The sequence below is a fragment of the Ralstonia sp. AU12-08 genome (assembly GCF_000442475.1).
Lineage (GTDB): Bacteria > Pseudomonadota > Gammaproteobacteria > Burkholderiales > Burkholderiaceae > Ralstonia > Ralstonia insidiosa.
In genome coordinates this window covers 283,791-340,409 of the sequence record NZ_ASZV01000047.1, presented here as the reverse complement: position 1 = coordinate 340,409, position 56,619 = coordinate 283,791, and the positions used below count along the sequence as shown (strand labels likewise).

The 56,619-nt window shown below is 63.4% G+C and carries 53 protein-coding genes (2 of these 53 running past the window's edge); 35 read left to right on the top strand and 18 right to left on the bottom strand.

Going from position 1 to position 56,619, the window contains the following annotated elements:
• Positions 1 to 1,443, bottom strand: partial view of a bifunctional 2',3'-cyclic-nucleotide 2'-phosphodiesterase/3'-nucleotidase gene (locus C404_RS53745; RefSeq protein WP_031330059.1) — the 5' portion only. The gene continues 636 nt to the left of window position 1, outside the view; 1,443 of the gene's 2,079 nt are visible here — the first part of the coding sequence; its start codon is at positions 1,441 to 1,443; its stop codon lies off the left edge, out of view.
• Between the two features lie 351 nt (positions 1,444 to 1,794).
• Between C404_RS53745 and minC the strand changes: the two genes are divergently transcribed.
• Genes minC through minE form a run of 3 tightly spaced genes read left to right on the top strand, consistent with a single transcriptional unit; the run spans position 1,795 to position 3,715 of the window.
• A complete protein-coding gene (minC, locus tag C404_RS53740) occupies positions 1,795 to 2,580 on the top strand; it encodes a septum site-determining protein MinC (protein WP_021197110.1) in 786 nt (261 codons plus the stop codon).
• A 46-nt stretch (positions 2,581 to 2,626) separates the two neighbouring features.
• Positions 2,627 to 3,445, top strand: coding sequence for a septum site-determining protein MinD (gene minD / locus C404_RS53735; RefSeq protein ID WP_021197109.1), 819 nt, complete (start codon positions 2,627 to 2,629; stop codon positions 3,443 to 3,445).
• Between the two features lie 15 nt (positions 3,446 to 3,460).
• Positions 3,461 to 3,715 carry a cell division topological specificity factor MinE gene (gene minE, locus C404_RS53730; RefSeq protein WP_004628536.1) on the top strand — a complete coding sequence of 85 codons (255 nt, stop codon included), beginning with the start codon at positions 3,461 to 3,463 and terminating at the stop codon, positions 3,713 to 3,715.
• 21 nt (positions 3,716 to 3,736) lie between these two features.
• Here the strand turns inward: minE and C404_RS53725 are convergent, their stop codons facing one another.
• Positions 3,737 to 4,969 (bottom strand): citrate synthase family protein, encoded by a 1,233-nt coding sequence (locus C404_RS53725; protein ID WP_031330058.1) that lies wholly within the window; start codon positions 4,967 to 4,969, stop codon positions 3,737 to 3,739.
• A gap of 104 nt (positions 4,970 to 5,073) precedes the next feature.
• Between C404_RS53725 and C404_RS53720 the strand changes: the two genes are divergently transcribed.
• From C404_RS53720 to ppk2, 3 genes are all read left to right on the top strand, one after another.
• Positions 5,074 to 6,504, top strand: coding sequence for a CoA transferase (locus tag C404_RS53720; RefSeq protein WP_031330057.1), 1,431 nt, complete (start codon positions 5,074 to 5,076; stop codon positions 6,502 to 6,504).
• A 66-nt stretch (positions 6,505 to 6,570) separates the two neighbouring features.
• Positions 6,571 to 7,428, top strand: a complete 858-nt coding sequence (locus tag C404_RS53715) for a 23S rRNA (adenine(2030)-N(6))-methyltransferase RlmJ (protein ID WP_021197106.1) — start codon at positions 6,571 to 6,573, stop codon at positions 7,426 to 7,428.
• 130 nt (positions 7,429 to 7,558) lie between these two features.
• Entirely contained in the window at positions 7,559 to 8,458 is a 900-nt protein-coding gene (gene ppk2 / locus C404_RS53710) for a polyphosphate kinase 2 (RefSeq protein WP_021197105.1), read from the top strand.
• A gap of 30 nt (positions 8,459 to 8,488) precedes the next feature.
• Here the strand turns inward: ppk2 and C404_RS53705 are convergent, their stop codons facing one another.
• Complete coding sequence (locus C404_RS53705; protein ID WP_021197104.1) at positions 8,489 to 10,075, bottom strand: inorganic phosphate transporter; 1,587 nt, start codon at positions 10,073 to 10,075, stop codon at positions 8,489 to 8,491.
• Positions 10,076 to 10,213: 138 nt separating this feature from the next.
• Positions 10,214 to 10,501 carry an acylphosphatase gene (locus C404_RS53700; protein WP_021197103.1) on the bottom strand — a complete coding sequence of 96 codons (288 nt, stop codon included), beginning with the start codon at positions 10,499 to 10,501 and terminating at the stop codon, positions 10,214 to 10,216.
• 274 nt (positions 10,502 to 10,775) lie between these two features.
• Here C404_RS53700 and C404_RS53695 point away from each other — a divergent pair, with 274 nt between their 5' ends.
• From C404_RS53695 to C404_RS53675, 5 genes are all read left to right on the top strand, one after another.
• Positions 10,776 to 12,548 (top strand): ABC transporter permease, encoded by a 1,773-nt coding sequence (locus tag C404_RS53695; RefSeq protein ID WP_021197102.1) that lies wholly within the window; start codon positions 10,776 to 10,778, stop codon positions 12,546 to 12,548.
• Positions 12,549 to 12,591: 43 nt separating this feature from the next.
• The gene (locus C404_RS53690) at positions 12,592 to 13,953 is read left to right on the top strand and encodes an ABC transporter ATP-binding protein (protein WP_021197101.1); all 1,362 of its coding nucleotides are present in this window, start codon (positions 12,592 to 12,594) and stop codon (positions 13,951 to 13,953) included.
• A 269-nt stretch (positions 13,954 to 14,222) separates the two neighbouring features.
• Positions 14,223 to 14,660, top strand: coding sequence for a DUF2946 domain-containing protein (locus tag C404_RS53685; RefSeq protein ID WP_021197100.1), 438 nt, complete (start codon positions 14,223 to 14,225; stop codon positions 14,658 to 14,660).
• 130 nt (positions 14,661 to 14,790) lie between these two features.
• Positions 14,791 to 15,852, top strand: a complete 1,062-nt coding sequence (locus tag C404_RS53680) for a hypothetical protein (protein WP_021197099.1) — start codon at positions 14,791 to 14,793, stop codon at positions 15,850 to 15,852.
• On the top strand, positions 15,842 to 16,381 hold the full coding sequence (locus tag C404_RS53675) for a peroxiredoxin family protein (RefSeq protein WP_021197098.1): 540 nt from the start codon (positions 15,842 to 15,844) through the stop codon (positions 16,379 to 16,381). Before C404_RS53680 ends, C404_RS53675 begins: the two co-directional genes overlap by 11 nt.
• Positions 16,382 to 16,481: 100 nt before the next feature.
• Here the strand turns inward: C404_RS53675 and C404_RS53670 are convergent, their stop codons facing one another.
• Complete coding sequence (locus tag C404_RS53670; RefSeq protein WP_021197097.1) at positions 16,482 to 17,618, bottom strand: hypothetical protein; 1,137 nt, start codon at positions 17,616 to 17,618, stop codon at positions 16,482 to 16,484.
• Between the two features lie 746 nt (positions 17,619 to 18,364).
• On the opposite strand from C404_RS53670, the gene C404_RS53665 reads away from it, so the two are divergent.
• The gene (locus C404_RS53665) at positions 18,365 to 18,841 is read left to right on the top strand and encodes a GNAT family N-acetyltransferase (protein WP_021197096.1); all 477 of its coding nucleotides are present in this window, start codon (positions 18,365 to 18,367) and stop codon (positions 18,839 to 18,841) included.
• A 6-nt stretch (positions 18,842 to 18,847) separates the two neighbouring features.
• Here the strand turns inward: C404_RS53665 and C404_RS53660 are convergent, their stop codons facing one another.
• Together C404_RS53660 and C404_RS53655 are read right to left on the bottom strand one after the other, a co-directional pair.
• Complete coding sequence (locus C404_RS53660) at positions 18,848 to 19,813, bottom strand: hypothetical protein (RefSeq protein ID WP_021197095.1); 966 nt, start codon at positions 19,811 to 19,813, stop codon at positions 18,848 to 18,850.
• 141 nt (positions 19,814 to 19,954) lie between these two features.
• Positions 19,955 to 20,260, bottom strand: coding sequence for a hypothetical protein (locus C404_RS53655; protein ID WP_021197094.1), 306 nt, complete (start codon positions 20,258 to 20,260; stop codon positions 19,955 to 19,957).
• Positions 20,261 to 20,801: 541 nt separating this feature from the next.
• Here C404_RS53655 and C404_RS53650 point away from each other — a divergent pair.
• The gene (locus C404_RS53650; protein ID WP_021197093.1) at positions 20,802 to 21,320 is read left to right on the top strand and encodes a GNAT family N-acetyltransferase; all 519 of its coding nucleotides are present in this window, start codon (positions 20,802 to 20,804) and stop codon (positions 21,318 to 21,320) included.
• Positions 21,321 to 21,396: 76 nt separating this feature from the next.
• On the opposite strand, the gene C404_RS58940 is transcribed toward C404_RS53650, so the two are convergent.
• A complete protein-coding gene (locus tag C404_RS58940; protein ID WP_021197092.1) occupies positions 21,397 to 22,395 on the bottom strand; it encodes a lysozyme inhibitor LprI family protein in 999 nt (332 codons plus the stop codon).
• Positions 22,396 to 22,957: 562 nt separating this feature from the next.
• On the opposite strand from C404_RS58940, the gene C404_RS53645 reads away from it, so the two are divergent.
• Positions 22,958 to 23,866 (top strand): alpha/beta fold hydrolase, encoded by a 909-nt coding sequence (locus C404_RS53645; protein WP_021197091.1) that lies wholly within the window; start codon positions 22,958 to 22,960, stop codon positions 23,864 to 23,866.
• A gap of 44 nt (positions 23,867 to 23,910) precedes the next feature.
• Positions 23,911 to 25,152: a serine hydrolase domain-containing protein gene (locus C404_RS53640; RefSeq protein WP_021197090.1), complete on the top strand. Its 1,242-nt coding sequence runs from the start codon at positions 23,911 to 23,913 to the stop codon at positions 25,150 to 25,152.
• 15 nt (positions 25,153 to 25,167) lie between these two features.
• Here the strand turns inward: C404_RS53640 and C404_RS53635 are convergent, their stop codons facing one another.
• On the bottom strand, positions 25,168 to 26,160 hold the full coding sequence (locus tag C404_RS53635) for a DUF2804 domain-containing protein (protein WP_021197089.1): 993 nt from the start codon (positions 26,158 to 26,160) through the stop codon (positions 25,168 to 25,170).
• Between the two features lie 256 nt (positions 26,161 to 26,416).
• On the opposite strand from C404_RS53635, the gene C404_RS53630 reads away from it, so the two are divergent.
• From C404_RS53630 to C404_RS53615, 4 genes are all read left to right on the top strand, one after another.
• On the top strand, positions 26,417 to 26,740 hold the full coding sequence (locus C404_RS53630; RefSeq protein ID WP_021197088.1) for a hypothetical protein: 324 nt from the start codon (positions 26,417 to 26,419) through the stop codon (positions 26,738 to 26,740).
• Between the two features lie 187 nt (positions 26,741 to 26,927).
• Positions 26,928 to 27,227, top strand: a complete 300-nt coding sequence (locus C404_RS53625) for a 2Fe-2S iron-sulfur cluster-binding protein (protein ID WP_031330050.1) — start codon at positions 26,928 to 26,930, stop codon at positions 27,225 to 27,227.
• A gap of 22 nt (positions 27,228 to 27,249) precedes the next feature.
• A complete protein-coding gene (locus C404_RS58935; RefSeq protein ID WP_021197086.1) occupies positions 27,250 to 27,954 on the top strand; it encodes an NAD(P)-dependent oxidoreductase in 705 nt (234 codons plus the stop codon).
• 239 nt (positions 27,955 to 28,193) lie between these two features.
• Positions 28,194 to 29,447, top strand: coding sequence for an Hsp70 family protein (locus C404_RS53615; protein ID WP_021197085.1), 1,254 nt, complete (start codon positions 28,194 to 28,196; stop codon positions 29,445 to 29,447).
• 298 nt (positions 29,448 to 29,745) lie between these two features.
• On the opposite strand, the gene C404_RS60125 is transcribed toward C404_RS53615, so the two are convergent.
• The 4 genes from C404_RS60125 to C404_RS53600 all read right to left on the bottom strand — a co-directional run bounded on the left by C404_RS60125 (position 29,746) and on the right by C404_RS53600 (position 33,653).
• Positions 29,746 to 29,967, bottom strand: a complete 222-nt coding sequence (locus C404_RS60125; RefSeq protein ID WP_152524488.1) for a hypothetical protein — start codon at positions 29,965 to 29,967, stop codon at positions 29,746 to 29,748.
• 350 nt (positions 29,968 to 30,317) lie between these two features.
• A complete protein-coding gene (locus C404_RS0130395) occupies positions 30,318 to 31,331 on the bottom strand; it encodes a phosphotransferase enzyme family protein (protein WP_031330049.1) in 1,014 nt (337 codons plus the stop codon).
• Positions 31,332 to 31,650: 319 nt separating this feature from the next.
• On the bottom strand, positions 31,651 to 32,217 hold the full coding sequence (locus tag C404_RS53605) for a nucleotidyltransferase family protein (RefSeq protein WP_021197082.1): 567 nt from the start codon (positions 32,215 to 32,217) through the stop codon (positions 31,651 to 31,653).
• Positions 32,218 to 32,306: 89 nt separating this feature from the next.
• Entirely contained in the window at positions 32,307 to 33,653 is a 1,347-nt protein-coding gene (locus tag C404_RS53600; RefSeq protein ID WP_021197081.1) for a GGDEF domain-containing protein, read from the bottom strand.
• Between the two features lie 502 nt (positions 33,654 to 34,155).
• Between C404_RS53600 and C404_RS53595 the strand changes: the two genes are divergently transcribed.
• The 15 genes from C404_RS53595 (at position 34,156) to C404_RS53520 (ending at position 50,976) form a co-directional block, all read left to right on the top strand.
• Positions 34,156 to 34,416 carry a hypothetical protein gene (locus tag C404_RS53595; RefSeq protein WP_021197080.1) on the top strand — a complete coding sequence of 87 codons (261 nt, stop codon included), beginning with the start codon at positions 34,156 to 34,158 and terminating at the stop codon, positions 34,414 to 34,416.
• Positions 34,417 to 34,521: 105 nt separating this feature from the next.
• Positions 34,522 to 35,199: a TonB family protein gene (locus C404_RS59600; protein WP_080981151.1), complete on the top strand. Its 678-nt coding sequence runs from the start codon at positions 34,522 to 34,524 to the stop codon at positions 35,197 to 35,199.
• An 84-nt stretch (positions 35,200 to 35,283) separates the two neighbouring features.
• The gene (locus C404_RS53585; RefSeq protein ID WP_021197078.1) at positions 35,284 to 35,550 is read left to right on the top strand and encodes a hypothetical protein; all 267 of its coding nucleotides are present in this window, start codon (positions 35,284 to 35,286) and stop codon (positions 35,548 to 35,550) included.
• A gap of 102 nt (positions 35,551 to 35,652) precedes the next feature.
• Entirely contained in the window at positions 35,653 to 36,444 is a 792-nt protein-coding gene (locus tag C404_RS53580; RefSeq protein WP_021197077.1) for a hypothetical protein, read from the top strand.
• A 952-nt stretch (positions 36,445 to 37,396) separates the two neighbouring features.
• Complete coding sequence (locus C404_RS60345) at positions 37,397 to 37,546, top strand: hypothetical protein (protein WP_156669027.1); 150 nt, start codon at positions 37,397 to 37,399, stop codon at positions 37,544 to 37,546.
• 214 nt (positions 37,547 to 37,760) lie between these two features.
• Positions 37,761 to 38,576 (top strand): TorF family putative porin, encoded by an 816-nt coding sequence (locus tag C404_RS53565; protein ID WP_021197074.1) that lies wholly within the window; start codon positions 37,761 to 37,763, stop codon positions 38,574 to 38,576.
• A gap of 27 nt (positions 38,577 to 38,603) precedes the next feature.
• Complete coding sequence (locus tag C404_RS60865) at positions 38,604 to 38,729, top strand: hypothetical protein (RefSeq protein WP_021197073.1); 126 nt, start codon at positions 38,604 to 38,606, stop codon at positions 38,727 to 38,729.
• Positions 38,726 to 38,815 (top strand): K(+)-transporting ATPase subunit F, encoded by a 90-nt coding sequence (gene kdpF / locus C404_RS53555; protein ID WP_004628487.1) that lies wholly within the window; start codon positions 38,726 to 38,728, stop codon positions 38,813 to 38,815. Before C404_RS60865 ends, kdpF begins: the two co-directional genes overlap by 4 nt.
• Before the next feature lie 19 nt (positions 38,816 to 38,834).
• Positions 38,835 to 40,607: a potassium-transporting ATPase subunit KdpA gene (kdpA, locus tag C404_RS53550; RefSeq protein WP_021197072.1), complete on the top strand. Its 1,773-nt coding sequence runs from the start codon at positions 38,835 to 38,837 to the stop codon at positions 40,605 to 40,607.
• A 34-nt stretch (positions 40,608 to 40,641) separates the two neighbouring features.
• Entirely contained in the window at positions 40,642 to 42,843 is a 2,202-nt protein-coding gene (gene kdpB / locus C404_RS53545; protein ID WP_021197071.1) for a potassium-transporting ATPase subunit KdpB, read from the top strand.
• Between the two features lie 15 nt (positions 42,844 to 42,858).
• Entirely contained in the window at positions 42,859 to 43,476 is a 618-nt protein-coding gene (gene kdpC / locus C404_RS53540; RefSeq protein WP_021197070.1) for a potassium-transporting ATPase subunit KdpC, read from the top strand.
• Positions 43,477 to 44,034: 558 nt separating this feature from the next.
• Positions 44,035 to 46,887 (top strand): sensor histidine kinase, encoded by a 2,853-nt coding sequence (locus C404_RS53535; RefSeq protein ID WP_021197069.1) that lies wholly within the window; start codon positions 44,035 to 44,037, stop codon positions 46,885 to 46,887.
• 191 nt (positions 46,888 to 47,078) lie between these two features.
• Positions 47,079 to 47,897: a MetQ/NlpA family ABC transporter substrate-binding protein gene (locus C404_RS53530; RefSeq protein WP_021197068.1), complete on the top strand. Its 819-nt coding sequence runs from the start codon at positions 47,079 to 47,081 to the stop codon at positions 47,895 to 47,897.
• A gap of 926 nt (positions 47,898 to 48,823) precedes the next feature.
• On the top strand, positions 48,824 to 50,038 hold the full coding sequence (locus C404_RS53525) for an EAL domain-containing response regulator (RefSeq protein WP_031330048.1): 1,215 nt from the start codon (positions 48,824 to 48,826) through the stop codon (positions 50,036 to 50,038).
• 290 nt (positions 50,039 to 50,328) lie between these two features.
• Complete coding sequence (locus tag C404_RS53520) at positions 50,329 to 50,976, top strand: response regulator transcription factor (protein WP_021197065.1); 648 nt, start codon at positions 50,329 to 50,331, stop codon at positions 50,974 to 50,976.
• A 10-nt stretch (positions 50,977 to 50,986) separates the two neighbouring features.
• Here the strand turns inward: C404_RS53520 and C404_RS53515 are convergent, their stop codons facing one another.
• Positions 50,987 to 51,775, bottom strand: a complete 789-nt coding sequence (locus C404_RS53515) for an aquaporin (protein ID WP_052027486.1) — start codon at positions 51,773 to 51,775, stop codon at positions 50,987 to 50,989.
• A gap of 132 nt (positions 51,776 to 51,907) precedes the next feature.
• Entirely contained in the window at positions 51,908 to 53,374 is a 1,467-nt protein-coding gene (locus C404_RS53510) for an MFS transporter (RefSeq protein ID WP_031330045.1), read from the bottom strand.
• 124 nt (positions 53,375 to 53,498) lie between these two features.
• Between C404_RS53510 and C404_RS53505 the strand changes: the two genes are divergently transcribed.
• Positions 53,499 to 54,344 (top strand): helix-turn-helix transcriptional regulator, encoded by an 846-nt coding sequence (locus C404_RS53505; protein WP_021197062.1) that lies wholly within the window; start codon positions 53,499 to 53,501, stop codon positions 54,342 to 54,344.
• Between the two features lie 4 nt (positions 54,345 to 54,348).
• Here C404_RS53505 and C404_RS53500 read toward each other — a convergent pair whose 3' ends face one another.
• From C404_RS53500 to C404_RS53490, 3 genes are all read right to left on the bottom strand, one after another.
• Positions 54,349 to 54,942, bottom strand: coding sequence for a hydrolase (locus C404_RS53500; protein WP_021197061.1), 594 nt, complete (start codon positions 54,940 to 54,942; stop codon positions 54,349 to 54,351).
• 92 nt (positions 54,943 to 55,034) lie between these two features.
• The gene (locus C404_RS53495) at positions 55,035 to 56,483 is read right to left on the bottom strand and encodes an MFS transporter (RefSeq protein WP_021197060.1); all 1,449 of its coding nucleotides are present in this window, start codon (positions 56,481 to 56,483) and stop codon (positions 55,035 to 55,037) included.
• 19 nt (positions 56,484 to 56,502) lie between these two features.
• A protein-coding gene (locus tag C404_RS53490) for a cyclase family protein (protein ID WP_021197059.1) crosses the window boundary here: on the bottom strand, positions 56,503 to 56,619 show its final stretch. The gene runs 903 nt beyond the window's last position; the window shows 117 of its 1,020 coding nt (coding positions 904-1,020); its start codon lies beyond the right edge, outside the window; the stop codon is at positions 56,503 to 56,505.

The following is a 56,619-nucleotide window of genomic DNA, read 5'->3' as shown; positions in this document are numbered from 1 at the left end:
CACATCGGTGTAGTCCGTGCCGCCACCAAAGCCGCTCTTGAACGGCGCGCTGACCGACAGCACCGGCAGCGTCGCGTATTGCGGCAGGTTGGCCTGGACGTAGTCCGACACATACTTGGCCTGCGCCTGGTTGACGATCTCGATCGCGCCCGGGTCACCCACATCGGCAAAGAATGTGCTCATGTGGTAATCCGTGCTGCCCACCGGCGTCTTCACGTAGTTGATCGTTGCCTGGTGTTCGGCAGCAATTGCGGCGGAGACGGCCGGGTCTGCCGCCACGTACGTTTTGTCGGCATTCTGGATCGAACGCGCTTCCACCGTGGTCTGTGTCGGATCGACGGTCCAGTTCGTACCGTTGTAAGTCAGGCCCAACTTGATCACGCCCAGGTGTTTGCCCCAATAGTTGGCCATCACCGTCGGCACGCCGTTCACGGTGCCCTTGGTTTTGTCCACGCCCGGCAGGTTGAACTGGTAGACCGTGCTGTTGGCATCCGGGAAGAGCTGGTGCGAGTGGCCGATCAGCATCGCGTCGATGCCCGGCACGGTCGACAGCCACCAGCTGCCGTTTTCCATCGTCGGCGAATAGGCCGAGTTGTCGAGCCCGCCGTGCGAGATAGCGACCACCAGGTCGGCCCCCTTCGCGCGCATCTCGGGGATGTACTTGGCCGCCGTTTCCTTGATGCCGACGGTGTAGACCTTGCCGTCGAGCCAACGCTTGTCCCACGCCGTGATGGTGGGCGGCGTGAAGCTGATGATGCCGACCTTGACCGGTGCGCTGACGGTGCTGCCGTCCGGTGCCGTGGCCGTCACCGTCTTGGTGATGATCGTGTACGGCTGGAACAGCGGCGCGCTGGTCTTCGCGCTCATCACGTTGGCCAGCACTTGCGGGAAGTTCGGGCCCGCGCATTTGGTCTGCGCAGACGGGTCCGGCATGCCGGTCACGTTGAACGTGTTGCCCGTGACTTGCGACAGGTACGGCAGGCCGTAGTTGAACTCGTGGTTGCCGATGCCGCCACCGTCGTACTTGGCGGCGTTCATCACCTTGTAGATCGCCAGCGTCTGGCCGCAGGTGACGGGGCTCACCATGGCCTGGTAGTCCGACAGCGCGGTGCCCTGGATGGTGTCGCCGTTGTCCAGCAGCAGCGTGTTGGGGAATTGCGACCGCGCCTGGCTGATGAGCGTCGACACGCGCTCGAAACCGAGCGAGTTGTCAGCTGCCAGCTTGAAGTAGTCGTACGACAGCACATTGGTGTGCAGGTCAGTGGTTTCCAGCACGGCCAGCGTGGCCTTGGTACCGGTAGGTGCAGCGGCGGCCGGCGTGGGGGTGCCACCAGTGCCGGCGTTGTTGGTGGGGTTGTCGTCACCGCCACCGCAGGCGGCCAGTGACAGCGACAACAATGCAGCAAGCGGCAACGCCGCTGAGTACAACGGTCGGACTCGCATGAACTTCTCCCTGAAGGTTCTTTTTTGGTATGCGAACTGCGAACGGCAGACTACGGACTGCTTGAGGAACAGCTGAAGGCGCGTACGTGATCGTTTGCGTGACAACCGAAAACGCAAGCGAGAGAACGGATGACTGGGGCCGGGGGGCTGGTCGGGCTCTCGAAGCCAGCGAGTATCGGAAGGGTGCGTGACGAAGCTGTGACTGCCGGATGACAAATCAGCGTGAACCTTACGGCCGAAGACGTGCGCCAGCTGCGGATCTCCGCCGGATGGGGGATCGGCGGGGTCAAAAATTTCGGGACGTTTCGTCAACAACGTTAGAATGGGCCCATTTTTCCGCGTAGCCGTTCTATGTCCCAGAAGAAAGCGCCGCTGTTCGAGATCCGCAGCGGCTCCGTCGATGCCCTGCTGCTGTCGCCGCGCACCGCCGACTTGGACGCTCTGACCGCCGAGCTCACGCGACGCTTTGCCGACACGCCGGAGTTCTTCTCCAACGACGTGATCGCCATCGACGTGCGCCGCCTGGCCGAGGACGAACGCCTTCCCATCGACCGTCTGGTGGAGACCCTCACCACGTTGCGTGCCCGCGCGATCGGTGTGGTAGCCGACCCCGAGCAGGCCGAGTGGGCACAGGCCTTTGGCTTGCCGCTGCTCGACAGCCACGGCCGCCGCCCGCGCGGCGAGAAGGATGCGAAGGATGGCCAGGATGCGACTGAGCATGCCCAGGCCGCCGAAGCGCCGTCGTCTGAGGCTGTAGCGCCTGCCCCTTCCGCTCCCCCCGTCGATGCCGTGGCCATGCAGCCCGGCACCATGGTCATTGACCGCCCCCTGCGTTCCGGCCAGCGCATCTATGCGCGTGGCGACCTGGTGGTGCTGGACATCGTGAGCGACGGCGCCGAGGTGATCGCCGAAGGCAACATCTACGTGTATGCCTCGCTGCGCGGTCGCGCGCTGGCGGGCGTCAAGGGCAACCTGGATGCGCGCATCTTCTGCACGTGCCTGGAGCCCCAACTGATTTCCATCGCCGGCATCTACCGCACCGGCGAAACCCCGTGGCCGGACGCCTACGCCAGCAAGCCTGCGCAGGTCCGGCTCACGGACAACACGCTGGTTTTTGAACCGTTGCGGATGAAATGACACGCTGCACGCGTGCCGAGCGATTTAACTTTTAGAGTTACGAGCCATGACCAAGATCATCGTTGTCACTTCCGGCAAGGGCGGCGTCGGCAAGACGACCACCAGCGCGGCGTTTTCCGCGGGCCTCGCGCTGCGCGGCCACAAGACCGCCGTCATCGACTTCGACGTCGGCCTGCGCAACCTCGACCTCATCATGGGTTGCGAGCGTCGCGTGGTGTATGACCTGATCAACGTGATCCACGGTGAGGCCAACCTGAACCAGGCCCTCATCAAGGACAAGAAATGCGAGAACCTGTTCATCCTCCCCGCTTCGCAAACGCGCGACAAGGATGCGCTCACGCGTGACGGTGTCGAGAAGGTGATCGAGGGCCTGAAGGAAATGGGCTTCGAATACATCGTCTGCGATTCGCCCGCCGGTATCGAATCGGGCGCGCTGATGGCGATGTACTTTGCTGATGAAGCCATCGTCGTGACGAACCCGGAAGTGTCGTCGGTGCGTGATTCGGACCGCATCCTGGGCATCCTGTCGTCCAAGTCGCGCCGTGCCGAGCAGAGCAAGGAGCCGATCAAGGAACACCTGCTGCTCACGCGCTACAACCCGAAGCGGGTGTCCGAAGGCGAGATGCTGTCTCTCTCCGACATCCAGGAGATCCTGCGCATCAAGCTGATCGGCGTGATTCCGGAATCGGAAGCCGTGCTGCAAGCCTCCAACCAGGGCCTGCCCGCCATCCACCTGGAAGGCACCGACGTGGCGAATGCCTACCACGACGTGATCGACCGCTTCCTGGGCAAGGAGAAGGAGCTGCGCTACGTCGAGTACAACAAGCCGGGCTTCCTGCAACGCCTGTTCGGCGGCGGAAAATAAAGGAGACGCACACCCATGTCGATTCTGTCTTTCCTGCTGGGCGAGAAGAAGAAGACTGCAAGCGTCGCCAAGGAACGCCTGCAGATCATCCTCGCCCATGAACGCACCGCCAGCGGTGCTCCCGCTGACTACCTGCCTGCGCTTCAGCGCGAGCTGGTGGCCGTGATCTCGAAGTACGTGAAGATCGGCAACGATGACATCAAGGTCAACCTCGAGCGCCAGGACAACCTGGAAGTGCTGGAGGTGAAGATCGAGATTCCGCAGGCCTGAGGCCTCGGCCAGCGAACGTCGTTACCTGACGCGAATGATGCGGCCCGCCGGTGCTTCCGGCGCGGCCGGCATCGGCCCCACGTAAGCCGCGCGCGGGCGGATCAACTGCCCTGCGGTGCGCTGCTCCAGCGCGTGCGCAATCCAGCCGGCCGTGCGCCCCGCCGCGAACAGGCCAAAGCCTGCACCCTCCGGCAGCCCGAGCACACGCCGGGTGGCCACCAACGCAAAATCCAAAGACGGCCCATCGCCGGTCAGATCGGCCACGGCGTCGATCACCGACTGCAGTCGCTTGCGCACTGCGCCCGTCGTCGGCAACTGCGCCAGAATGGCATTCGCCCGCGGGTCGGCCTTGCGATACAGCGGGTGGCCAAAGCCCGGCAGTGCATCGCCGCGATCAAGCCGACGGCGCAAGGCGGTGCCGATCGACCGCTCCCCTTCCAGCTCGCTCAGCAACGCCTCCACGCGTGCCGTGGTGCCTCCGTGCAGGCCACCAGTGAGCGCAGCCAGCCCCGCACTCACGACAGCGCCCAGGCTGGCACCCGTTGAGGCGACAACCCGTGCGGCAAAGCTCGACGCATTGAGTTCGTGATCGGCGCAGAGCACCAGTGCGACGCGGATGGCCTCGGCTGCGCGCGCGTCGACGTTCCAGGCCTGCTGGCATTGCAGATGCACGGGCACAGCATCGGGCTTGCGGCCCAGCATGGCGGCAAACGCCACGCGCAGCAGTGCACCAGCATCGCGTGCCGTGCGAGCGGAGTCCTGACGCCATGCGGCTTCGTCCAACGCTGGCAGCGCGAGCGTGCACAGCGCCATGCAGCGTTGGCGGATGTCGGCATCTGCCAAGGAGGCCAGCGCCGCGTACCAGCTCTTCGGCAACACGGGCGCAGGCGCATCAAACGCTGCCGCTTCATCGCATTGCCAGAGCCGCGCGGCAACGGCTTCCAGCGAGGCGTGTTCCGCCAGCTCCAATGCGGGCGTGCCGCGATAGAACAGCCGCCCGTTGTCGATGAGCGTGATGGCCGATTCCATGACTGGCAGGCCCCAGTCCAGCGCGTGGCGCACCACCTGGCGCGGGCGGCGGCCCCCCGCACGCTGATCGGCCAGACGCATCACGTCGGCTTCGCGATAGCGGCTGCCGCGACCGTCGGGCGCTGGGTAGGCGGCCAGCAGCCCGCGGCTCACGTAGGCGTACAGTGTTGGGCGCGAGATGTTCAGGCGCTGCGCAGCTTCAGCGGCATCGAGGTACTGGGTCATCGCAAGCGTGGTCAGGCGATCGAGGTTGATCAGTCTAGTCAATGTTGACGCTATTGCCACCGCAGGACTGTAATGCGTGCACCCTCTTTCCGCGGAGTCCTGTCATGTCGTCACCTGTTGCTGATGCGGTTGATCCTTCCATGCAGACCCTCACCTCGACTGAAGCCCTCGCCCAACTGTGGAGCACGCTCGGCCAGCCCGCCGATGCGCTGTCGCGCGTGACGTTGACGGGCGCCGCTGCGCTGCCTTCGTCCTTTGCGGTGAACACGCTGGCGCAGAGCGTCATCGCCGCGTCGGCGTTGGCGGCCGCGCAAGTGGATACGCTGCGCACCGGGCGCAAGCAGACCGTGTCGGTGGACATGCGCCACGCCGCGCTGGAGTTCCGCTCCGAGCGCTACTTCCGCGTCGACGGCCAACTGCCGCCCGAACCGTGGGACAAGATCGCCGGCATCTACCGCTGCGGCGATGGCCGCTGGGTGCGCCTGCACACCAACTTCCCGCATCACCGTGATGGCGTGCTCAAGTTGCTCGGCTGCGCGTACGACCGCGATGCGGTGGCCGCTGCGTTGGGCCAGTGGAAGGCCGAAGCGTTTGAGGAAGCCGCCGCGCAGGTCGGCATGGTGGTCGCTGCTGCACGCACGTTTGACGAGTGGGATCGCCACCCACAAGGTATGGCCGTGGCCGGTCAGCCGCTGATGACCATCGAACGCATCGGCGATGCCCCGCCCGAACCGCTGGCCGCGCACGCCGATGGACGGCCGTTGTCCGGCGTGCGCGTGCTGGATGTCACGCGCGTGATTGCCGGCCCGGTGTGCGGCCGGACGTTGGCGGCACATGGGGCGGACGTCTTGCTCGTTACCGCGCCGCACCTGCCGGCCATCCCGTCGCTGGTGGTCGATACCGGGCGCGGCAAGCGCTCCGCGCAACTGGACTTGCGCGATGCGGCCGACGCCGCGCAATTGCGCACCCTGCTGCGCGATGCCGACGTCTTCGTGCAGGGCTATCGACCCGGCGGCGTGGCTGCGCTCGGCTTCAGTCCCGAGCAAGCGGCTGCGGCACGCCCTGGCATCGTCTACGTGAGCCTGTGTGCGTACGGCTATGAGGGGCCGTGGGCGAATCGCCGTGGGTTCGATTCATTAGTGCAGACCGCCAGCGGCTTCAACTGGGCTGAAGCGGAAGCCGCCGGCCAGAACAGGCCGTACCCACTGCCTGCCCAGGCGCTGGACCACGGCACGGGCTACCTGATGGCTGCGGGTGCCATGACGGCACTCACCCGCCGCATGACCGAAGGCGGCAGCTGGCACGTGCGCGTGTCGCTCGCGCAAACGGGGCACTGGCTGCGCGGCCTCGGTCGCGTGGCGAATGGCTTCGATGTGGCGGACCCGCGCTACGAAGATGTCGGTGCTTATCTGGAGACCACGCCGTCCGGCTTTGGCACGCTGACGGCCATGCGTCACGCGGGGCAGCTTTCCGACACGCCACCGCATTGGGCGCTGCCTGCCGTGCCGCTGGGGACACATCCCGCGCGGTGGTAGCATTCGCGCCTTACCCTTGTTTCTGCCGCCCGTGCGCCGGAGCTTTCTGGCGCACTTGGCCTGTCCATGCTCAGCTATCGCCACGCCTTTCACGCCGGCAACCATGCCGATGTCCTCAAGCACGCCGTCGTGACGCAGTTGCTCGACTACCTGACGCAGAAGGACAAGCCATTCTGGTACATCGACACGCACTCCGGCGCCGGCCTCTACGCGCTGGACCACGAGTGGGCGCAGAAGAAGGCCGAGTTCGACACCGGCATCGGCCCACTGTGGCGCGCCGCCGCCGCGGGCGAGCCGATGCCCGCATTGCTCGATGCCTACCTCGACCAGGTGCGCGAGCTGAACCCGAAAGGCGATCTCAAGCACTACCCCGGATCGCCGTGGCTGGCCTGGCAGATGCTGCGCGATGCCGATCGCCTGCGCCTGTTCGAGCTGCACAGCACCGAGATCAAGGTGCTGTCCAACAACTTCCGCGGTGCGGGCCGCCGGGTCATGCTGTATGACGGCGACGGCTTTGCCGGCATCAAGGCGATCCTGCCCCCGCCGCCGCGCCGCGCGGTGGTGCTGATCGACCCCTCGTTCGAAGACAAGCGGGACTACGCGCGCACCGTGCAGGCCCTGCAGGACAGCCTGCAGCGCTTTGCCACCGGCATGTATGCGGTGTGGTATCCGCAGGTGCAACGGCGTGAATCGGTGCAACTGCCGGCACAACTGAAGCGGCTGGGAGCAAGCGACTGGCTGCACGTGACCTTGACGGTCAAGCAACCGGTGGCGGGAGGCCTGGGCTTGCACGGCAGCGGCATGTTCATCGTCAACCCGCCGTGGACGCTCAAGGCGCAGCTGGAAGAAGCCATGCCTACGCTGGTCCGCCTGCTCGGCCAGGACAACGCCGCCAAGTTCACGCTCGAAGCCCAGACAAGCTAAGCATCGCGGCCCCATGTCACTGCCCTGCCACATGGGTGTGCTACCTACTCGGGCGTATGCTTGAACATGCGTCGCCCCCGGGGCGGCGTGCCCCATTCAGTTGGCAGTAGGACGGCAGGAGCAGGACATCATGAGCGAACGTGACGCAGCGCGACAGGCGCGGCTGCAGGAAGACCTCCTCGACACCCTGGACGAGGAGCTGGAAATGGAAATCGACGACCACCTGCTCGGCGGCGAGAGCATCAGCGAAGAGTCTCGCGAGACCCGACGCATGTACTTCCGCGAGCTGTTCCGCCTGCAGGGCGAGCTGGTCAAGCTGCAGGACTGGGTGATCGAGACCGGCCACCGGCTGGTGGTGATCTTTGAAGGGCGCGACGCCGCCGGCAAGGGTGGCGCCATCAAGCGCATCACCCAGCGGCTAAACCCGCGCGTGTGCCGCGTGGCTGCCCTGCCCGCCCCCACCAACCGTGAACGCACGCAGTGGTATTTCCAGCGCTATGTGGCGCACCTGCCCGCAGCAGGGGAGATCGTCCTGTTCGACCGCAGCTGGTACAACCGCGCCGGCGTCGAACGCGTGATGGGCTTCTGCACCGACGAGGAATACGAAGAGTTCTTCCGCTCCGTGCCCGAGTTCGAGAAGATGCTCGTGCGCTCCGGCATCCAGATCGTCAAGTACTGGTTCTCGGTGACGGACGAAGAGCAGGAAGTGCGATTCCAGAGCCGTATCGACGATCCGCTCAAGCAGTGGAAACTGAGCCCCATGGATCTGGAAAGCCGCCGCCGCTGGGAAGACTACACGCGCACCAAGGAAGCGATGCTGGAGCGTTCGCACATTCCCGAATCGCCGTGGTGGGTGGTGCTGGCCGATGACAAGAAGCGCGCGCGCCTGAACTGCATCGACCACCTGCTCCGCCAGGTGCCGTATCACCCGGTGCCGCACCCGCCGGTGGTGCTGCCCGAGCGCGTGCACCACGCGGAATACATCCGCCACCCGGTGCCCGACGAGATGATCGTCCCGAACGTCTACTGAGGCACCGGTATCACCGCGCGCTGTGCGGGTTCAGAAGATTGCCTTGAACGCCCAGTACAGCGCGCCTGCCAGCACGATCGACGCCGGCAACGTCAGCACCCACGCCAGCAGCAGGCTGCGCACCGTATTCCACTGCAGCCCCGAGCCGTTGGCCGCCATCGTGCCCGCCACGCCCGACGACAGCACATGCGTGGTCGACACCGGCAGACCATACGCATCGGCCGCGCCAATCGTCGCCATCGCCACCAACTCGGCCGAGGCGCCCTGCCCATACGTCAGGTGCTGCTTGCCGATCTTCTCGCCCACCGTCACCACGATGCGCTTCCAGCCCACCATCGTGCCCAGGCCCAGCGCAATCGCCACCGCCACCTTGACCCACGTGGGGATGAACTTGGTGGCGTGATCGAGCTGCTGCTTGTAGTTGTCGATGACAGCCTGATCGCTCTTGCTGATGGCGGGTTGGCCATTCTTCTTGAGCAAGCGGATGGTCTCGGAGACCAGGTACATGTTGTTGCGGACGTTATCCACCTCGTTTTGCGGCACGGTGGCCATCGATCCCGTCTGGCTGACCTGTGCGGCAATGGTGTCCGCCAGTGCCTGCACGGCGGGCAGCGTGGCTGGCGTGAGCGTGCGTGACTGCACGTAGGTCTGCACATCCGCACGCGGGTTGGCCGACGGCGCCACACCGTTGGCGTACCTGCCGAAGGCCGCCGACGCCTGGTGCGACACGGCCAGGAAGGTTTGCGTCTCGGCCGGCGTCACGGCGCGGTTGAGTGCGTAGACGGTGGGCACCGTGCCGATCAGGATCAGCATGATCAGGCCCATGCCCTTCTGCCCATCATTGGAGCCGTGTGCGAACGACACGCCCGTGCAGGTGAGGATGAGCAGCGCGCGAATCCAGAACGGCGGCGGCTGGTTGCCCTCAGGCTCGGCATAGAGCGCCGGCACGCGCACCAGCGCCTTGAGCAGCAGCAGAAGCAGCGCCGCCAGCAGAAAGCCGATGATGGGCGAGAGCAGCAGCGACTTGCCCACCCCCAGCGCCTGGCTCCAATCCACCCCGCTGGTCCCGTTGGCGCCGCGCAGGAGCTGGTTCATGAGCCCCACACCGATGATCGAGCCGATGAGCGTGTGCGAGCTCGACGACGGCAGCCCCAGGTACCACGTCGCCAGGTTCCAGATGATGGCCGCGATCAGCAGCGCAAACACCATCGCAAAGCCCGAGTGGCTGCCGACCTGCAGGATCAGTTCCACCGGCAGCAGTTGCAGGATGCCGAAGGCCACTGCACCGCTGGAGGTGAGCACCCCCGCAAAATTCCACAGGCCCGACCACACCACTGCCAGGTGCGGCGACAGCGAATGCGTATAGATGACCGTGGCCACCGCATTGGCCGTGTCGTGGAAGCCGTTGACGAACTCAAAGCCCAGCGCGATCACCAATGCAATGCCAAGCAGGACAAACGGAAACACCGAACTGGCGGCCACGCTTTCCAGGTCGGACACCAGGTGGCTGATCACGTAGGCGGCACCGGCCGCCAGGATCAGCAGAAACAGCGCAATGCCGACATTGCGAAAGCGCGCGGGCACGGCGCCGGGTTGCACGGTAAGGGGATGCGACATGGGGGTCACCAAGGCGGGGCTGGGGGAGTGATCGATTCTAGGAGTCGCCCTGGGCCCGTAGGTGACGGTTTCGTGTCGCGTTTGTTTCCGTTGATTGCCGATGTAGGGACTGGCGCGGCAAGAACCTAGCGGTATGGTCTACACCGTTGGCCGGATCTCGAACCCCGGCACCAGCGCCTCGTCGGTGCCCGGAGCAACGTCCAGTTCGGTGACTTGGGCACCGGCGGGCCCCTCCCACATCCACTCGCGCATGCGCAGCACATTGGCTTCGGGGCCGGCCAGGAAGGCCTCGACCGTGCCGCTTCGACGGTTGCGTACCCAACCCCGCAGGCCCAGCGCGCGGGCCATGTCGGCACAGGCCGCTCGATAGCCCACACCCTGCACACGGCCCTGTACGGTAACGATCACTTGTTCGATGGCGGACATGGAGCGGCTCCAGGCAGGCGGCGGGCAGGATGTTGGAAGAATGATGACAAACCAACGTTGTCGCATCTCTGTCACATTTCTGGAATGTGACGTAGGCAGACTGACAACCGCACGGCGAGATCGGGCGTTACGCAAGGTAAACTAGGCGGCTTGCCGCCGGGTGCCAAGCGCCGCGCCCTGCCACCCACGCCACGTATCGCGCCTTGGTCCAGACATCGGGCCACATGACTTTCGTCAGCGCGACTTGTTCAGCGATTTGTCCCGGTCATTCAAGATGCAGCAAAACGACAACGAAACCACCGTCCGGGGCCCCTTCGGTGCCAACTTTGGCGTCAACATCAGCAACCTGTTGACGGCGCCGCCCAACCGCTTTGACCTGGCGCTGCTGCCCATCATCCTGGCCGCCATCGTGCTCGTGGCGTTTGCCGCCAAGCAGATGAACGTGCCGTACACGCCCGGCGAGACGCAGCTAGACGTCAGCCTGGACGTGGCGCAACTGCCCTACTACCTGCTGCGCACCAGCATCCGCATGCTGCTGGCACTGGGCGCCTCGCTGGCGTTCTCGTTTGCGTTTGCGGCCATTGCATCGAAGAACCGCACGGCCGAGAAGGTGATGGTGCCGGCGCTGGACATCCTGCAATCGATTCCGGTGCTGGGTTTCCTGTCGATTACCGTTACCGGCTTCATTGCGCTGTTCCCGGGCAACCTGGTGGGCGTGGAATGCGCGGCCATCTTCGCCATCTTCACGTCGCAGGCGTGGAACATGGCGTTCTCGCTGTACCAATCGTTTCGCACTATCCCGACTGACCTGGAAGAGGCGGCCACCGTGTTTCGCCTGTCGAAGTGGCAGCGCTTCTGGCGCCTGGAGGTGCCCTTCGCCATGCCGGGCCTGCTGTGGAACATGATGATGTCGATGTCAGGCGGCTGGTTCTTCGTGGTGGCATCGGAAGCCATTTCCGTGTCGGGCCACGACATCAAGCTGCCGGGCATCGGTTCGTACATCTCGCTGGCGATCCAGCAGCAGAACTTGGCCGCCATCGGCTGGGCCATCCTGACGATGCTGATCGGCATCCTGCTGTACGACCAATTGCTGTTCCGCCCGCTGGTGGCCTGGGCAGACCGCTTTCGCTTCGATGCGATGTCGTCGGAGCGCGAGCCGCAATCGTGGCTGCTGGATCTGCTGCGCCGCTCCGAGTGGGTCAAGGCGCTGCTGGAGCGCACCGCTGCGCTGGCCGAGCGCACGCTCTCCTGGGGCGCCGAGCGCACCCGGCCGACGGCCAGCAGCAGCAACGGCTTTGCGCGCTTCCCGTGGTGGAACCGCGTGGCCGACGTCATCATCATCCTGGCTGCGTTGGCCGCCGTCGTGCACATCCTGCAGTTCGTGCGCTCCGAGGTGGGCTGGGCTGAAGTGGGCCACGTGCTGTGGCTCGGCTTCCTGACCATGACGCGCGTGATTTTGCTGATTGCGTTGGCCGCAGTGATCTGGGTGCCGATCGGCATCCGCATCGGCCTGAACCCGAACGTGGCGCGCATCGCGCAACCGGTGGCGCAGTTCATGGCGGCCTTCCCGGCCAACCTGATGTTCCCGCTGGCGGTGATGCTCATCGCGCGCTTTTCGCTCAACCCGGAAATCTGGCTCTCCCCGCTGATGATTTTCGGCACGCAGTGGTACATCCTGTTCAACGTGATTGCTGGTGCGACAGGCATCCCGACCGAGCTGCGGCTGGCCGCGCGCAACTTCGGGCTGCGTGGCTGGCTGCTGTGGAAGCGCTTCCTGATTCCCGCGGTGTTCCCCAACCTGCTCACGGGCCTGGTGACGGCCGCGGGTGGTTCGTGGAACGCCAGCATCGTCTCCGAATACGTCACGTGGGGCGACCGCACGCTGGTGGCCACGGGCCTGGGCAGCTACATCGCCGAGATGACATCGAAGGGTGACTTCCCGCGCATTGCGCTGGGCATTGTGGTGATGAGCCTGTTCGTGGTCGGCTTCAACCGCCTGCTGTGGAACCGCCTGTATGACATCGCGCAAGAGCGCACCCGCCTGTAAGCCGACGCGCTTGTAATCCGACTACCTAGCAGAGAGCATCAACATGGCCACCAACGGCGAATCTGTCATCGAGCTGCGCGGCGTCTCGAAAATCTTCCGCACCGCAGACCACACCGACCGCTCGGTGCTCGAGGGTTTGGATATCAACATCCGCGAAGGCGAGATCGTCGCCATGCTGGGCAAATCGGGCTCGGGCAAGTCGACCCTGCTGCGCATCATGGCGGGCCTGGTGCGTGCCGACCGCGGCCAGGTGCTGTTCCGCGGGCGTGAGTACAGCGGCCCGGTGCAGGGCATTGCAATGGTGTTCCAATCGTTCGCGCTGTTCCCGTGGCTGACGGTGCAGCAGAACGTGGAACTCGGTTTGGAAGCGCAGGGCGTGCCCAAGGCTGAACGTGAAGAGCGCGCCGAGCAGGCCATCGACCTGATCGGCCTGTCCGGCTTCAACAGCGCCCTGCCGCGCGAGCTGTCGGGCGGTATGCGCCAGCGCGTGGGCATTGCGCGCGCGCTCGTCACCGAGCCCGACCTGCTGCTGATGGACGAAGCGTTCTCCGCACTCGACGTGCTGACCGGCGAGAACCTGCGCGACGAAATGCTGGACCTGTGGGAAGACCGCCGTACCAAGATCAAGGCCATCCTGATCGTCTCGCACAACATTGAAGAGGCGGTGATGATGGCGGACCGCATCGTCATCCTCTCCAGCGATCCGGGGCGCATCCGTGCCGAAGTGCGTGTGCCCTTCCCGCGCCCGCGCAATCGTGACTCGGCTGCTGTGCGCAACCTCATCGACGAGGTGTATGGCCTGATGACCTCGCCCGAGCGCGTGGGTGTGCACGTGGGCGCCGAGTCTGCCGCACAGCAACTGGCCTACCGCCTGCCGGAAGCCGAGATCGGCCAGATGGAGGCCATTCTCGACCTGCTGGTCGAAGCGCCCTTCAACGGCCGCGCAGACTTGCCGCACCTGGCCGAAGAAGCCGGTGTGACCGACGACGACCTGCTCCCCGCCTGTGAAGCGCTGGCCCTGCTGCAACTGGCCACCATCGAGCGCGGCGACATCATCGTCACACCGTTCGGCAAGACTTACATGGAAACCGAACCACCCGAGCGCAAGGTGCTGTTCGGCCAGAAGCTGCTCGAACAGGTGGCCCTGGCCTCGCACATCCGTGCCGAGCTGGAAGCCAACGAAGACGGCGAGATTCGCGAAGAGCAAGTCCTGCGCGAGCTGGAGGCCTACCTCAAGCCCGAGGAAGCCGAACGCGTGCTCAAGATCGGTATTGAATGGGGCCGCTACGGCGAGGTGTACGAGTACGTGTACAACACCGGCATGCTGACCCTGCCCCGTGAAGAGCGCGAGGAACGTGAAGAGCGTGAAGCGCAGGAAGGCGGGGATGGGGCGGCCGGGGCGTAAGACGGTGCTCACGTCGTTCCCCTGAACAAGAGCCGCGCGATGCGGCTCTTGTCCTATCCAGGCGTGGTTCACGCGGTGCGACGGTTTGCCGCCAACGCAGATTCAACGGTTGCCTCGACAAGGAAGGTCTCGAAAAAGCGCGCCTGGCCGCACGCTTCAACCGGATGCGGATCGGCAGCACGCCTGGGGGGTAAAACGGCCGGCAACACCCCCCTGCCGCCGATCTGGATACCGATGCTGTTTTGCGGTGTAATACCGCGCATCCGCACATGCTGGCGCTGTCCACACAGGGACGCCCGGCAGCCTCATTGGCCATCATGCATTTCGCCCGCACCCGCAAAAGACTGACCTCCTGGCTTGGCCTGGTGGCGATGGTGCTCGTGCTGTTTGTGCCAACGGTGAGCCAGGCGCTGGAGGCGCAAGCGCTGCAGGCGTTTGAGCAGGCTGCGCCGCTTTGTGAAGCCAAACCGTCAGCCGCCGCCAGCACCGCCCTGCCCATCGGGCACGAGATGCCAGCCGGCCACCACCATGCGGCCTGCGGCTACTGTGATCTGCTGGCAGACCACGTGCTGGTGCCGACAACCCTTCCGCCGATGGTGGGGCCGGCACCCACCCATGCAACGGCATGGCCCGCGGAACCCGGTCGTCTGGCCGCGCATCAAGCGCGCCATGCCGGGCGGCCGCGCGACTCACCCTTCCTCCTCTGACCACGTCAAACCAGGGCTGCGACTGCACAGCGCACTCGCGCCCGGCTCGAGCCGTTTTCAGACAAGACGCCGTGCGACACACCGACTATTGATCAGGGTGCGCACGTACGCATCAGCGTGAGGAACACCCATGACAACACCATCCAACATGCTCCGGCGCGCGGCACTGCTCGCCTGCGCTGCCGGTATGTTTGCACCCATCGCAGCGCAGGCATGCGCCACCTGTGGCTGCTCGCTCAGCACCGATGCCGCGATGGGCTATTCGGCCATCCCGGGCTGGCGCATCAGCTTCGACTACACCTACCTCCCGCAGAACCAGTTGCGCAGTGGCACCCACGCGGTCACGCCGGCACAGGCCGCCAGCATCAACGACGCGGGCGGCAACCAGGAGGTCGAGCACCAGACCATCAACCGCTACATCAACCTCGGCATCAACTACAGCCCAAACAGCAGCTGGAACTTCAGCGCGATCGTGCCGTATGTGGACCGCAGCCACACCACTTACGGCGCAGTCACGTCGGATCAGCTCACGCCGGACAACCTGAGCGGCGCCACCGCCAGCGGCTTGGGCGACATCAAGCTGATCACCAGCTATCAGGGTTTTCTGCCGACGCACAACCTCGGTGTGCAACTGGGCATCAAGCTGCCGACGGGCCGCTACGGCGGGCAGAACGTGCTGACTGGCAACACCGTCGGGCGCAACCCGGTGTTCTTCAACAGCGGCCCGAACGCGGCGGGCGGGCAGGCACTGGATACCAGCCTGCAGCCCGGCACAGGCAGTACCGATGTGATCCTGGGCGCCTACTACTACCAGCCCGTCAGCCAGGACTTCGATGCCTTCATCAACGGCCAATTCCAGGCTGCCGTGCATCAGCGCTTGAACCAGACTGGGGCGGATTTCCGTCCGGGCAACCTTGCCACCATGAGCTTTGGCGTGCGCTACGAGGCCAACCCGCACATCGTGCCGCAACTGCAGTTCAACGTGACGCGCAAGAACGCTGACAAAGGCGCGCTGGCCGATACCACCAACACGGCAGGGACGGTGGTCTACCTGTCGCCGGGCGTGACGGTGAGCGTGGCGCATAACGTGCAGATCTATGCGTTCTTGCAGAAGGCGCTCTACAGCAACCTGCAGGGGTATCAACTCTTCCCGCGTTGGTCGGGCACGGTCGGAGCCAGCTATGCCTTCTGATCGAGCATGGTCGCGGCGCGCGTGGCTGCAGACGGCCGGTGCGGCGGCACTGGGCGCCGGGCTGGGCAGTCCAACTCACGATGCCCAGGCGGCCAGCCTTGAAGTCGGGCGGCCGGCGCCGGCGCTGGTGCTGCGCACGATCGACGGGCACAGCATCTCCACCGAAGACCTGCGTGGCCACGTCGTGATCCTGACCTTCTGGGCGACATGGTGCGGCCCGTGCCACCAGGAGCTGCCCTTGCTTTCCGACTACGCAGCAAAACACGCAGACCGGGGCCTGCGCGTTCTCGGCTTCAGCCTGGATGAGCCGGCCTCATTGCCAGCGGTGCGGGAAATGGCAGCGGCCTGGAGTTTTCCCGTGGGGTTGCTCGGCAGCGCCTACGCCGGCGGCTATGGCCGGGTGTGGCGGATTCCGGTCAACTTCACGATCGATCGCAATGGCCTGCTGGCCGACAACGGCTGGGACTCACGTGAGCCTGCGTGGACGACCGAACGGCTTGAGCGCATCGTTACACCGTTGCTGCGTTGACGGGCCAATCGCATGGCGGCGCGCCAATAAAAACGGGCCGGAGACGCTCTCCGGCCCGTTCAACGACGCAACGTCGGGCAACGCCGCGTACGAGGGATCGTTACTGCGGTAGGTAGTTGATATACGACAGCGAGCCGTCAGCATTGGCCTGCGCCAGGCTGACTGCGCCGTTGCTGATCACGGCATTGATCAGGCCCGTGAAGCGCGGGTTGGCGCTACCCACCGGTTGCACGTTGTTCATCCAGAACGTGGGTGATGCCAGCGACTGCGACACCAGCAGCACCTGCCGCGCGTTCGTCATCCAGACCAGTTGCGGCGTGCCCGCGTTGCTGACGATCAGCGGTGCGACTGACAGCATCGGATACTGATCCGCCGTCAGGTTGCCCACGCCGCCCCAGGTCGGGAAGTTGTACGACGGATTGCTCGACGGTGCGCAGAACACCAGCGGGTTTTGCCCCTGAGCCGACTGGCTGTTGCAGCCCGCATACGTGGCGTTGTTGGTGTTCGAGCAGAAGTTGGCAGCCGGGCCGTTGACGAACTGCGGCATCGGGTTGGAGCCTGCGCCCACCACGGCAAATGCGCTCCAGCTATCGGCACCACCACCCGCGTACTGTGTCGACTGATACAGGTTGTTGTCCTTGCCCAGCACCACGGCCTGCAACTGGCCGCTGTTCTGCAGCAGGAACACGTTGAACTCCTGCGCCTGCGGGTTGAACCCGCCGCCCAGCTTCGACCAGTTCGACCAGGTGATGGTCGGGGCTACAGCGGTCTGGTACGCGTGCCACAGGTTGCCGCTGGTATCGAGCGAGAACGCTTCCAGCCGCTGGTTGGAGTTGACCGCCAGCACCGGTGCGCCGGTAAAGGTGGTCGGCGTACCGCCGCCGATGGTCGTCCACGGCGTGTACGAGCCGATGAACGGGTTGATGTACGACACCTGCACCTGCCCTGCCTGCATCAGACCGATGACCGCGATGGTGCCGTTGGGCGACGGTGCCACAGACGGGTTGAACTGCAGCGTGCCGCCCCACTTCGACCAGCTCCCGCTTTCACCCGAGGTGGCCACCGTGCACATGCCCAGCGTGTTGTCGGTATTGCGCGTGAAGACGTACATCGAGCCGCCGTAGAAGATCTGCTGCGGCGTACCGCGGAACGCACCGCCCAGGTTGGCCCAATCCGTCGTGGCGGCCAGGCTCACTGCCGACAAATCGACTTCCGTAAATTCAAAAGGCTTGTTCATGTTCAACGTCTCCGGTCTGTGAGAGCTGCGCCTGCCGGCGGTCGGGCGCAGAAAATAGTGGCGACCTGATCTGGGGGTAATGCCGGCGCCGTCATGTTGCTCGATGAAATCAGAAAGTTATGGCGACATAATCCCCTTGGATTTCATTTCAATAAATCCGATGTAAGCGCTGCGATATTCAAGGTGAAAAATGTCGGCGCGCACGAATCCGCATTCCAGTTCCGTCGGGAATGTATGCATCCATGACAAACTGCCGTGCGTGCTTCAGGCGCCGCCTGTCGTGCGGCGTGTGAATCCCACTCCCTTGGCGTTAGGGCTAGCCCATGCGTTGTGCGGGGTGCGTGCTCTGTGCGATCTGTTTTCCGAGAAACAGTGCTTATTCTGTGAAGCGAGGGGAAGGTTATGTTGGCGCCAACGGGGTTGCAAATTCCGTCGCTTGATTCCTGTTGTGAAGATTATTTATTTGCGAGCGGATTTTTGAGTTAATCGTTTGCCAGATAATGTCTGTCGGCGGAAAGGATGAATGTTTTGATCAGGCCGGTTTGTGGGCGAAAGCTGGCCTTAACCTTTTGTGGGTTGTAGGTGTTTAGAGTCATTGCTTTACGACCATGCGGGGGTGTCATGCGGGAATGCTACAAGGATCACCAGTCGTGACTTGGTACGCAGTCCATACAGTGATGGCGATGAGACGAACCGACGACATCGGACCTTTCTCGGTCTACGAGATAGGGTAGGCAAACTTTCCCATGGAGCTGCACACCAGCGAGCCGATGCCCGAAACCGAATTTGGTACCGCTAACCTCTCCGACCTTTATGACCTGCAGAAGCTCTATGCAGCATTGAGGCCACAGGACCCTAGCTACCGCGAAGGCGAAGCTGATTCGGCGCTTAGCAATGTTCTCGCACAGGAGCACATCAAGCTGATCGTTGCCCGGCTCGACGGACAAGTCGTCGCCACATGCATGTTGGCCCTGATCGCGAACTTCGCAAACGTCGGGCGCCCGATCGGATGCATTGAGCACGTGATTACCGCGGAGCACTGTCGCGGACGTGGCATCGGGCGCAGCATGCTGGCGTATGCGTTGGACCTCGCATGGCAACACAACTGTTGCAAGGTCATCCTGTTGTCGGGCGTGCAGCGGGACGAAGCACATCGGCTCTACGCATCTGTCGGGTTTGACGGTGATCGCGAACGCGGCTTCGTGATCAAGGCGCCGGAATGAGCTCCCCTACCGCCTGAGCCAAGGCGAATCCACCGCCCAGAACATCACATCCACTCCCAGATAGTCCTGGGCAAAGCTCACGAACTGGTCGCGTGTGAATGGCTTGCCGGTCTTGGGGTTGACGTAGCGCAGCGTGGGCTCCTGCACTGCCATCGCCACCAGCGACAGCTTGCCTTTGTATTGATGGAAGAACGGATAGGCGTTCTTCATCTGCGCTTTCTTCCACGGGACGATGTCCGGCCCGCCCAGGCCGATGCCCTCCTGCGCTGCGGTGGCAAATGTGCGGGACATGTACTGGTGATCGTTGTCCCATTCACACGGCCAAAAGTTGACGTACTGCACGACGGCGGAGCGATGGAACTGCTGCCGAGCGAAGCGCATGTTCTCCAGCGTGGCGTTGAAGTACCCATCGCAACTGAAGCGCGTCTTGTCACGCTTGCGATCGATGTCGATGGCGGTTTCCGGCAGATTGATCCCCAGGATGCGGCCGTCGAACTGCTTGGCCAGCGCGGCCAGCAGCGCCTGGAAGCGCTGACGCAATGCCGGGTTCCATTGCTGTGCCACCCACCCGCTGCCGCCTGGGTTGACTTCAGAGTCATCGGATTGACGCACCAGTCCGCCGCCATACGCGGGGTCGGTCAGCAGATACGAGGGGATATGGCGCGCAGTGGGCAAGAAGAAACGATCCTGTACCTGCACGAACAGTTGCTTCTTGCGTTGCTGCAGATACGCAAGATCGTGCTCAATGCCGGAGAAGTCGTAGCGGCCCGGCTCAGGCTCCAGTGACTTCCAGCTATAGACGATCTGCACGCCCTCAATATCGGGGCGTTGCAGCAGCGGCTCGATGCTGGCCAACTCATCGGAGCCGGTGTAGAGAAAATGACGCAGCTCACTGGCTGCCGCACCAGCACACGCCCACGTCAGGGCCAGCGCGGCGAACAGGTGTTTTCCGCAAGCAAGGGTGCTGCGCATGACGGACTCTCCATGAATGGGTATGACAAAAGGGAGTCCGCCGTACGCCGGCAAGTTCCTGGCGCACGTCTGTCTGTGACAATTTTGCCGGCCGGATGCAGTCGGGGCGCGATGTGTGTACCGCCCCGATTCCTCCTCCGCTTACTTCCACTTCTCCCCAATCCCCGCCAACCCCGCCTTCTGCAAATCCTCCGCGCTCATCACCACGCGGAACTCACAATCGGCGTTGAACAGCAGGAACCACGGCTCGGCGAGTGCGGGAATCTGCGAGGGCGCATCCAAGTTGACGACGAGCACCGCGCCGCGTGTACCAGCTTGTTCCGTGAAGTAAGCGGCTTCGGGTTTGATCGCAGCCATCACACGCGGGATCAACTCGGCGATGGAGCCATCGCGCACGTAGGTGTTGAAGGGCTCGTGCGGGATTCGCACGTTCATGAGCATGCGCATGGTTGTTCTCCTGGGTGCGTTAGCGTGGATTCCACAGCACTGCGTGCAAACCGGCACTGCCAGTCGCCTGGCGGCTGGCGCCACCGGGCAGCGCGCGGCAAAGAGACGTCGCCCCGCACGATGGCTTGGATGTGAGTTGCATGCTGCGCCCCTTTGAGTCGTGGACTCTTTCACGTGCATGGCGCCTTGAAGTGTTCCGGCCCAACGCTTGATGGCCGGAACATGCACGACAGCAGATCGCTGCGACTCGCGTGGTTGGACAACGCAGCAAGCGGGTACCACCCCATATGGGTGAACCCGGTATCGGTATCGCACATTCAAAACGGGACTTGGCAACGCCGCCGTGCGCGATGCAAAAGTCGCGCCACAGGTTGTGCCGTCAAGTCTTGCGACTGGCGTGTCAGCAAGCGGCGCGTGTTTCGCGTCGAAACCTTTGCAGATCTGAAACACCCGTGTGGACAGCTGTTGTGGATAACCGCTGTGGACAACTTGTGGGGATAACATTCGTTCTTTGGATAGCAGCCCTTAGCCTCAGGCCACCATGACGGTACGCACCACCATTCGAAGAGCAAGCCAAGCCGATGCCGCCACGTTGTGCGCCGCTGAAAAGGCCACCGCACTTACCCCGGGGCTGCTGGTGTCACAACCTCACGAGCTGCAGGTTGAGGCATTCGAACAAAAGATCGCGCTGCTTGAGCAGGACGGGCTGTACCTCGTGGCAGAGCACGAGGGCACCCCGATCGGGCACGCGTTTCTGGAGCCGATGACGCTCATCGCGCTCTCTCACGTCTTCAGTCTCACGATCGTCGTCCACCCCGGTCACCTCGAGCGCGGGGTCGGCACTGCTCTCATGACCGAATTGATGGCGTGGGCGGAAAGCCATCCCCGCATCGAAAAGATAGAGCTTCGAGTCAGGGCGACGAATGCTCGTGCCATTGCTTTGTACAAGCGCTTTGGATTCGTGGAAGAAGGACGGTTCGAGAAGCGCATACGGCTGCCCGACGGGTCGTATATCGCTGATCTGTCCATGGCGCGGTTTGTTCGTCAATCTGGCTCGTAGCATTCGTCCAGCCGGATCACACTGCGACATCTGTGCGGGGTATCAGCGATTGGCATTCTTGCCCGCTACGAGCAACTCACTTCGGCATCGGCTCGTAATGCACCTTGCTGCGCCACTTGCCGTCGACAAGCGTTTCCACCGTGACCTTCATCTTGTCACCCCCACCCTGCGCGTCATCAATACGGCGCTCAACGGCGACAGGCACATCGCGTTCAACGGCGTACACGGTGCGCTCGTGATAGCAGCAACCACCCTTCGCCCACGTGCGTAGACGCTTGTTCTTGGCGTCGACCTCAAAGAACCCGAGTGTTTCGAGAATCAGCTCCGTCATCTTGCTGTTGCGGACAAAGCGCTGCGTGCGTGCGTTGAATAGATAGATGTCGTAGCTCGGGCCACCGTAGCTGCCGTTGTTGCCCGTCTGGATGCCGAAGTCTTCCTGGCCGTCAAAGTTGAAATCGCCCACGTTGATGACGCCCTGATAGTCATAGCGCCGGGCCGAGTTGACCAGCGGCCCCTTACCCCCTTGCGGTAGCGTGACAAAGACCGTCGCCAAATTGATGGTCTGGCGCACCGTCCGCTGGCCCTTGTCATAGATGAGCAACTGGGCAGGCCCTTCACAGGTTGCATCCCTGTCTGCATTGCTCTCTGGGCATGCCTCCAGCATGCGCAGTACGAAATCGTGTTGCTTCGCGATGGTCTTCATTGAAAAGACCGGACCATCAACCGCCGCGCTTGAGCTCGGGAACTCTGGTTGCGATTGCAGTTCATCAATGCGCGCGCGATACGCGGTCTTCAACGCCGCCACATCGATCTCGCCAGACGGCGCACGCTGCTTCAGCCATTCGCGCTGCCCGGCCTTCAACGCATCGGTGTCGGCACCATGTTTGTTCAACGCGGCGCGATACGCATTTGCCAGCTCACTGTCGAGCGCGGAGAGTTGGGGGTCATTGCAGATGGCGTGCTCGATGGGACTGCGCGCCACGCCGCAATTGAAGCTGGCCGCGTGTGCGCTGGTTGCTGTCAGCAATGCAATGGCGAGTGCTACGCCTGGACGAATGGCAGAGATCGGTGTCATTGGAGTATCGATGCACGCAGGGGTGGTCGGGCGAGCGGAATGGTACCTGTCCCCGGCCGCATCAAGACCGTTTGCCGACGCCTCTGTGGACAACTCCACCCCCACCTGTGCATAACACCAGGGAAAAGCGTGTTGGCTCTCCGGGGTCAGCGTGTCCACAGCACAGGAACAACTTCCCCCCGTGGCGATGGAGCCTGATGCGATTGCCCGGACTCATCCACGCAACCGCACACACTCTCCGATGGGTTGTCCGTTCTGCAAACCATTGATCCGAAAGCGCTTTTGCTACCTATCCACAGAACTTATCCACCGTTATCTATTACTACTATCTGTATACATAAAGAAGTAAACCTATAAACCCGCTATGGGGCGCGTCGTTCGATCGGGCATGTGAATATCGACTGCGCTTTGAACACGGCAACCCCCCTCTCTTTCGTCCTTGCACCATGCACGGCGCGTACTACGCTTGGTGAGGTTTGCGTAGCGCACTGTCATACGGCCCGCGCAGAGTCAGCGTGCCGTTTCCCGATCGACACCAGCATTCCTCCCCAGAGAACACACCATGCGAAAACTGTTTGCAGCCATTGCACTCTTGCTGGCCATGACGCCCGTTGTGCAGGCTCAGGTGAAGCCCTATCCGCCGGGTTGTCGCCACCAGAACATCCAGACTGACGGGGCGACCTTGTTTGTGCGGGTGTGCGGCAGCGGGCCGGCGGTGGTCTTGCTGCATGGTTTTGGCGACACGGGCGACATGTGGGCACCGCTGGCCACCGAGCTGGCACGCACCCATACCGTGGTGGTGCCGGATCTGCGTGGCATGGGGTTGTCGTCGCACCCTGATGGCGGCTACGACAAACGCACGCAGGCGGGTGACATCCGGGCTGTGCTGACGCACCTGAACATCGATCAGGCCGACGTGGTCGGCCACGACATCGGCACCATGGTTGCCTTCGCCTATGCGGCACGCTATCCGGACAAGACGACACGGCTGGTCGTGATGGATGCGCCGGTGCCGGGCGTCCCCCCGTGGGAACAGATCGTCCGCTCGCCTGCCCTCTGGCACTTCTCGTTTGGCGGCCCCGATGCGGAGCGTCTGGTGAAAGGCCGCGAGCGGATCTACCTGGATCGGTTCTGGAATGAATTTGCCGGAGACCGCACGAAGATCGACGAGGCAACACGGGTGCACTATGCGCGCCTCTATGCGAAGCCCGGTGCCATGCACTCTGCGTTCGCGCAGTTCCTGTCGATTCCGCAGGATGCGGAAGACAACCAGAAATCGCTCGCGACCAAGCTGACCATGCCGGTGCTGGCCATCGGCGGTGAAAAGTCCTTCGGCCCGAACGAGGCGATCGTCATGCGCAATGCCGCCACCAATGTGCAAGAGCTGGTGGTTCCCAATGCCGGGCATTGGTTGATGGAAGAGCAGCCGCAAGCTACCGTGAGCGCGATCGTGAAGTTCCTCGCGCAATAGCGTCTGACCTTCACGCGCCCGGCAAACCAATCTCCGCTCCATTCATGAAGACACGCCAGCTCTACGCCGCTGCGTGCGGGCTGCTCGCCTGCAGCATCGCTACGGCATCGCCCGATGCAGACCTGCTGGGCCAGAAGCAAGGTTATCCGTTGGCGCCAAGCGCGACGCGCATCTACGAGGCCCCTTACATCGTGGGTTCCTTTAGCGGCATGGACCGGCTCTCGCCGTCCTGCGAACTCGCGCCGGCAGACAAACCTGTGCCGTTCAAGAGCGCTGACAAGGAAGCCGACTTCCGGTATCGCTTTCGTGGTGGTGACTACACGCTGGCGGACTACATGCAACACCAGCGCGCGACCGCCGTCCTGATCGTTCAAGACGGCACCCTCCTGGCGGAACACTACGGCTACGACCGCACGCAAGACATGCGCATGCTGTCGAACTCGATGGCCAAGACGCTGTTGGCGCTCGCGATCGGCAAGGCACTGGAGGACGGCAGCCTGCACGCGCTGGAGGATCGCGCAGACCAGTACGTGCCCGGGCTTGCCGGCACCTTGTACGGTGCAACGCGCATTGTCGATCTGCTGCGCATGGCCTCCGGCGCGAAGTATGTGGAGGACTACACCCCCACGGATGATCGGGCGCGATTCCTCAGCACGGCCGCTAAGCAAGGGGTGCTTGCGGCCGCCGCACAGGTGAGCGAGCGAGCCGATCCGCCGGGCACACGTTTCAACTACGCGGGAGCGCAAACCGAAGTATTGAGCTTGGTGCTCCAGGCAGCCACGCAACGCAGCCTGTGCGACTTCGTGGATGAAAACCTATGGAAGCCGATGGGCGCGCAATCCAAGGCGACCTATCTGGTGCGCCAATCCGACGGATCGGCGTTTGCGCAAGGCGGCTTCAACGCAACGGCGCGCGACTACGCTCGTCTTGGGGCCATGCTTGCCAACGACGGCGTGGTGCAGGGTCGTCAAGTGGTGCCGCGCGACTTCCTGTTGAACATGACGGACGCATCGCGCCAACCGGAGCCGTTTCGCCCCGGGCAGATGGTCTATCACGGTAGCCGCTACTACGGCTATGGCTTTCAGGTTTGGCTCCTCCCCGGAGAGGCACGACGGTTCGTGCTGCTGGGCATCCACGGACAAGCCATCTACGTGGATCCGCAATCCAAGCTGACCATGGTCCACCTTGCCGTGGGGCAGGACGCATCAGGCGATGCGAGCGGTGCCCACCTGGGGGCAGAGCGGGACGCGTTGTGGCGCGGTGTTGTTGAGCGGTTTGCGCGCTGAAGCGAATCTGCGCCCTCACCAGCGCGAGGTGTGGTCTTCCGTCACGCCGGGCAGCCCCTGCACCGCATGTCGGATACCTGTGTCCGGATCCACGATCTCGCCATCAAAATGGCCGATCGGCTGGATATAGCGGCTGGCGGCAATGAGCAGGTTTTTGTTCTCGCTGCGCGCGCCTTCCGGCGTGAATGTCAGGTTGACCAAGCGACTGGTACTGCGGATGTGCCACGGTTGCAGCGGCTGCTTGGCATCGAAATCAAACTCGACCGCGCCGACGCGGATCAGCTTGCCATGCAGCCAAACGGCGTTCTCGGCATCCGCCATATAACCTTGCTGCAGGTTGAAGCCCATGTCATGACTGTGCGCGCTCGCCCAGCGCCAATGCGTTTCTCGCGCCAGCAGGCCGTTCGAGTAATCCAGCGATGTCACGGCGCCATCCAGCGCATAGCGTTTGTCCGGGCAATCTGCAGTGCCACTGACCTGCAGCCCGCCACTCTTATGCGTCGAGTGCGCGAGCCAGTTGGCGGGGGCAATGGATGCCAGCACAGGCGGCATGCCCGCCAGTTGGATGTCTGCGGCCAGCCGCAGCTTGGGTGACTGAATGGTCAGGGTCAGACGATCGCGTTTGCGCTGGAAGGCCATGCGGCAACTTCCGGCCTTGAAAGACGCATGACCAAAGGCGCGGTCTTCCACCTTTGCGGACAGCCCCGGCAATCCATTCGCACTTGTCGCACCAACAACGTCGCGGCGTTGGCGGTCGAACAGATACGCGAACGCGGTGCCCGTCCAACCCACGTCAACAATGGCGGCGCCGATGAAGTAATCCGGATGCGCAATCGCCGCATATTGCCAACGCTTGTGATGCAGCTTGCGGGTCAGCCGCTGGTAAAGCGTGGTTTGCAGCGGTTGCCAGTCCAACTGTTCCACGATCCCTTCATACATGCCAAACGCAGGCAGGCCGTGTTCAAGCACCAGTTGGCTGGGCGCGGCGGGCAGGCGCACTGTATTCATGGCGTGTCGCGTTGGTCCTGGGTCGGAGATGCGCTGACTCTACACGCCACCTGACGCGGCATGTGGCGTTTGAAGTGGCTGTATGGACGTGCGTTGCAGCCATGCCGGGGTGTGCGTGCCCTGCCCCTACCCCGCGCCTGAGCGGTGCCTTACGGGCACTCCGGGCCCCGACGCCTGGCTCGCAGTGGTCGAAGACGTGCCCGGGCGCTACGATCTATGCTCACCGCCTGCTTCTTCGCTGTCGAAGACTTCTTCAATGCCACGTCACCACCACCACGTCTACGTTGTCGAACTCTCGCGGCAAGTGCTGGCCGAAGCGCGCTTCGTGAAAGCCAATCCCGATTACCTCGGCGACAAGCCTTGCGTTTATGTCGGCATGACAGGACAGTCGCCGGACGTGCGCTTTGACAAACACAAAGCGGGGCTGAAATCGAACCGGTTTGTGCGGGAGTATGGCTTGCGCCTGATGCCGGAGCTGTACGAGTGCTTCAACCCGATGCCCTACGAAGCGGCACGGGAGATGGAAGTGGAACTGGCGATCGGATTGCGCGAGGAAGGGTATGCGGTGTGGCAAGCGTAGATCAGTGCGGTTGGGTGAATGCTGGACTTCAAAGTGAGTGGAGCTAACAATCGGCTACGACTGCAGTTGAAATAGCGACATCTGCTTGGGCTATTTCGATGGGCACAGATGCTGCCTGACGGACTCGCCGTTTCAGCTATCCTTGCCGCTTCGCGTTGTCACCCGCCCGTCGGCCTTTGCCCGCCGCATGACCGAAACCGACCCATCCCACCGCGTCCGCATCGAACCGCTCGGCGTCAGCTTCGACGCGCCGGAATCGCTGACACTGCTCGAAGCCGCTGGCTTTGCCGGTGTGTCGCTGCCGCGCTCGTGCCGCAACGGCACCTGCCGAAGCTGCTTCTGCCGGATCGTCAGCGGCACCGTCCGCTACACGATCGAATGGCCGGGCCTGAGCCGCGAGGAAAAAGCCAAAGGCTACACGCTGCCGTGCGTCGCGATCGCGACGTCGGACGTCATCGTCGACGTGCCCGATGCGACCGTGGCGTAAGTCCGCAGCCTCCATTACGCTCATGACGAATCCACCCGCCAGCCCGCCGCCCCCCCTCCCGCGTCATGTCGCTGTGATCGGCGCAGCGGGCGGCCTCGGCCAAGCCATCCTGCGCATCTGCCGCGCCGAGGGCATCCGTTTCACCGCCATCGTCCGTTCCAGGCCCGAGCGGATCGCCGACGTGCCGGCCGGCTGCCGCGTCGCCGTCGTCCGTTCGCTCGCGGACCGCGCCGCGCTCACCGATGCATTCGCCGGCACCGACGCGGTGCTCACCGCGCTCGGCGTCACGCCGACGAGCGACGATCCGTCCTCGCGGCTTTCCGCGAATATGGACGCGGTCAACGCGTCGATGCGTGCAGCGGATGTCGACCGCATCGTCGTGGTCAATACGCTGCTGACAGCGCCGCCGGGCGAACCGCCGAGTCGCGCGATCCGGTTCTTTTCGCACGTGCCCGGCCGGATCGGCCGAGGCGCGGCCGAATTGCAGGCCGTTGTCGACGCGCTCGGCAACGGCGCGTTCGCGTCGCTGCGCTGGACGCTCGTGCGCGCGGCCGTCAATGCGCGCGGCAAGGACGAACGCCCGGCCGCGTCGGTCGACGCGAACGGCACACGCAACAACAGCCTGATGCCGGTGTCGTATGACGCAATGGGAAGATGGATGCTCGAAGAAGCGGCGGCGAACGCGTTCGTACGCCAGGCGCCGAAGGTGTCGCGGCAGCGAAACTGATCCCACGTTCGGAGCGAACGCGGGCCGCCGGGGGGCAGGTTTTCCGTGCCATCCAGCAACGCGCATAGCGCCGTTAGTTTCTCCGGTCCCGAGTGGACACGCGAGAACCGCCTCGTTCAGCTCACGACCGGCGATCCGTCGCACAAAGCCACTACAATAGCGCCCCTTCACCGGTGGCGCCCGCTCCTGATTCCCCTGCAGGCGCATGCCTCCCGCTGCACTCGAGAAGCCACACTCCTATGAAGTCAAACGCTTGCGGCGTCGATTTCGGCACGTCGAACTCCACCGTCGGCTGGCTGAGATCGGACGCACCCACCCTGCTGCCGCTCGAAGACGGCAAGGTTACGCTGCCTTCCGTCATCTTCTTTCACGCCGAAGACCCGCTGGTCAGCTACGGCCGTGCCGCGCTGACCGACTATCTTGCCGGTTACGAGGGCCGCCTGATGCGCTCGCTCAAGAGCCTGCTCGGCACGTCGATGATGGACGACAGCACCGAGGTCATGGGCCAGGCCATGCCCTTCCGCAAGCTGCTGGCGCATTTCATCGGCGAACTCAAGAGCCGCGCCGAGCGCGCCGCCGGCCATGAATTCCGCCGCGCCGTGCTGGGCCGCCCGGTGTTCTTCATCGACGAAGATCCCAAGGCCGACCAGCTCGCCGAAGACACGCTGTCGGAAATCGCGCGCGACGCTGGCTTCGACGAGATCGCCTTCCAGTACGAGCCCATCGCCGCCGCGTTCGACTACGAGGCCGGCATCAGCGGTGAAGAACTTGTGCTGGTGGCGGACATTGGCGGCGGTACGTCGGACTTCTCGCTGGTGCGCCTGTCGCCCGACCGTGCGAAACGCCTTGACCGTCGCGAGGACATCCTTGCCAACGGCGGCGTTCACATCGGTGGCACCGACTTCGACCGCGCCCTGAGCCTGGCCAGCGTGATGCCGCTACTGGGCCTGAACAGCACGCTGCGCAACGGCAAGGCGATGCCGTCCGGCCAGTATTTCGACCTGGCGAGCTGGCACACCATCAACCATGTGTACACGCGCAAGGCGTGGGCGGTGGTGATGGACAATTACCGAGATGCCGCCGACACCGAAAAACTCGACCGCCTCATCCGCCTGATCCGCGAGCGCGCCGGCCACTGGCTGGCCATCCAGGTGGAAGCCGCGAAGATCGCGCTGTCGGACGTCCCGGTGGCGGAGATCGACCTGCACCGCATCGCGCCCGAGTTGAAGCAGCCCGTCACGCGCGAGGATTTCGACCAGTCGATTGGGAAGCTGGTCGGCAAGACGGTCTCGACGGTGCAGGCGATGCTGAAGACGGCGGGCGTTGCAGCGGAAGCGGTCGATACCATTCTCTTCGCCGGCGGCTCCAGCGGTGTGCCGTTGCTGCGCGAGCAATTGGCGCAAGTGCTGCCATCGGCGCGGCGCGTCGAAGGCGACCTGTTCGGCGGGATCGGTTCTGGCTTGGCGCGCGATGCGGCGCGCAAGTTTGGCTGACGGGCTGAAAGGCTGAGGGGCGGCGGGACGTTTCGAGCGTATCGAACCATCCGGGTTGGGATATTGCTGTCGTCGGAGACGAGGACCACGCCATGCTAGAGGCGACCCAACTCAAAGCGACGGACGCAGTTCGCAGGCTAAGCTCAATGCCGTCGCCAGACGGCTCAACGAACGTCCGAGCAAGACACCAAACTTCGATACGCCAGCGGAGCGATTCCATCAATACGTTGCATCGACCGGTTGAATCCGCAGCCAGAAGCGGACGGCTTAGTACCCGCGCCACTCTTCACATTTGAATTCAGAGAATGATTCGAAGTGGAAGCGGAGCCTCGATTGCTTTCACTTTGCTATCAATTTCGCGCGTCAGCTCGTCAAAGGCTTCGACCGTATCCGGCTTCTGCAGCGCCACCGCTCGGTCCCGAACAGTCGAAATGCAAAACGCGGTCGTAATTGGAGAGCGGTCTGCACCGCGCTCACGACGTTCCTCGCAAGCGGCGACGGCGTCGAATGCCGTTTTCATCTCCGGGTGCCGTGCCGCAGCATCGGAAATACTGCTGTGCTCCACGAACGCACGTTGACGCATATATGACGACCACTGAACGCATAGCACCGCGAGCAGGGCGACAGCCGCGAGTAGTACGGCTACGACAAATTTGGATACCCGAGGGGTCATATGTCGCTGATATTTCGATGGCGCGATTCACTCGCTAGGCTGGTGAGGGACACTTCGCAGTGGGCTTGCTGCCGAGGCTTGGCTACTGGAGTGGGAGATGGGGTTGGCAACTTGCGACAAGTTGCTACCGTGAACGATGGCCAACTCGCGTCAGGCAAGCCTGGCGTGACTCTCCATGCGGCAGCAATTCAGCCGGTTCAATTCGGCGTTTGCATCGATTCCCACGCTGTAAGCAAATCGACTTGTTTTTGTAACCAGGTCGTAGGCATTGCTTGCGTCCCCCACACATCAATGCGTCCAGCATATTCACCCATCAGCCAGAAATGGCGCACGATGACGAAGAGTGCGATGGCGGCGAAATCCGCGTCGCCAATCTTCCGGACGCTGCGATAACCAGCGATATAGCGAAGCCAGCGTTCACGCGTTGCGGTGTCTGGTTCCGCACTGGCGGTACGTTGCAACATGGCCCAAAGGTAAACAGCAAGTTCGTAGGCCAGCCAGCCGGGACCTGCGTCGTCAAAATCGAAGAACGACGCGATGCGCGTCCCGCCAGGGCCGTCGGTCATGAAATTGTTGCTCCCGTGGCAATCGCCATGACAGTTCACGCAAGTAAGGTCTGGAATCGCAGCCACACGCTCAGTCAGTCTGCCCGCGATATTTATAAACGTGGATCGCAGCTCCTCACTCACCGTCGGTGCAGAACACAATCGATGGAGCGACTGGTCGAGCAATAGCGGCAGTTCCAACTGGTAGCGGCTGACCGGGCCGTTGTAGTCCTGACCAGCGTTGTGCAGTAGGGCGAGCCCCCGGCCGGTCGCTTCGATGTCTACTAGGTTTTCGCCTGGCGGGTCCCCATCCAGGTGCTCAAACAGCATCAGCGGGCGCGCACCCTCTGGCAAGGCCATCGAAATTGCAGCGGCACCATCTCGAGTCAGCAATGAATCGGCTACCGCCGCCCCGGCGGCTTTGAGATGATTAAGGAGTGCCGCTTCGTACTCCGTGTTGGGTGCGCCGCGAGGACGGCGAGCGCACAGCCGAGCGACAGCGCGGCGACCATCTGCAAATCGGAGCCCATAAACATAATTAAAACCACGCCGCATCAAGACGCAGTCCAGAACTTCGCCGAACGCATAGCCCTCAGATATTGCAATCGCAACAGAGCCGCCTGTCGGAGTGGTCTGAGCAATATCAGCTGGGCGCGATAGGGTCATGGTTTCCAGATGCAACGAGAGAAACAGCGATTTGGCTCGCTGAAGGGGGGCAGCTTCATTGGCTGCTGTGCGACATCTGACGCGCGCCGCTTCTGGGTGGCTATCATACAAGCGCGCCGCTGAACTGAATGTTCGGGTCAGCGACCGCTTCCGGCCAAGAATAGACGTTCACGTATCCACAGACCTCGTCACCGTTATCGACTGAATATCGATCCCAGCCGGAACATGGCAATCCGTTCCGAGTACAGCGTTCTCGCGGTCACACAACACACCGCTGTGTCGCTCAACCAGACACCCGCACGGGGGGAGGGCCACCTGCTTAGGCGACGATGGTCACCCGGGGCCAGCGTTCGGCGTACCGTTTCTGCGCGATGCGCTCTCGATATGTTTCGATGCTCACGCGGGCGGGGTTTCGGCGGATGACCATGCCAAAAAGATCATCAAGACCGTGGGGCGCAATGACGGTGATCGAGTCGTCTGCATTGAGCGTGAGCCCTACCGACGTGGCGTACTCGGGCCATGAGCCCACCGCATCTTCAAGCGACACAAGAGGCCGTACGGCGTATCCGAAGGTGGCTTGAAACCAGGTATGTACGCCCGCCTGGTTGGTCACCTCCCACTGCACGCAGGGGTGTGTCGCAACGAGCTGACGTTGAATGTCGCGCTCTCGCTCGGGCGAAAGATCGCTCTCATCAAAGTACGCTAAATCGAGGTCCGCCAGAGCCGAGGGCGAACTGAACGCGTGGAGCGCGTCCCAGACAAGGTTGCGAACGGCGCCTGCCCCGATACACCACGAATCGAGTTGTAGATTGCGGGCAGCGACAAGCGCAGAAGAAAACCACGGTGACTGCTGCGCAATAGTCACCAGGCGTGCTTCAAGACGCATTGGGTCGACCGGAATGGGTTGCTGGCCTGACAATCAAACGTACGCGTTGCTTGCGGTGCACGTAAAACATGGCGCGCCCGCACGCCACATCACGCACCAACAACCTTGTTCTTCCCCGTCCGCTTGGCCTCGTACATGGCACGATCGGCGCGCTGGATTGCGTCCATGGGCGCTTCATCCTTGCCGAGTTCTGCCACACCTGCAGAAAACGTAACGAAGAGCCGCGTATTGCCGGCAACAAAGAAGCGCTGCGTCAACGCGCGCTGAAGCCGCACGATGGCTTGGACGCCGTCTTCCAGGCACGTGTCGGGCATCAGGATGACGAACTCCTCGCCGCCAAAGCGTGCGAGCGTGTCTTGGGGGCGCATCGCTTCGCGCGCGACCTGGGCCAGGTGCGACAGGGCATCGTCGCCAAAGCTATGCCCATGCGCATCGTTGATCGACTTGAAGTTGTCGATGTCGATGAAGGCGATGGACAGCGCAGATTTCAAATGCGCGGCGCGGGCAACCTCGCGCGCCAGCGCTTCTTCCAGGCCCTTGCGGTTGAGCGCGCCAGTCAGCAGGTCATGACGCGCAGAGGCCGATGCCAGGTCGAGCGCCTGATGCAGCCGCGCCACTTCCGCCGCGGCCTCTTCGGCCCGCTTCTTCATGGCCGACAGTTCTTCGTGATGGCGTGCCGAAACCAACGACATCCAACGCGTGGCCGCCAGCGCGTCTTGGATCACGGGCGCAATGTCGGAGATCGTGCGGGCCGATTCGATCTTCTTGATGCACGCCTCCATGTGGCGGTGGTGCTCGCCCGAGCTTTCCGCCGCCGAGGACAGCCGCTCCAGGAAAGAGGCCAGCAGCCACTTCATCTCTTCCTGGGCTTCGAGCGACTTCGCCTTCAGCGCGCCCTGCTTCTGGATCACCTCTTTGAGGCGCCGCCGCACGTCTTCCAGCCGCCGCAGGCTCACGGGCGCCTCGCTGGCCTTCATCAAGGCCTCGATCTGCCCGCGCAGCCAGTGGTCATCGAGCGATAGCTCGCCGATGTTCTCAAACACGAGCTGCAGCAGATTCAGCAACGACTTGCGGATCTCGTTCTGGTCTGCCGCCGCCAGCGACAGCCGCTGGTTGAAGGTCGCCAGCTTGGTGTTCAGGCTGCCAAGGGTTTCTGACTCTGAGCGGCAGGCCTTGATCAGCACCCGCGCCGAGGGGCCGATCGAGGTGTTGTCATCGCCCAGCGCCGGCAAACAGTACTCAACCGTGCGTGCGAGCTGTTCGCACAACTCCCGCACCAGCGCCATCCGCTCCGCTTCGTGGGGGTGGAGGCTGGGCTTGCTGCCGGCAATTTCGTGGTAAATCGAGGCAAAGTTGTCTGGCGTGGGGAGCAACCTGCGTGAGGCCAGCAGCTTGAGGGCGTGCCGAGCGGTCTCCGAGGGATTTTTTTCTGTCATGCCTAAGCTGCAGGTTTGCGGGACGGGATTCGAGGGGGATTGTCCATGGTTCTGGCTGCGCCGCACAGTCGTTCAAAAGTTTGTGTGTGGGTTTTGCTGCATGGGTGCGTTCTGTCCCTGAATTTCAGGCTGCACGGTTTGCTGCGCGATAATGCGCGCCTTGTGCCTGCGGGATACAGCGCTGCACACGTATTAGGCGCATCAGCAAACTCTGATTTGTCTCGCAAACCATTGCTTCAGTTGAAAGCGGCCTCGTAGACTCCGGGTGCCGCTTTCGTGCCATGAGAGAAAGCGGCCGAGGATTGGAACCCTCGGCAATACCCGGCAAGGACTGAGCACAAGTCCTTGTCGTCAATCTCCCGTGGCCGCTCTCCCTTATGGGCGAGCCTGGCAGGGACGGCCTTGCGCCGATCGAGTGGTATTGCTCGGGTTCCAACCTTGTCAGTGCTCGCCCACCCTCCCCCCGGGTGGCGAGTTTCCTCAATTCGACGGAGACATCGCCATGACAGACCCCCAAGCCATTCCCGATATTCGCCGCTATCAGGCGCATGCTGAGTTGTTCGACAAACTCTCGAAGCTGCGGGCGTTTTTGAGCATGTTGCACGCCAGTGGCTTTGAGCATTTCCGTGCGATGGACGAGACGCGGCAGGCGGAATATCTGTGGACGTGTTTGGATTATGCGGAAGGGGCGTATACGGCGCTGACGGTTTGGGATGGGATTGATACGGCAGCGAGTGAAGACGCGAAATTCAGCGCCTTGTAAGTAGGCAAGAATCCCCTGAGTGGCTCCGTCACATGCCTCGGCTAGGATTCCAGTCGCAGCGCAAAGCAATCAGGAAAATGCCGGGCAAAAGAACTGGGGGGATTCATGTCGTATCGCATGCAGCGACTAGCTTGCATCGTGCCGTTTGTACTGCTGACGGGATGCGCCACACCACCGCCACCGCTGGCGGACGTCAAGGTGCCTGCCAGCGGATGCAACGAGCCTCCACCGGTCTATCCGGTTGAAGCTCGAATAGCGCGGGCTGGAGGCCGGGTTGTTGCCTCTGCCGTCATCGAGGTAGACGGGACAATCACCGAAGCGGAGATCAGCGAGTCTTCTGGGAATGCCCTGCTTGATGGAGCCGCACTGCGTACGGTTCAGTCGATGAAGTGCGCCCCGGTTAAAGACCATGAAACGGGCAAAGCGAAGCGCGTTTCCTTCTCGAGGGTCTATGTTTTCGGCGTGGACGAAGCCTCCATCCGCATGAAGGCTTCGTCCTCAGGCTTGTCTTCGGCAACGGCTGCTTATGCTGAACAGATCCGTACCAAGGTGAGGTCAAACCTTGTGATCGCGGACGACACCCTCCCGGGTGACATCAGCGCGGTGGTCAGAGTGTTGCTTGGTCCAGATGGTGCAGTGCTGCGCACCACGCTGCAAAAATCCAGCGGTGTGAAGACCTATGACGATGCCGTGCTCCAGGCGATAGAGCGCTCGTCTCCATTGCCCCTGGAGAAGCCTGGGCAGGTTGGCAGCAGGACGGTTGTTCTTACGTTCAAGCCTTAGTGGTTGGCTATCCGGATTGCGGTGTGTTTGCCTACATCGAAATCCGGCTTTAAGGTGCCGTGTTAACAGAGCAAGGAGGCAACCATGAGCAATTACAGAAAACTCGCGGCAATGGTTGTCGTTGCCTCCTTCACGGCGGCAGCGCTGGCGATGTCTCCGACACCTGTGCCGTGGGGTTACCCCGCGCTGGACGCGCTTTGCCTCCTACAGGAAGCCGCGGCTGTTGACGGTGTTTCGGGTGCCTACCCGATCGGGGCGACCGCCGAAACGAAGTTCGGCAAGTGGACCTGCACGAAGGTTGTGGTGAGCCAGTCTCCCGTGAAAACTGGCGGTGTTTGGGTGCAGAAGTAGCAAGGAGGGCGTGTGGGTCATCCACAGCTCAATCCGAATAACCTCATCGACGAGTCACAACCGTATCCACCTGCCCGTAAACTCTCGTACTGGAGATCGTAAATGGCAGAAGAGAACATTAGTTGCGCTTTTCTTCGTCACAACGCGGCCAAACACTTCCTGTGCTTGAGCTACAAGGCGGTGCATCAGCGCGGAGAGCCTGGTTTCGGCTTTGCATCATGTTTTGTCGTGGAAATCGAGGGGCTTTGGTTTCTCTGCACTGCCGGTCACGTGATTAATGGGCTCAAGGCAGCCCAAGAAAATGGGATCGCTCTTACTGAGTTCAGGTTGCAGGACAAGCTGGCTGGCAACGACCATCCATTCGGGGTCCCGTACGCTTTTGACTTAGGCGATTGGATGGTGATCGACGACGATGCCATCGGTGTTGATTTCGCGGCGGCACCACTCTCTGCATTGTTTGTTGCCAACCTGCGCGTAGGTGGAGTCAAGGCAATTGAAGAGATGGCTTGGGGCCCGCCACCTCTTGACCTATATAAACCGTGGTTGCTTGCTGGGATTCCCTCGGAAACGCACACTCACGTCGGCAACAAGCACATAGTGAAACTCACAATCGTGCCGCTTCAGCCCTCGGCCGCACCGCCTTCTTCGGCACCGCTAGCCACGACGGAAAAAGTGTTTGGCAAGCTTGTAGAGCGGCCAGATATCGATGGTGCTTCTGTCAACGACATTGATGGTATGAGTGGTGCTCCGGTATTTGGGATTAAGGAAGTAGACGGCGTACTGCGGTACTGGCTTATAGGTGTGCAGAGCTCTTGGTACCCGACATCTCGCGTAGTAGCGTTTTGCCCGATGTCATATCTCTTGGATGCATTGAAGGTCGGGATTCGGCGCTGACGGTTTGGGATAGGATTGACGTGCTGGAAAATGATGAGGCCATCTTCAATACTTCGTGAACGTGTAACGTAGTACCGTATGTCACCTCAAAACATGATCGCTCTGGAGCCATATGTTCTGTCCAGCATGCAATACCCAAAATTCCGCAACCAGCGTGAACTGCATCCAATGCGGAACGACCCTTATCTATGAAGCCAAAGGGCACTCCACCTCATACATTCAGGGCGCCCAGTTGGTTGACTCGAGAATCTATGGTCTCGTGGGCTGCGTCGTTTGCCTGGGCCTTGCATTCGTCTTGCTGAATACTGTGCTGTCCGAGCTGTCTCTGAATGAGCATCTCGTCTATCTGGGCAGCATCGTCGTTGGTGGTATTGCTGGCCGAGTCGTTGCTTGGAGGAAATGGCGTGCACTCCTGCAAGCGTCGAAATCATCGTCTTGATACTCCGTGATGAGTTTGGGGTGGTCGGATTACCGACCAAGAAGTGACGCATAACATTCGATCTACAAAGCCCCTAAGCCGTGCACAGATAATGAAAACCAATTGGCAGTTGATCGGACCGATTCTAATTTTCTTGCTACCGATTCTGGCTTGGATCTTTTACGAGATTGGGCGTCTCATCGATAGAGTGAGTGGGCGACCAACCGTGAACGGCGCATCGGTATACAACTGGCTTAGTCTCGCCGCCGCATTCGTGATTGGATGGGGGGCGGGCCCTGACGCCTTGGGTGTTCTGATTGTTGCATTGATCCCATCGTGGATTGTCGCAAGTCGCCTCTCAAAAAAGTATCGCGAGCGGAAGCATTCTGTGTCCGATCAACGGTAGCGCTGGGGGGGGGGGCTAACGGGATGTCGGTGAACCTTTACGTGATCTACTCGCGAGGTGATCGAGTTCTCCTGTCGCGGCAGAACTATGAGTCGTGGCAGCAAATTCAGGAGGAGGTTGCCGACTACATGACTTCCCTCGGACCTTGGTCCGTGGAAGAAACGGTCGACTATCTGAACACTGAGCATCCTGGGCTTGAGCCGAGTGCTGCCGAGCAAGTTCGCGCGCTTATGGTGTCCACCGAATCGATCGCCAGCCTGCGATTCAAGCAAGCCTAGTCCGGTGCGATCAGTAGTGGCCTAGGCATCCGCCCATTTTTACACCGCGTTTACACCCCTCCCCCCAACCTTTACCCCGTTTTTACCCCCCTTTCCCTAATGTTGCACTGCACGCAGGCCCACTGACGGGAGCCCGCGTGCACGCCGCATCCGGTTCCAGTCGGGCGCTTGAGCGCCGGGCCGGGCGGCACCTAAAAAAACAAGGGAAAGGTCCATGCAAGCCAAACAGGTTTCTTTGCGCGCCACCGTCATCGGTGGCGTTGTCATGTGTGCCGCAGCGCTCTCCAGCGCGGCCGCTTTTGCGCAGTCCAACGATGCAGCCCCGGCACCGGCCGCGGCACCCGCCAGCCCGCTGACGGCCAACGTCACGCTGGCCAGCCAGTACCGCTATCGCGGGATCATGCAAACCAACAACAAGCCGGCCATCCAGGGCGGCGTGGATTACGCCATTCCGGGTGGCGTGCTGCCCGAGGGCTTCTACGTCGGCAACTGGAACTCGTCGATCAGCTGGCTGGGGGATTCCAACCCCAACGTGTCCGCCCCCATCGAGATGGATTTTTACGGCGGCTACAAGACCGAGCTGATGAAGGACGTGCCCATCGACGTGGGCGTGCTGCAGTACTACTACCCGGGCAGCTACCCCGACGGCTACACCCGCCCGCACACCACCGAGGGCTATGCACAGATCGGCTATGGCCCGGTCTCGTTCAAGTACTCGCACGCGTTCTCCAACCTGTTCGGTTTTGCCGATAGCCACCACAGCCAGTACTTCGACCTGTCGGGCAACTTCGACACCGGCTTCTGGGGCCTGACCCTGAACCTGCACGTGGGTTATCAACAAGTGCCGCACCAAGTGGTGCGCACGTCCTATGCCGATTGGAAAGTGGGCGTAACGAAGGATTTTGGTTCGGGCTGGACAGCGTCTTTGTCCTACATCGACACCAACGCATCGCGTCTGGCCTACACCAATACACGGGGCAGCTACATGGGTAAGGCCACCGCCCTGCTCGCTGTGACCAAAACGTTCTAACCAACTGACAGATAAAGGGGAGCGCTCATGGACTTCGTTTACCTCGCCGGCCTCGCGGTGCTGGCCTTGGCAGTGGGCGGGCTGCTCGCCCTGACTGCCCGGCTTGCCACGCGTGATCAGCCCACCACGCACGCCACGGAGAAAAAGCAATGACCTGGCTCTATGTCTTGTCCGGGGCCATCACGGTGGTCCTGCTCGTCTATTTGTTCGTGGCCCTGCTGTGGCCCGAACGCTTCTAATAACAACGCGAGGCACACCATGAATGCGTTCCTCCTCCAGCTGGCGATCTACCTGGTCGTGCTGCTGGTTCTGGCCAGGCCGCTCGGCTCGTACATGGCCGGCGTGTTTGGCGATAAACCTTCGCGCACCCACTGGCTCGGTCCGATCGAGCGCTTCTTCTATCGCATTGCCGGCGTCAACCCGCAGGCAGAGATGGGCTGGAAGCGCTATGCGGTGGCGGTCATCGTCGTCAACGTGCTGGGCGCGCTGGCGGTGTATGCGCTGCAGCGACTGCAGCAGTGGCTGCCGCTCAACCCGCAGGCCTTTGGCGCGGTCACGCCGGATTCGTCGTTCAACACGGCCATCAGCTTTGTTGCCAACACCAACTGGCAGGGCTACTCGGGCGAGTCCACGATGAGCTATCTCACGCAGATGCTCGGGCTGGCGGTGCAGAACTTCCTGTCGGCCGCCACGGGCATTGCGGTGGTGATTGCGCTCATCCGCGGTTTTGCGCGCCATTCGGCCAAGACCATCGGTAACTTCTGGGTCGATTTCACGCGCGCCACGGTGTACGTGCTGCTGCCGCTGTCGATCATCGTGGCGGTGTTCTTCGTGAGCCAGGGCGTGATCCAGAACTTCGATGCGTACAAGGACGTGACCACCGTCACGGCCACCACGTACGACAACCCGAAGCTGGACGCCAGCGGCCAGCCGCTCAAGGATGCCCAGGGCAACCCCGTGACGGAAAAGGCCACCACGCAAACGCAGACCCTGCCGATGGGCCCGGTTGCCTCGCAAGAGTCGATCAAGATGCTGGGCACCAACGGTGGTGGCTTCTTCAATGCCAACTCGGCCCACCCGTACGAGAACCCCAACGCGCTGACGAACTTCGTGCAGATGCTCGCCATCTTCATCATCCCGGCGGCGCTGTGCTTCACGTTTGGCGGCATGGTGGGCGATGGCCGGCAAGGCTGGGCGGTGCTGGCGGCCATGACGGTGCTGTTTGTGGTGCTGGCCATCTTCCTGGCGTGGGCGGAGCTGCATGCCAACCCGATGCTCGCCAACCTCGGCATCGACCAGGCGGTGGGCAACATGGAGGGCAAGGAAACGCGCTTCGGCATCGTGGCCTCGTCGCTGTTTGCCACCATCACCACGGCGGCGTCGTGCGGTGCGGTCAATGCCATGCATGACTCGCTGACTGCGCTGGGCGGCTTCGTGCCGATGTTCCTGATGCAGCTGGGCGAAGTGGTGTTTGGCGGTGTGGGCTCGGGCCTGTACGGCATGCTGGTGTACGCCATCCTGGCCGTGTTCATTGCGGGCCTGATGATCGGCCGCACACCGGAATACCTCGGCAAGAAGATCGAGGTGTTCGAGATGAAGATGACGTCCATCGCCATTCTCGTCACGCCGCTGCTGGTGCTCGTGGGCACAGCCGTTGCCGTGCTGGCTGCGGGTGGCAAGGCGGGCATCTTCAACCCCGGCACGCACGGCTTCTCTGAAGTGCTGTACGCGTTCTCTTCGGCCGCCAACAACAACGGCAGCGCGTTTGCGGGCCTGTCTGCCAACACGCCGTTCTACAACGTGGCGCTGGGCATTGCCATGTGGCTGGGCCGCTTCTGGATCATCGTGCCGGTGCTGGCCATGGCAGGCACGTTTGCCGCCAAGAAGCGCCTGCCGGTGACGGTCGGCACGCTGCCCACGCACGGGCCGTTGTTTGTCGTGCTGCTGATCGGTTCGGTGCTGCTGGTGGGTGCGCTCACGTACATCCCGGCGCTGGCGCTCGGCCCCATCGCAGAACACCTCGCACGCTAACGCGCACTGCAAACTCAATATCAACAGGTGCCTTATGGCTATCCGTTACCCAGAATCAGAACCTGCCGTGCGTACGGTCAAGCACAAGCTTGATGGCGGTACCGCTGCCACCACCGCTGTGCACCATGGCGGCCATCAACCGCTGTCGGCCAAGGAAGTGCGCAAGCTGTCGATGTTCTCGTCGGCGTTGGTCAAGCCGGCCATTGTCGACAGCTTCCGCAAGCTGTCGCCGCGTGCGCAGGCCAAGAACCCGGTGATGTTCGTTGTCTATGTCGGCAGCATTCTCACCACCATTCTGTGGATCATGGCCCTGCGCGGCCAGGCCGAAGCCCCAGCGGGCTTCATCCTCGCCGTGTCGGTGTGGCTGTGGTTCACCGTGCTGTTCGCCAACTTTGCTGAAGCCCTGGCTGAGGGCCGCAGCAAGCAGCAGGCGGCATCGCTGCGCGGCATCAAGACCACGGTGCAAGCGAAGGTGCTGTCGGATGCGCGCCGCCGTGACCGCGTGGAAGCCCGCGCCGCCACCGCACTGCGCCGTGACGACATCGTCCTCATCGAAGCCGGCGACATGGTCCCCGGTGACGGCGAGGTGATCGAAGGCGTGGCCTCGGTGGATGAAAGCGCCATCACGGGCGAATCCGCACCGGTCATCCGTGAGTCGGGCGGTGACTTCTCGTCGGTGACGGGCGGCACGCGCGTGCTGTCGGACTGGATCGTCGTGCGCATCACCGCCAACCCGGGCGAGAGCTTCCTGGATCGGATGATCTCGATGGTGGAAGGCGCCAAGCGCCAGAAGACCCCCAACGAGCTGGCGCTGACGATTCTGCTGGTGAGCCTGACCATCATCCTGATGCTGGCCACCGTCACGCTGCTGCCGTACTCGCTGTTCTCGGTGGAAGCCATGAAGGCCGGCTCGCCGATCACGATTACGGTGCTGGTGGCGCTGCTGGTGTGCCTGATCCCGACCACCATCGGCGGGTTGCTGTCGGCCATTGGTGTGGCAGGCATGAGCCGCATGATGCAAGCCAACGTAATCGCCACGTCGGGCCGCGCCGTGGAAGCCGCTGGTGACGTGGATGTGCTGCTGCTCGACAAGACCGGCACGATCACGCACGGCAACCGTCAGGCATCGCGCTTCATTCCTGCGCCGGGCGTGAGTGCCAAGGCACTGGCCGAAGCCGCATGGCTGTCGTCGCTGGCCGATGAAACGCCGGAAGGCCGCAGCATCGTCACGCTCGCACGCAACCTGGGCGAAGCGTCCATCGACGAAGCCGCGCTGGCTAAGACGCAGCCCGTGTACGTCGCCTTCTCTGCGCAAACGCGCATGAGCGGTATCAACGTGGGCCACAACGGCGAGGCTCGCCAGATCCGCAAGGGCGCAGCCGATGCCATCCGCACGCACGTCACGCTGCTGGCCGGCAAGTTTCCGGAAGCCGTATCGACTGCGGTGGATGACGTGGCCCGCGCAGGCGGCACGCCGTTGGTGGTGTCCGACAACGACCGCGTGCTCGGCGTGGTGGAGCTGAAGGACATCGTCAAGGCCGGCATTCGCGAGCGCTTTGCCGAACTGCGCCAGATGGGCATCAAGACGGTGATGATCACCGGCGACAACCGCCTGACCGCCGCCTCCATCGCCGCAGAAGCCGGTGTGGATGACTTCATCGCCGAAGCTACGCCCGAGACCAAGCTCGCGCTCATCCGTGAGCAGCAGGCCCAAGGCCGCCTTGTCGCCATGACCGGTGACGGCACCAACGATGCCCCTGCACTTGCACAAGCTGACGTGGCCGTCGCCATGAACAGCGGCACGCAGGCTGCCAAGGAGGCCGGCAACATGGTCGACCTGGATTCCAGCCCGACCAAGCTGATCCAGATTGTTGAGATCGGCAAGCAGATGCTGATGACGCGCGGCTCGCTGACCACGTTCTCGATCGCCAACGATGTGGCGAAGTACTTCGCCATCATCCCGGCCGCGTTTGCGACGACGTATCCGCAACTCGCAGCGCTGAATGTCATGCATCTGGCCACGCCCGCCTCGGCCGTGATGAGTGCGGTGATCTTCAACGCGCTGATCATCGTGTTCCTGATTCCGCTGGCACTGAAGGGCGTGAAGTACCGCGCGCTGGGGGCCGCCACGCTGCTGCGCCGCAACCTCTTGATCTACGGCCTGGGCGGCCTGCTGCTGCCCTTCCCGGGCATCAAGATCATCGACATGTTCCTGGCCGCAATGGGCTGGGTGTAAGCAAGGAGTGCATTCATGGCAACCACAACAACGCAACCTGTGCAGGCTGACGTGCCGCAACAAGGTGGGCTGCTGCGCGCGGCGCTGGTGGTCTTCGTTGGCTTGTCGCTCATCACTGGCGTGCTGTATCCGGTGGTGGTAACGGGCATCGGCAAGGGGCTGTTTCCGGCGCAGGCCGGTGGCTCGATCATCGAGCGTCATGGCAAACCGGTGGGCTCATCGCTGATCGGGCAGAACTTTGATACGCCGCAGTATTTCTGGGGGCGCATCTCGGCCACCTCGCCCAACCCGTACAACGCGCAGGCTTCGGGCGGCTCCAACCTTGGCCCGAGCAATCCGGCGTTGACGGATGCAGCCAAGGCGCGCATTGCAGCGCTCAAGGAAGCGGACCCGACGAACACGGCGCCGATTCCGGCCGACCTGGTAACGGCTTCGGGTAGCGGCCTGGACCCGCATATCAGCCCGGCGGCTGCTGCGTACCAAGTTGAGCGTGTGGCGAAGGCGCGCAACATGCCGGTCGAGACCGTGAAGAAGGTCGTGGCTGAAAACACCAAGGGGCCGATTCTGGGGCTGTTTGGGGAGCCGGTCGTCAATGTGCTGGAGCTCAACCTGGCGTTGGATGATTTGAAGTGAGCAGGTGAGGTTTATTGAGTCGGGCCTTGGTGGTACGTCCCCTATTTCGTGCCCTGCCGGGCCCGACTCACTTTCTTTGTCTTGCCAAAGAAAGTAAGCAAAGAAAGGCGCGCCCGAGATGGCGACTTCCCCTTGGATTTTTGTAACCGGTCGGAGGAGGACCGAGACTCGGCCCTAAAGGGCCTCAGACAGCGGTCCTCCTTTTTTCCGCCCGCTTACAAAAATCCAAGGCGCCATCAAGGGCATGAACGGCCAAACCGTTGGTTCACAAGCGGCAACGCAAGTGGACCAACGGTTTGGTTTTTGTCGTTTGACGTTCCTGCCCTATGCGGCGCCTTGAATTTCTGTTGCAAGGAGGAAAAAGAGGGGAGGCTGTCTGAGCGCAGCGAGTTTGCCTCCCCTCCCTCCTTGCGACATAAATTCAAGGAGTGTTTCGCCGCATCGGGCGCGCCTTTCTTTGCTTACTTTCTTTGGCAAGACAAAGAAAGTGAGTCAGCCCCGGCAGGGGATGAAACAAGGGATGGACCATCCACATAAAAACCACCCACAATAAACCGCATGGAATCCGCCCGCCCTAACCCCGACGCCCTCCTGGCCGAACTCCAATCCGACAAGGAGCACGCCTCCCGCGGCAAGCTGCGCATCTACTTCGGCGCCTCAGCAGGCGTAGGCAAAACCTACGCCATGCTGTCCGCAGCCAAGGCGGCACGTGCACAAGGCATCGACGTCATCATCGGCCTGGTCGAAACCCACGGCCGATCAGAAACCGCCGCGCTGGTCGCTGACCTGGAACACCTCCCCACCCGCCAGATCGAATACAAGGGCCGCGCCCTCCCCGAGTTCGATCTGGATGCCGCGCTGGCCCGCAAGCCCGCCCTCATCCTCGTTGACGAGCTTGCCCACTCCAACGTTGCGGGCTCGCGCCACCCCAAACGCTGGCAAGACATCGAAGACCTGCTCGCCGCCGGCATCGACGTGTGGACCACCGTCAACGTCCAGCACCTCGACAGCCTGAACGAGGCGGTGGGCAGCATCACCGGCATCCGCGTATGGGAGACCGTGCCCGACGCGGTGTTCGACAGTGCCAATGAGGTCATCCTCGTCGACCTGCCCGCCGACGAACTGCTGCGCCGCCTGGCCGAGGGCAAGGTCTACATGCCCGAGCAGGCGCAGCACGCGGCGCGCAATTTCTTCCGCAAGGGCAACCTCATCGCCCTGCGCGAACTTGCCCTGCGCCGCACCGCCGACCGCGTGGACGACGACGTGCAGGCCTACCGCCGTGCACGCCGCATCGAAAACGTCTGGCGCACCCGCGAGACCATCGTCGCGTGCCTGGACCCACAGGGCGACGGCGAACAGGTGATCCGTAGCGCCGCGCGCCTGGCCGCCCAGCTCGAATGCGACTGGCACGCCGTGGCGGTGGTGATGCCGCATCTGCGCGCTGCAGATGGCCGTGCCGAACGCCTGCACGCCCTGCTCAAGCTGGCCGAAGATGCCGGCGCCAAGGTGGAAACACTGGCCGGCACGAACGCGATCGAGGCCATCACGGGCTACATCCGCCGCCACAACATCACCAAGGCGGTGATCGGGCGGCCGCCGGAGAAGCGCTGGCGCTCGCCGCGTGCCGTGGTTGTGGCGCTGCGCCTCGCCATCGGGCTGGAGCGCCGCCTGCCCAGCGGCGACTTTGCGGAAGCGCTCGCACGGCACTGCCCGGAGGTGGATGTGATTCGCGCGGCGGCGGACCCGGCGCGCATCCAGCTCACGCCCAAGGCGGCGGTGTTTGGGCGTGCGGATGTCCGCACCGAGGTCGAGCGTGCGGCCGACGCCCAACCCGGTTGGCTGACACCGGGTTATCTGGCCGCGGGGGTGTACGTGGGGATTGCCACCGCGCTCTCCAGCCTGGTGCGCCCGGTGTTCGACCTGGCCAACATCGTCATGCTGTTTCTGGCCGCCGTGGTGGCGGTGGCGATGCGCCACGGGCGCGGGCCGGCGGCGCTGGCGTCGGTGCTGTCGGTGGCGCTGTTCGACTTCTTTTTCGTGCCGCCGCGCTGGTCGTTTGCCGTGAGCGACGTGCAGTACCTGCTGACCTTTGCCGTGATGTTGGCGGTGGGTTTGCTGGTGGGGCAGCTCACGGCGGGCCTGCGTGAACAGGCGGAAGCTGCCGTGCAGCGCGAGGCCGCCGCGCGTGCGCTGTACGAGGCGGCTCGCGAGCTGTCTGCCGCGCTCACGCTGGACCAGATCGTCAGCATTGGCGGGCGCTTCGTCAACGCGACGTTTGGTGGGCGTTGCGCGTTCTTCTTCGTCGGGCTGGATGGCCGGCTGGGCGCACCGCAAATCGCCAAGCCGGAGGGCGCCGCTGCGGTGTCCGGGGTGTCCAATGCCGCGCAGAATTCGGCACCCTCGGGCATGCCCAACCTCGACCGCGTGTTGGCCGATTGGACGTATCAGCATGGCCAGCCTGCAGGCACCGGCACCCACACGCTGCCCTCGGGCTCGGTGCTGTACCTGCCGCTGAAAGCGCCGATGGCGATTCGCGGTGTGCTGGCTGTGGAGCCCGAGGCCTTCCAGGTGCTCGCCCAGCCCGACAGCCGCCGCCAGATCGACGCCTGCGCCACGCTCATCGCCATTGCCATCGAGCGCGTGCACTACGTGGAGATCGCGCAGGATGCGCTGGTGCGCATTGAATCGGAGCGGCTGCGCAATTCACTGCTGGCGGCGGTGTCGCACGACCTGCGCACGCCGCTGACCGGGCTGGTGGGCATGGCCGAGACGCTCACGCGCCCGCAGCCGAACCAGCCACCGCTTTCGCCGCTGCAGGCGGAAGCCGCCGCCGCTATCGGCCAGCAGGCGCAGCGCATGCGCACGATGGTCACGAACCTGCTCGACATGGCGCGCCTGCAGAACCGCGAGGTCAAGCTCCGGCAGGAGTGGCAGTCGATCGAAGAGTTGGTCGGCGCGGCGCTGCAGACCATTCCCCTGCCCGATCACCGCGTGGTGGTGGACGACATGGCAGACCTGCCGCTGGTGCGCTGCGACGGCCCGCTCATGGAGCGCGTGCTGTCCAACCTGCTGGAGAACGCCGGCAAGTTTGCGCCGGCCGGCACCGAGGTGCGTATCTCTGCGGCGATCGTGCACGACGACAAGCGCGGCCAGGAACTGCGCCTGCAGGTGCGTGACCACGGCCCCGGCGTGCCGGCTGGCAGTGAGCGGATCATCTTCGAGAAGTTCACACGCGGCGAGAAGGAATCGGCCACCACCGGCGTCGGCCTGGGCCTGGCGGTGTGCGAGGCGATCGTCAGCGCGCACAACGGCCGCATCTGGGTCGAGAAGCCCACGGATGGCGGTGCGTGCTTCGTCGTCGCCCTGCCCGCCGCCGAGCCGCCGCCCGTGGAAGTGGACGAGACCGAGTAGGCCAACCGCAACATCACCGCCTACCGCAAACCGGCATGGTGCTTGGCTTTGCACCGTTGCTCGGCATATCGACATACCGAAAATATCGTTCGGCTGTCGGCGTCTCTATGACAGGATCACGTTACACACCGCCCGCTACCCGCGGGCGGCTTTCGTTCACGTATCCACGACAAAATCGACGAGGTTTCTCCATGTCTCTGTTCTCCCGCCTTGCGCGTGTGGCCGTACCGGCCATTGCGTTTGCCGCTGCTGCCACCCTGTCTGCTGCAGCCAACGCCGACACCAAGCAGGTCAAGCTCGGCACCATGAGCGGCCCCGATGCGCAAATCTGGGAAGTCGTGCAGAAGGTCGCCAAAAAGGACGGCCTGGACGTCAAGATCATCGAGTTCAACGATTACGCCCAACCCAACCCCGCGCTCGACGCAGGTGACCTGGATGCCAACGGCTTCCAGCACCAGCCCTTCCTCGACAGCCAGATCCAGGCGCGCCACTACAAGATCGTCAACGTGGGCCTGACCTACGTGGCACCGATGGGCTTCTACTCGAAGAAGATCAAGTCGTTTGCCGAGCTCAAGGAAGGCGCCAAGGTCGGTATCCAGAACGACCCGTCCAACGGCAACCGTGCCCTGCTGCTGCTGCAGAAGTCTGGCGTGATCAAGCTGAAAGCTGGTGCGGGCACCAACGGCAACAACGCCACCCCGCGCGACGTGGTCGAGAACCCCAAGAAGATCAAGCTGATCGAGCTGGATTCGGCCCAGTTGCCGCGCTCGCTGGATGACCTGGACGCCGCCTCCATCAACACCGACTACGCGGTCAAGAACAACCTGTCGCCCACCAAGGACGCGATTGCGCTGGAAGACCGCCAGGGCCCGTACGCCAACCTGATCGCCGTGCGTGAGAAAGACAAGAACCAGCCGTGGGTGAAGACGCTGGTGCACGCCTACCAGTCGGAAGAGGTGCGCAAGTTCATCGACACGCAGTTCAAGGGCGCGATCCTGCCGGCGTTTTAATCGATACGCTCTGAGTGAGCGGATACTTTCTGGCTTGAACTAGAAGCTGTTGGCGGCGCGCTGTGGGAAGACTGAATTCTCACAGCGCGCTGCGTCATTTGTTGCGCCGCGTCATCTTCTGGCGGGTGCAATCGTTTTCGCCACCCGTGGCGCCCTCGCAACGCTTGTGGCCGCTTTGCTGCATTAAGTAGTTCTACGTTATTGCAACGCAGCAAATCATTCGCTATAGTAGGAACTGTCTCCTCCACCCTCCTTGGTGGATTGTGGCCCGAGCACCTGGTGCTCGGGCTTTTTTCTTTGGCGCGTCCGATTGCTGTTCTTCGCGGCCGCCTTGCCTCCTGGCCGATTCCGGCTACGCTGTTTTCCTGGTCCCAAACCTCTGGGCGTTGCCCGATCGCAACGAGCACTTTTTTCAATCGCCTGCTTTAAGCCGCCATTCCAGCCCAAGGGCCGTGTGTCGGACAGCACCATTGAAAGCGTCGTTTGAATCACGCCAGTGTCTCGAATTTGTGCGTAACCACGCGCTTTGTGCTTTTAACATCGCGAAACCGCGTCAGTTTTTGTCCTACAAGCGATTCGGCGTCATCCGGACAGTCCGATGGGGACCCCTCCACTAAACTTCACCTTGCTCTCTCTTTAGAGAGCACTCCCCCCCTTTTGAGCCCGCCCCTGTTGCGGGCTTCATTTTTTTAAGGCACGATTTCTGATATCCCGACACCGTCGACACCGGATGTCGGAAGCTCAAAAGGTTGGGGGAATCGCTCAAGGCCCGCGCAGTTGAAAAGCTGCGCGGGCTTTGTTTTTCTGGCGTCGCCGCCTGACAAGGGGCGCGCGCAGTGCTTCAATGACGGCACGCAGCGGATGCAGCACGGCGCAAAAACGGGATGCGCCCTCCGCCTCATACCTACAACAAGAAGGACTGGTCGATGGAAGGTTTCGCACAACTCGCCGTGCTGGTGGTGGATGACCACCCCGTGCAACGCGCCGCCGCAAGGCAGCTGCTCCATACGCTGGGCGTGCAGCAGATCCTGACCGCCTGCGACGGCCGCGAGGCGCTTTACCTGCTCCAGCTCTGCCATGTCGACCTTGTCCTGTGCGACATCGACATGCCTGGCATGAACGGCCCCCAACTGATGGAACAGCTGCTGCTACGCGGCGGCAAGGTGTTCCCCCGGCAGGCGCCCGTATGGGCATGGGTCAGCGCCATGGATGCACCCATCGTCGAGTCGCACGTGAGCCTGGCCGATGCCGTTGGCCTGACCCACACGCACGGCGTGCAGAAGCCGCTGCGCCCCGCGCACGTACTGCCGTTGCTGGAAGACGCCGCCGCGCGCGAACGCAATCCCGCTCCCGCCGCGCCGCTTGGCACGCCGCAATTTTCCGACGACGAGCTTGCTGCGCTGATCAACGAGACACCCGAGCAGATCGACGTGGTCTTGCAACCGCAGCATGATCTCGCCAGCGATCAGATTGTCGGCGCCGAGGCGCTGTGCCGGTGGATCCATCCGGTGCATGGGCGCGTGTCGCCGGCGGCATTTGTGCCGCGCCTGGAGGCACTGGGGCTGGCCGATGGCCTGTTCTTCCACGTGCTGGAGCACTGCGTGCGTGTGCAGCACGCGCTGGCCGCGCACGCGCATCCGGTGCCGATTGGCGTGAATGCCTCCGCGCAAACGCTCAGCCGCCCTGGCACCATCGAGCGGGTCGAATCCATCGTGCGGGAAGCGCGCATTGCACCGGCCTCCATCAGCCTGGAACTCACCGAAGATTCACCGGTGCCGGATGCCACGCAACTGATCATCGCACTCAACCGCCTGCGCCTGCTTGGCCATCCGCTGGCCATCGACGATTTTGGCGTGGGCATTGCCACCCTCAAGCTGCTGGCGGACCTGCCCTTTACCATCCTCAAGATCGACCGATCGTTTACAGCTGCCGTCAACCAGACCAGCCAGCGCGGCGTGATCTGCCGCACCATGATCGAGCTGGCACGCACGCTGCACCTGGAGTGCATCGCGGAAGGGGTGGAAACCAATGCGCAGCGCCAGACCTTGCGCACACTGGGCTGTGCGACGGGACAGGGCTATCTGTGGGCGGCGCCCTTGTCGACCACGGCCTTCCTGGCGCATGTGCAGGCAGCGGCCTGATTCAGTTTCGTGCAGCCCTGATTGAAACGGCTTCTGCCCCGAAAGGTTACGGGGCGGCCAAAGTAAGAAAAGTCTGATCCCATTGGGCATCACGCGTGGGTATGGTTACCGGCACTCTTTGTCGGCTTTCCACACCCATGACGGCTCCGATTGCCTCCCCTCTACCGCGCTTGCGCTTGCAGATCGCTCGCTTCTGCTTCGCTTCGCCGCGTCAATGCCGCGCCCTGATCGACGATGGGCCACGACGCCTCCAGGCGTCCGCGCAGCCTGCGCTTACCTGATCGCACACTATGTCCCCATTCCTATCGATCGTGGCGGCAGACGATCATCCGGTGATCCTGATGGGGCTGACGGCCGCCATCGCGCAGTTTCCGCAGCAGCGCATTGTTGCGCAGGCGCATGATGGGCATGAGTTGCTGCAGGTGCTTGAACATATCGATTGCGATGTCATCGTCACGGACTACCGCATGAATGGGGACCCGGCATTCGACGGCATGTCGCTGCTCGCACGTTTGCGCAAGCAGCATCCAAAGCGGGCGATCGTGGTCTGTACCATGCTCCACAATCCGGCTCTGCTGCGCAGCATGCGGCAGCAGGGCGTGGCTGCCATCGTGAGCAAGAGCGATGACCTGGTCTATGTCGGCCACGCCATCGCCGCGGCCGCGCGTGGTGTGCACTACTACAGCCCCAGCATCCTGGAAGAGAGTGGTCTCAATCCCAACGTGCGCAACGTTTTTGAGACCCTGAGCGCGCGCGAGCGTGAGGTTGTGCGCCTGTATGCCGACGGCATGGCCGTGTCGGAGATTGCGCGCAAACTCGGTTCGAGCGTCAAGACCGTCAGCACCCAGAAGACGGCCGCGCTGCGCAAGCTCGGCTTGGCGCGCGAGATCGATCTTTTCCAGTTTGCCCGAACGAACGGGCTATCCCAGCTCCACTGAGCGCGGCGCGTCAGACGGTGCGGCGGCGGGCCGACAGCGGCAGTGGTTTTGCCGGCGTTGCGGTGGCGGGCGATGCTTCTGCGGCGCGGGCGTCCATCAGCCAACCAAACAGCGGCGTCGCTACCAGGGCACCGACCAGTTGCGCCAGCATGTAGCCAGGCACATCGCCGGGGCGGATGCCCGAGGGGCCATCGGTTAGCGCGCAGGCCAGTGCGAGCGCCGGATTGGCCAGCGAAGACGATGCCGTGAACCAATACCCGGCGGCGATGTAGGTGGCGACCACCAGCGGCAACTGCTTTGGTGCGTGACGGCCGCAGGCGATGCCCACCCCCATCAACCCGAACGTTGCCAAGGCCTCGCTCCACCACAGCGCGGGGCCGGTTGCCACGTGGGTGCCCGCCGACAACGCCGGCATGCCGTACATCGTATGCGCTGCCATCACGCCGAGCACCGCCCCCAGTGCCTGGGCGACGCCATAGGCCAGCGCTTCGCGCCATTGCAGGCGCCCCTGCACCAGCGCCGACAGCGTGACCGCCGGGTTCAGGTGTGCGCCCGATATCGGCCCGAACGCCGTCAGCAACGCGCACAGCCCTGCCCCGCCTGCCAGCGATTGCGCCAGCAGTGTCCACGTGGCATCGCCACCGGAGAGGCGATTTGCGTGGATGCCTGTGCCGATCACCACGGCAATCAGCAACGCCGTGCCAAGCCCCTCCGCAACAAGGCGACGGGCCAGGGAGATGGAAGCCGATGCGGCGGGCGCTGCCGACGATGCGGTGCGAAGCGGAGAAACGGTGGCCATGCGGGAACGGAATGCGGACGATGCAAAGCGCATCGCGCGGCAGTGTGGGACGCCCGCCTGGGCCGATCAATGCACTGCGGCGCGCTTGTGTCGCTCTCCTTGGTATGGAATGCAGTATCGAATGGCGAGAACTCAGGCCGGGCTTGCTACACCAGCCGCCGCCAGTTGCCGTTGCCGTGCCCCCAGGCGCATGAAGCCAGTTGCCGCGGCGCCCAGCGCCACCAGCATCGCGATGCATCCGGCCACCGTGCCGTGCGTCATGCCCGTTGCACTGCCATCGGCGGCAAAGGTGAAGTACAGCCCACCGATACACGCCACGCCCAGCGCTCCCGCCAGTTGCTGCGCCGTGATCAACAGCCCCGCTGCAGCGCCGGCCTGCGCACGCGGCACGCCGGTCAGCACCAGGCCGATCAGCGGGACGATGACCAGCCCTTGCCCCGCGCCGTGTAACGCCAGGGCGAGACTGATGCGAGTCATGCTGGGCGCGATCGGGTGCGCCCACGTCGTGCCGAAGCCCGACAGCAGCGTCAGCAGACCCGCCGCCATCAAGCCGAGACCGCCCAGCAGCGAACGGATGCCATAGCGCCGCACCAGCGCATTGGCCACACGCGACGTGATGAGAAACGCAAGCGCCAGCGGCAGAATGACAACGCCCATGCGCAACGCTGACAGTTGCCGCCCGTTCTGCAGATACAACGTCAGCACCAGGAAGAACGCCATCATGCTGATGTAATGCAGCCCAGACGCCGTCAGGCCCGTCATGAAGGCACGATGTTGCAGCAGCGCTGGCGGCAGCAGCGGCGTGCCGCCCGCACGGTCGACGCGGGCCTCAAGCTGCTGGAACGTTGCCATGCCGAGCAGGCCCACGATCAGCAACGCCAGGCTCCACATTGGCCAATGCAGTTCGCGGCCGAACAGCAGCGGCACAAGCACGGCCGCCACGCTGATGGCCATCCACGCTACGCCGGCGGTGTCGAGGTGGACCTTCGCAGCCCCTGCGGCTGGGCGCGGAATCCAGCGCCAGCCCAGCAGCGCGGCAGTCAGACCCACTGGCACGTTGATCAGGAAGGCCGTACGCCAGCCCAGCCCGGCGATGTCTGCGCTGGTGAGTGCGCCGCCCACCAGCAGCCCGGCCGCGCCGCCGGTGCCCATCACCAGCCCGAAGATCGACAGCGCGCGGTCGCGCTCCGCGCCGGCAAAGAGCGCCTGCACGCTGGCGAGCACCTGCGGCACCATCATCGCGGCGGAGAGGCCTTGCGCAAACCGCCACGCGATGAGCGCCGCCGCGCTGCCCGCCAGCCCGCAGCCGGCCGAGGTGGCGGTAAAGGCGATGAGCCCCAGCAGGAACACGCGACGGCGCCCGAACAGGTCGCCCAGTCGGCCGCCGGTGATGAGCAGGATCGCGTAGCCGAGCTGGTACACCGCCAGCACGGCCTCCAGTTGCGAGGGCGTGGCATGCAGGCTCGTGCGGATGCTCGGGATCGCCACATTGGCAATGAACGCATCGACGATGAACATGAATTGCGCAGTCACCATCACACCAAAGGCCAGCCAGCGGCGGGGTTCCAGCGAGGAAGACGCAGAAGAAACGTGGGTCACGATCGGCTCCGGAAAGAGGGATGGACGCAGCGTAGGCGCCCGTGCCGATTCGATTCAGAGCTAGGATTAACCTAGGATTGCGCTGTCCCTCCCATCGATACGTGCCGTCGTGTGTAATGCCCCCATGGACGATTTCACTGCTGATCTGGCCCCCATCCCCGCCGCGCCCCGTAGCGAGCTGGGCGAGTTCCTGCGCAGCCGCCGCAGTCACTTGCGTCCGCAGGATGTGGGGCTACCCGAGGGCAGCGGGCTCCGCCGTACCGCCGGCCTGCGCCGGGAGGAAGTCGCGCAGCTCGCCAACATCAGCATCGACTGGTATGTGCGCATCGAGCAGGGGCGCGACGTGCGGCCCTCGGTGGCGACCATCGAGGCGATCGGTCGGGCGTTGAGGCTGTCGCCGGATGAGCGCGCGCATATGCGTGGCCTGGCGCGCGCGGAAGCGGCCTTCACAGGGCCCGGGGTTGGGACGGTCGGGCACGCACAGGCGGAAGCGGTGCCCGATGTCTTGCGCCGGGCCGTCGCCGGCATGGTCCTGCCTGCCCACGTGCGCAGCTACCGCACCGAGCTGCTGTGCTGGAACGAGGCCACCACGCAGCTCTTCATGGATTTCGGCGCGATGCCGCCGGAAGACCGCAACTCGCTGGTCTACATGTTCCTGTATGACAACGCGCGCGAGCGTTTTGTCGAGTGGGAGACCGAGGCGCGCCGCATGCTGGCGAAGTTCCGTGCGGTGTACGACCCGCATGCGGACGACCCCGTGCTCGCGGCGCTGGTTGACCGCCTGCGCACCAACAGCCGCGAGTTCGACACCTGGTGGCGCCAGCACGAGGTGCGTGCCCAGCGTGCCGAGCACAAGCTGATCCGCACGCCCGGCGGCAAGGTCGTCCGCTACGACTACATCGGCCTGCCGGTGATGGAAGACCCGCGCCTGCGCATGGTGCTGTACGTGCCGATGGAGGATGGCGCCTGAACGCTCAGGCCGTCAGCGCCGCGAGGATGGTGTCGGTGCTGCGTACACGACCCAGGCGCGGGAAGACGTTCTCCACAGAAGAGCGATGCAGCGCCGCATCGTTCGAGCTCATCGCATCTTCGGCCAGCACCAGCGCGTAGCCGTGCTCCCATGCGGCGCGCGCGGTCGATTCCACGCCCACATGTGTCGAGATACCGCCCAGCACGATGGTGGTGATGCCGCGACGGCGCAGTTGCAGGTCCAGCTCGGTGCCGTAGAACGCGCCCCACTGGCGTTTGGTGATCTGGATGTCGGTGGGGGCCACTTCCAGCTCGGCGGGCTGCTCCCACCATTGCGGCGGCAGGCCGCCGGGCACAGTGGGTGCTGGGCGGTCGACGGGCTGGCGCGGGGCATCTGCGTAGTCCGGCGCCCAGCCCACACGCACCAGCACCACGGGCGCGCCCAGCTCGCGAAAGCGCTTGGCCAGACGGGCGGAGGCCCCCAGCACCTGTTCCGGCGAATGCGGCCCCTGCGCAAACGGCAGGATGCCGCGTTGCAGGTCGATCAGTACCAGTGCGGTGGTTTGGGGCGACAAGACCAGCGGTTGCTCGGCAGACATCGGTGTGACTCCTGGGGATGGGACGAATCAGACATGGGGCTGGCGGCACGGTTCCGCCGCCCCAGCGGGAAGTGTAAGTGCGCCGTGGTGTGTCAGGACCGGCCTGCCGGCAGCGTGCTGAAGGCTGGTGCCGCGTCGTTTGCACGCGGTTCTTCCGCACCGGCAATCTCGTCGAGCGAGCGGTTGTTCGTGCACGGCCCGAAGATCCCGATCGACAGCATCACGATCAGCATGCTCGCGCTGATCAGCACGAACACCGCAGGTGCGCCCGCGCGCTCAAGCAGCACGGCGATGATGAAACTGCTGGCAATGCCCGTCAGCCGCCCGAATGCATGCACGAACCCCAGCGCGCGGCTGCGGATCTGCGTCGGAAACACTTCGGCCTGATAGGCGGTGGCGTTGCTGGCCATCACGGTGTTGCACAGGGTGATGAGCACGCCAAAGAGGATCGCCAGCGGCGCCTGCCCTGACATGGCGAACCCCGTGCCGAACACGACCACGCCGATGGCCGTTGCAACGATCAGCCATTTGCGCTCGATGCGATCCGCCAGCAGCCCGCCGATGAAGGGCGACACCGGATACGCGAAGGCAATCACGAACGCATACCAGAGGCTCTTGGAGATGGACGCGCCCTGTGCCGCCAGCAGCGTCGGCAGCCATTGGCTGAAGCCGAAGAAGCCGATGCTCAAGAACGCATTGAAGGTGATCAGCATGATCGTGCGGCCACGGTAGCGCTGATCCCACATCGATTGCGCGGCAGGTGCGCTGCCCGGTGCCTGGGCGGCCTGTGTCCGGACGGGCGGCAAGGGGCGGCCGGATTCGTGCTCAACACGATCCTCGATCTGCTGGACGATGGCTTCGGCTTCCTGCGTGCGTCCGCGCATGGCCAGCCAGTGCGGCGACTCCGGCAGGCGGTGCTGCAGCCACCAGGCGACGATGGCACCGCTGCCGCCCGCCGCGACTACCCAGCGCCAGCCCGAGATGCCCAGCGGCGATTGCGGAATCCACAGCCAGGACGCCAGCGCGAGCACGGGCATGGCCAGGTAGCTGATGCCGAAGCACACCGCGAAGGCCCGCCCGCGCATGTCCTTGGGCACCAGCTCGGTCAGGAACGCGCCGATCGTGATCAACTCCGCGCCCGCGCCGCAACTGGCTACGAAGCGGCAGAGGTGGATGCCGAGCGCCGTGTTCTGGAAGCACATCGCCACGCTGGCTGCGGTGTACAGCAGCAGCGCGCCCGTAAACACGGTGCGCCGCCCGATGCGGTCGGCCAGGCGCGAGACGAACATCTCGCCGATGAAGAGGCCGGCAAATGTGGCCGCGCCCAGTGCCCCCTGATCCGACATCCCGAACGTGCCGTGGGCGCCCGCGTGAAAGATGCCGTCCCGGATCAGCCCAGGCGGCAGGTAGGTCATCTGGAAGAGGTCATAGACCTCGAAGAAGCCGCCGACGCTCAGCAGCAGCACCAGGCGCCAGATGGTGCCCGTGGCCGGCAGGCGGTCGATGCGCGCAGCGATCGACTGCGCATAGGTTGCAGACATGAGGTGTCTCCTGCAGGGTTCAGACCGTTGCGACCGGATTGACCGGCGACCCCACCAGCCCGCGCACATGCAGCGGCGGCGCGGTCAGCAGGAAACGGTTGCGTTGATGTGCGCGCAGCCACTGCGCTAGCGGCGT

Bases quoted from the DNA above. Each gene is read 5' to 3' on its own strand.
- C404_RS53535 (WP_021197069.1), top strand. From the start codon at position 44,035: ATGGAATCCGCCCGCCCTAACCCCGACGCCCTCCTGGCCGAACTCCAA.
- C404_RS53605 (WP_021197082.1), bottom strand. From the start codon at position 32,217: ATGCGTCTTGAAGCACGCCTGGTGACTATTGCGCAGCAGTCACCGTGG.
- C404_RS53505 (WP_021197062.1), top strand. From the start codon at position 53,499: ATGGACGATTTCACTGCTGATCTGGCCCCCATCCCCGCCGCGCCCCGT.
- C404_RS53595 (WP_021197080.1), top strand. From the start codon at position 34,156: ATGACAGACCCCCAAGCCATTCCCGATATTCGCCGCTATCAGGCGCAT.
- C404_RS53630 (WP_021197088.1), top strand. From the start codon at position 26,417: ATGCCACGTCACCACCACCACGTCTACGTTGTCGAACTCTCGCGGCAA.
- C404_RS53650 (WP_021197093.1), top strand. From the start codon at position 20,802: ATGACGGTACGCACCACCATTCGAAGAGCAAGCCAAGCCGATGCCGCC.
- C404_RS53715 (WP_021197106.1), top strand. From the start codon at position 6,571: ATGCTCAGCTATCGCCACGCCTTTCACGCCGGCAACCATGCCGATGTC.
- C404_RS53525 (WP_031330048.1), top strand. From the start codon at position 48,824: ATGGAAGGTTTCGCACAACTCGCCGTGCTGGTGGTGGATGACCACCCC.
- C404_RS0130395 (WP_031330049.1), bottom strand. From the start codon at position 31,331: ATGACCCTATCGCGCCCAGCTGATATTGCTCAGACCACTCCGACAGGC.
- C404_RS53700 (WP_021197103.1), bottom strand. From the start codon at position 10,501: ATGTCCGCCATCGAACAAGTGATCGTTACCGTACAGGGCCGTGTGCAG.
- C404_RS53515 (WP_052027486.1), bottom strand. From the start codon at position 51,775: ATGGCCACCGTTTCTCCGCTTCGCACCGCATCGTCGGCAGCGCCCGCC.
- C404_RS53720 (WP_031330057.1), top strand. From the start codon at position 5,074: ATGTCGTCACCTGTTGCTGATGCGGTTGATCCTTCCATGCAGACCCTC.
- C404_RS53495 (WP_021197060.1), bottom strand. From the start codon at position 56,483: ATGTCTGCAACCTATGCGCAGTCGATCGCTGCGCGCATCGACCGCCTG.
- C404_RS59600 (WP_080981151.1), top strand. From the start codon at position 34,522: ATGTCGTATCGCATGCAGCGACTAGCTTGCATCGTGCCGTTTGTACTG.
- kdpA (WP_021197072.1), top strand. From the start codon at position 38,835: ATGAATGCGTTCCTCCTCCAGCTGGCGATCTACCTGGTCGTGCTGCTG.
- C404_RS53725 (WP_031330058.1), bottom strand. From the start codon at position 4,969: ATGACCCAGTACCTCGATGCCGCTGAAGCTGCGCAGCGCCTGAACATC.
- C404_RS58935 (WP_021197086.1), top strand. From the start codon at position 27,250: ATGACGAATCCACCCGCCAGCCCGCCGCCCCCCCTCCCGCGTCATGTC.
- C404_RS53660 (WP_021197095.1), bottom strand. From the start codon at position 19,813: ATGCGCAGCACCCTTGCTTGCGGAAAACACCTGTTCGCCGCGCTGGCC.
- C404_RS53695 (WP_021197102.1), top strand. From the start codon at position 10,776: ATGCAGCAAAACGACAACGAAACCACCGTCCGGGGCCCCTTCGGTGCC.
- C404_RS60125 (WP_152524488.1), bottom strand. From the start codon at position 29,967: ATGAAAACGGCATTCGACGCCGTCGCCGCTTGCGAGGAACGTCGTGAG.
- minC (WP_021197110.1), top strand. From the start codon at position 1,795: ATGTCCCAGAAGAAAGCGCCGCTGTTCGAGATCCGCAGCGGCTCCGTC.
- C404_RS53520 (WP_021197065.1), top strand. From the start codon at position 50,329: ATGTCCCCATTCCTATCGATCGTGGCGGCAGACGATCATCCGGTGATC.
- C404_RS53640 (WP_021197090.1), top strand. From the start codon at position 23,911: ATGAAGACACGCCAGCTCTACGCCGCTGCGTGCGGGCTGCTCGCCTGC.
- C404_RS53655 (WP_021197094.1), bottom strand. From the start codon at position 20,260: ATGCGCATGCTCATGAACGTGCGAATCCCGCACGAGCCCTTCAACACC.
- C404_RS60345 (WP_156669027.1), top strand. From the start codon at position 37,397: ATGACTTCCCTCGGACCTTGGTCCGTGGAAGAAACGGTCGACTATCTG.
- kdpB (WP_021197071.1), top strand. From the start codon at position 40,642: ATGGCTATCCGTTACCCAGAATCAGAACCTGCCGTGCGTACGGTCAAG.
- C404_RS53705 (WP_021197104.1), bottom strand. From the start codon at position 10,075: ATGTCGCATCCCCTTACCGTGCAACCCGGCGCCGTGCCCGCGCGCTTT.
- minE (WP_004628536.1), top strand. From the start codon at position 3,461: ATGTCGATTCTGTCTTTCCTGCTGGGCGAGAAGAAGAAGACTGCAAGC.
- C404_RS53665 (WP_021197096.1), top strand. From the start codon at position 18,365: ATGGAGCTGCACACCAGCGAGCCGATGCCCGAAACCGAATTTGGTACC.
- ppk2 (WP_021197105.1), top strand. From the start codon at position 7,559: ATGAGCGAACGTGACGCAGCGCGACAGGCGCGGCTGCAGGAAGACCTC.
- C404_RS53680 (WP_021197099.1), top strand. From the start codon at position 14,791: ATGACAACACCATCCAACATGCTCCGGCGCGCGGCACTGCTCGCCTGC.
- C404_RS53625 (WP_031330050.1), top strand. From the start codon at position 26,928: ATGACCGAAACCGACCCATCCCACCGCGTCCGCATCGAACCGCTCGGC.
- C404_RS53675 (WP_021197098.1), top strand. From the start codon at position 15,842: ATGCCTTCTGATCGAGCATGGTCGCGGCGCGCGTGGCTGCAGACGGCC.
- kdpF (WP_004628487.1), top strand. From the start codon at position 38,726: ATGACCTGGCTCTATGTCTTGTCCGGGGCCATCACGGTGGTCCTGCTC.
- C404_RS53615 (WP_021197085.1), top strand. From the start codon at position 28,194: ATGAAGTCAAACGCTTGCGGCGTCGATTTCGGCACGTCGAACTCCACC.
- C404_RS58940 (WP_021197092.1), bottom strand. From the start codon at position 22,395: ATGACACCGATCTCTGCCATTCGTCCAGGCGTAGCACTCGCCATTGCA.
- C404_RS53685 (WP_021197100.1), top strand. From the start codon at position 14,223: ATGCTGGCGCTGTCCACACAGGGACGCCCGGCAGCCTCATTGGCCATC.
- C404_RS53645 (WP_021197091.1), top strand. From the start codon at position 22,958: ATGCGAAAACTGTTTGCAGCCATTGCACTCTTGCTGGCCATGACGCCC.
- C404_RS60865 (WP_021197073.1), top strand. From the start codon at position 38,604: ATGGACTTCGTTTACCTCGCCGGCCTCGCGGTGCTGGCCTTGGCAGTG.
- C404_RS53585 (WP_021197078.1), top strand. From the start codon at position 35,284: ATGAGCAATTACAGAAAACTCGCGGCAATGGTTGTCGTTGCCTCCTTC.
- C404_RS53670 (WP_021197097.1), bottom strand. From the start codon at position 17,618: ATGAACAAGCCTTTTGAATTTACGGAAGTCGATTTGTCGGCAGTGAGC.
- minD (WP_021197109.1), top strand. From the start codon at position 2,627: ATGACCAAGATCATCGTTGTCACTTCCGGCAAGGGCGGCGTCGGCAAG.
- C404_RS53530 (WP_021197068.1), top strand. From the start codon at position 47,079: ATGTCTCTGTTCTCCCGCCTTGCGCGTGTGGCCGTACCGGCCATTGCG.
- C404_RS53565 (WP_021197074.1), top strand. From the start codon at position 37,761: ATGCAAGCCAAACAGGTTTCTTTGCGCGCCACCGTCATCGGTGGCGTT.
- C404_RS53600 (WP_021197081.1), bottom strand. From the start codon at position 33,653: ATGACAGAAAAAAATCCCTCGGAGACCGCTCGGCACGCCCTCAAGCTG.
- C404_RS53690 (WP_021197101.1), top strand. From the start codon at position 12,592: ATGGCCACCAACGGCGAATCTGTCATCGAGCTGCGCGGCGTCTCGAAA.
- kdpC (WP_021197070.1), top strand. From the start codon at position 42,859: ATGGCAACCACAACAACGCAACCTGTGCAGGCTGACGTGCCGCAACAA.
- C404_RS53635 (WP_021197089.1), bottom strand. From the start codon at position 26,160: ATGAATACAGTGCGCCTGCCCGCCGCGCCCAGCCAACTGGTGCTTGAA.
- C404_RS53500 (WP_021197061.1), bottom strand. From the start codon at position 54,942: ATGTCTGCCGAGCAACCGCTGGTCTTGTCGCCCCAAACCACCGCACTG.
- C404_RS53580 (WP_021197077.1), top strand. From the start codon at position 35,653: ATGGCAGAAGAGAACATTAGTTGCGCTTTTCTTCGTCACAACGCGGCC.